Below are 57,671 nucleotides of genomic sequence, written 5' to 3'. Positions count from 1 at the left end.
TGGTGGCAAAGGCGGTTCGAATTTCGATCCTAAAGGTAAATCTGACGGTGAAATTATGCGTTTCTGCCAATCTTTTATGAACGAGATGTATCGTCATATTGGCCCGGTAACCGATGTCCCAGCGGGAGATATCGGGGTCGGAGCTCGTGAAATTGGCTACATGTTTGGTCAATATAAGCGTTTAACCGGTCGCTATGAAGGGGTGCTCACCGGTAAAAGCCTACTTTGGGGGGGCTCATTAGGACGCAAAGAAGCCACGGGGTATGGGGCTGTTTACTTTGCTGAGTGCATTCTTAATGATCGTCAAGATACGCTGAAAGGCAAAAAATGTTTGGTATCAGGGGCCGGTAACGTGGCGATTTACGCCATCGAAAAGCTTTATCATATCGGCGCACTTCCCGTCACGTGCAGTGACTCACGTGGAGCGATTTATCATGAGAAAGGGGTCGATCTTGAGTTACTCAAACAGCTCAAAGAGGTGCAGCGCGGTTCGCTCGAAGAATACCTAATCACTTACCCGGAAGCGGTCTACATCCCAGTAGGCGATTACCCAAAGGATGGACATGCTGTGTGGCGCAATCAAGCGGATGCCGCCTTTCCATGTGCAACCCAAAATGAGTTGACCTTAGCCGATGCACAAGCGTTGATCAGCAACGGTTGTCAATTGATTTGTGAAGGCGCTAACATGCCGACCACTCAAGAGGCCGCGAATGCGATTGTGGACGCTAAAATCGCTTACGGCCCAGCGAAAGCGGCTAATGCAGGCGGCGTTGCCACAAGCCAACTTGAAATGGCACAAAACGCCAGCATGCAAAACTGGACATTTGAAAAAGTGGATGCGCATTTAAAAACCATCATGGAGACTATTTTCACCAGTGCAAATGAGGCCAGTAAAGAGTTTGGTCAACCTGGTAATTTGGTACTCGGTGCAAATATTGCGGGATTTAGAAAAGTCGCGGATGCAATGATTGAGCAGGGCGTGGTTTAATTCTCGACTCGTCTTAATAAGTCAGCGTTCAGACGCTGGCTTATTTTGGATCCACGTGACTGTCTGTTGCGTCAAGTCCAGCGTTGCGGCGTTAAGTGAAAGGAGAGCTAGTACGGTTTTCTTTTTATTACGATTCCTCTCAGGGAAAGTTCATTCACAGATAATACATGTCTGAAATACGAACCACTATCACGGGTGTTGAGTTTGAACGTTTCCATTGATTCATTACTCTGGGCACGTTGAGCCCATATTAGCTTACATAGAAAAGGATAAAGGATGTTTGAACCAGCACAAACCGATGTAGATGTGTTAAAGATAGCCGTCTCACTTCCTGATCGAGAGACCGTCTCGAATGGCGAGTTCATACCGTTAGAGAGCTTGGCAACCTCATTATTCGAAGACGCACGTTTCGACGCTGTGTTTGTGTCTGGTCTTTCGCCTGAGCAAAGTCAACTGCTCTCTCAAACATGTGCGGACCTTGGAGTGGAACTTATTGTCTTTGACAATCCTTCAAACCGTGTCACAGTGATCGAGGATGTTGTCATCAACATTACCGATAAGTTGTTTTCAGATGAGATGCCGAACAATATCGATCTTATCGATATTCGGTACATCAACCAGTGTTCAGATCACCTATTTTCTTTTAATAACAAGGCCTCGGCTTTACATTTTCTGGAAGAGCAAGATTTAGGCTCTGTCATTGGTGGCGTGTATTTGGCGCATGGTGATACTGAATTAACAGAGTTCGAAGTCACGAATAATGAATTACTGAATTACTTTTCAGACAGTGGTTTTCTATGCTCTAGTTTCCATTATTTGGGTCGCTCTGAGTGTACAATTTTGTTGGGTATCAAAAGAGCTGGATAAGTGAAAGTCGTGATTTAAGCCGTCAAATTATTATGAAGCCGGGTAGAGGGCCTAACCATCGGGTGTCATGGCAGAGAGGCGAACTTCATCCATGCTCTTGGGTTAAGCGGTACAATAAACGACATGGACCCGTGCAGAGTAGACATGGAGCACGGGGTCTGAGGTCGTGAATATTTCTATTGTTAACTTTTAGCAATATTATTGGCTATTAGAAAGGTTCATCACCGTGCTTGAAACATTCTCTGCACCTTTATGGATCTCATCCATGACGGTTGAAACTTCGGTTATCTTGGCATTGCCTTCTTCTGTAATGGACGACATTTCTGCCATCATTGTGGTTACTTCGTTGATGAGTTTCTGGTTTTCTTCTACAACTTTGATTATCTCATTGGTCGAATCTGAAGTTCGGGACGCGAGTTGTCTGACTTCGTCAGCAACAACGGCAAAGCCTCTCCCATACTCACCAGCTCGTGCGGCTTCGATAGCGGCGTTGAGCGCTAATAAATTCGTTCTATCCGCGATCTCTTGAATCGTAGCGACAATGTTTTGAATGCTTTTCGAACTGTCATTGAGTGAATGCACCTTTTGATAGGTACTGGCCGCTTTTTGGGATACCGTCAAAGAGACCTCGACCGTGTCGGTAAGCAGCTTTGAGCCTTCAAGTGCTATTTGCGCGGTTTCTAGTGAGGTTGAGTAGGCCACCTCTGAAGCTTCAGCGATAGCATGGCTGCGTTCAATGCGTTCCGTTATGTTGCTGGCAAGCTTGACGATTTTCACGACCTTGCCTACTTCATTCATGATGGGGTTGTAGCTGGCCTCAATCCAAATGCTGGATCCATTAGAACTGCGACGCTGAAACAAGCCTGATTTTAATTGTCCCTTTTGTAATTCTTGCCAGAAGTGAGGATGATTACTATAGAACTCTTCAAAACAGAACATGCGATGATGTTTACCGACCACCTGGTTTTCTCTGTAACCCAACGTATTTAAAAAGTTTGAGTTGGCGGCCAGTATCGTTCCTTCAGGATCAAATTCAATAATCGCTTGTGACTTGTCTAAGGCAGAGAACAGCGCTTCATTTTTTTTGTTTTGGTCGTTGATCTCTGTGATATCAGAAGCCAGTTTGGCTACGCTAGTGACACGACCATCTGAATCTTTGATCGGTAAATAGGTCGCTTCTAGAACAACCGTGTCACCTTGCTTATTTACTCTCTCGAACGTGCCTTCTTTTGAGATGCCATTGGCAAGCTCTCGCCAAAAGCTTTGATAAGGCGAAGAGCGAATATAGCTATCAGTGCAGAATATTTTGTGGTGCTGTCCTTTGATCTCGTCTAGTGAGTACCCGACAAGTGTTAAAAAGGGCGCACTGGCATCTTGGATAACGCCTTCAGGGGTAAACTCGATCCATGCAACATGCTTTTTTAAGGACTGGTAGATATTGTCGGAATGGCTAGGTTTTATCTCTGGTTTTTGCTTCTTAGTAAAAAACACCGCGGACCTTATTTAAACAGAAAAATAGTTGATACATTAGTCAGTATAGCTTTGACACAATTATACACATTAGCAGCGATTTTTAATTGCGATAGTTTAAAATATATTCAGTATGGCGACGGGTAATATTTGATTTTCTACCGTTTTACTGTTGGCCTGCTGATGATCATCCTTCCAATCGTTCCAGCTTCCCTGCCAATTCACAAGTGTCGGAGTTTATGTCAGCGCTAAGTGAGGCGAATGCATTAAGATCAATCCTTCTTAACGACGAATTGGAGGATATAGGGTTGGCGCGCATATTATTCGGTTTTTTCTGTGTGTTGGTTTGAATTTGGAATCAAGTAACGTGCTTCGTGATGCTAAATCATGTCGAGTTTGATAGTATTGTGAGGTTTAATTTGTATTACAAATTTCAAAGTGATTGTTTAACAAGGTGTTATTCAGTTGTTTTAGCTGGGATGCTCACGATTTTTACGAGTTGCGGTTGCTTACTCGATTTTAGAGCGTAATGATGATCTCAGTTCGCCAAGGCTTAGTCGGGTATTAATGTTGAAAAATTATTTATTAAAGCAATGGTCTTCATTAGCGATTATCGTGATTGGATTTTGTTTGATAGGCTTATCAATAGCTGCTACATCGTTAATGCATACGTTAAATCAACAATCCACGATAATATCTGAGAACCGATTACCAGCAGTAAAAATACTGGAACAAATTGCCACTGAAGCAGCGAATTTAAGGGCGGCACAAGCTGGCGAAATAGCACAAGCATCTGAGATGAATAGGCTTCTTATTGAACGATTAATAAATAACATTGATCAAAAAATATTGTCATATGTGCCCTTCATATCAAGCAAAGAAGAGCAATTGTTCTACACTCAGTTTCACGACCAATACCGCGATTACCTGTCTCTTCAGAAAAAACGTTTACACCTTTCTGCTTTGAATCAAACCGAAAAAGCAAATGAATTGTTTTTGACGGAATCATTGTTAACTTTTCAGCGTATGTCTGACGAACTCAAAACCCTGTCTAATTACAATGAAATACAAGCCTTAAAAATCAGTGAGAACGGCAATGAGATTTATAAAACGGCTAACAACGTTGTGTTATCAATTTCATTGTTGTTAGCAGCTTTAATGCTGGCTTGGGTGTTTTCGCTTTGCAATAAATACATGATTTATCGTAACTCGTTAGAAAGCCGAGTCAACCGTGCTCTCAACAACCGTACTTTTCATTGTGTGTACCAGCCTATCGTTGATATGAATGAAAATAAGATTATTGGTGTTGAAGTCTTGGCGAGACTCAAAGATCGATATGGCGATGTTGATCCCGACCAGTTTATTCCTCTCATCGCTTTAGAACACCGTTCTTGGGAATTCACTGAGCATATTATCGAAACAGCATTAAGCGAACTCATTCAACTAGGTGTTTCATTAGTCGACTTTAAAGTGAGTTTGAATATTTTCCCCTGTGACATCAATGATAACCAAATTTCTAAAATTACCGAGCTGAAAGAGGTTAAGGCCTTTAAGGGAAAGCTCATGTTAGAGGTTACCGAGAGTGAAATCCTTGAGCACGAGTCAGCAAAATTAAATATGGAAAAAATGGTGACGCAAGGATTTGAATTGGCTATTGATGACTTTGGAACGGGTTATTCCAATTTTCATCAGTTAAAAGCGATGTCAGCTCAATACCTAAAAATAGACCGTAGCTTTGTGATGGATATGGAAGACGATTCCATCAAATCAACGCTTATTCGTCATATCTTGCCTATCGCCATGGATTTGAACATGCAAGTAGTGGTGGAAGGTGTTGAGAACGAGAGACAGCACCGTATATTAAGAGATATAGGAGTAGACTATGGGCAGGGGTGGTACTACGGTAAACCGAAAACTATCGAGCATTTATGGCTGCATTTTTTAAACCAAACCGATACAAGTGTGGTGAAAAAATCGTGCGGACAAAGTATCGAAGGAACCGGTTTAATCTCTCAAGTCCGTGTCTGACGTTGTTTACGCTGTATGTAATTTCTTCCCAAATACTTAATCATAAAAAATGCATAACAAAGTCGCATCAAAGGTTAAGCTGTAACTTGTTTGTGGTGTGAATGTATTGATCGATATCAATAACCTGCACATTGTCACTGTCTTGAAAATGATCGAAGTCAAAAAAACGGCGTAACAAATATTTGACGAATATAAGATAATAAACCTTTTATAAAATAAATATTATTATCATAAATACAAGGCAGTGCGAGTGAAAGAACAGGATGAAAGAGTTTGCTTCTCTGAGACGAACAGTCTTATTTCGACCACAACACCAGAAAGCCATATCACTTATTGTAATGAAGATTTTTATCAAGTTTCTGGTTATAACCAAGAAGAGCTTCTTGGACAACCTCATAATATAATTCGACATCAAGATATGCCCAAGCCCGCCTTTGCTCAACTTTGGGATTATGTTCAGTCAGGTAATAATTGGATGGGGTTGGTGAAAAATAAGTGTAAAGGGCAAGGGTACTATTGGGTGTCGGCTTTTGTGACGCCGATACATAACCCTGACGGAAGTGTCCACGAATACCAATCGGTTAGAACTCAACCCAGTGAGGAGCAAATTGAGCGAGGGAAGCTACTGTACCAATCGATGCGAGAAGGTAAAGCCAAAGTACAGCGATTTAGTTGGTTAAAAGTGTCCTATGCGCTACTCGGCTTGCAAGCATTGTTTGTGGTGATGTTAGCTTTTGGTCTTGTCGCTTTGCCTACATTGAGTGTTTTGCTCGGACTTACGCTTATCGGTCAGATTGTTTGCGCTCTGGCGTTTCGCCTGCGCCTATCTCATCTACACACCGTCGTTAAAGCGGATTATCACAATCCAATTATGGAAAAACCGTATACCGGATATTGTGATGATTTATCGCCTATTGAAATTGCTATGCAGATGAAACGCGCAGAACTGCGAGCGGTAACTGCTCGTGCCAGTGAAACCGCTTCTGATATGTTGAACTCTGCCAAGCAAGAATGGAGTAACCGACAAAGCATCGATCAGGAATTGGGCGAACAAGAGAAAGCAACGGATGCGATGGCGGTATCTGCAGAAGAAATGTTGGAATCCATTGATGAGGTCGCCAATCAAGCAAAGCAAAGCGCCGAATTTGCCTTAAGCGCACAAAATCAAGCGCAACGTGGGGCGATACAGGTCGAAGCCGCAGCACAAACCGTACACCAACTCAGCCAACACCTGAATGGATCTAAAGTTGCGTTGACGCAACTGTATAATGACGTAGATGGTATTGAAGCTATTCTTTTAATGATCCAAGGGATCGCTGAGCAGACCAATCTATTGGCCTTGAACGCGGCGATTGAGGCGGCTAGAGCGGGTCAGCAAGGGAGAGGGTTTGCGGTCGTCGCTGATGAAGTACGGGCGCTCTCTGGGAAAACGAGTGCATCGGTGGAAGAGATACGAGCTCGGATTGACACGTTACAAAAAACGGTGAATCAAACGGGCCAGTTGATGGAAGAGGGACTCCATGCGTCGAAAGCCTGTGTCGACCAGTCCCAGCAAAGTAAAGCATCCTTTGAAGCTATTGTGAACGATTTGGTCTCAATTAATGCTCAAAGCACTCGTACCTCTCAAGTCATCGAAGAGCAGGTTGCGGTTACTCAAAGGATCAATCGCCACGTAGTGTGCGTAAAACAAGGTATCAATGAAACTCGCGAACTCTCTTCCAAGTCCGTTGAGCGTTCTGAGTCGTTAGCCTTAAACCTGACTAGTTTAAAACGGCTCGTCGATCAATTTATCCACTAGAAACGTGTTATTGCCGTCATACCTTCCTAGGGGGAGGTATGTGACATCAACGAGATTTATCGACATTTAACTATGAATCAAGGTGCGCATTTTATTTGATTGTTGAATCTCATCGCCAACTCACGTATATATTCTAATAGACCCTATGGAATGGTATTAAAGTTCATGAGGTTAGACTTATGAGGTATGGATAAATGTCAAGGCTCAAGGACGATTTATGGCTAAGAACATAGAAATGACGCCACCTCCGGATTTGCGCGGGACATTGACTCTTTCATTGTTGGGGGAGGTTATCAAAGAGAAGCGAACGCAAAATCGTCTCACGCAGTCTGAAGCTGCTTTTCTCGCAGGCCTCTCAAAGCAGACATATAGAAAAATAGAGCAAGGTCGATCAGATATGCAAATGAAATCACTGATGAAGGTGATTTCGGTATTGGGGATCAATATATCGATACGCCCTTAGCCATTTCGCCGTAAACCCTAGCCCGATTAGGGCAGTGAGAAGTCACTAAAAGATAGGTATCATGTCGGAGGCTGAAAATAACAGTTATGATAAGAAATCTGAGTATCAATAATGGTCTGAAGTTCGCTTGATCTTTGAAGGGACTACTTAAGGCTAACGTGTGTATTTTTAGGTATTCACAACTTCTTGCCATAAATAAGCTGGCTTTATATTTGTGAATGTTCTCTCGTTGAGAAAAGCTCTTTCCCTTTGAAATCGAATGCCTTGAGATGTAAGCCTAAACAAGAAGCGAAGATGCGGTACGTTGGAATGCGTTACAACAAACATGGAAAATACCGTTCCTTTTCTCTATATTATAAAGTTAGTCTCATAATAAGTATCAAGATAATGCCAGCCGATTTGAACGTTATTGCCGAATTCGAAAAAAAGATTGCAGAACTCGAGAAAGAGAATACTGAGCTCAAACGCAGCAATGCCCGCCAGCAAGAAAAGTTGAATGCCGCACTCGACAGTAATGGATTGTGTCTATGGGAGCATCATATTCCATCAGGAAAGCTCACTATCTTTAATACGGGTTGGGGGAAAATGCTCGGCTACCAACCGAACGAGCTGGCTGCGACGTTTGAAACTTGGAAAAATAACTTACACCCTGATGATTATCAGCAGGCCATGAAAGCTTTTGAAGATCACCTGTCAGGGAAGAATGATTTATATGAAGTTGTTTACCGCATGACTCATAAAGATGGTAGTGATAACTATGTGTATGACAGAGGTCGCGTTGTTGAGTTTGATACCCATGGAGCACCGCTTAGAATGATGGGTACGCACATCGATATCACGCAAGAAAAACGCTTTGAACAGCAACTGGCTGCCTTGGCCTCTACCGATAGGTTGACAGGGCTACTTAATAGGCAAGCTATCGAACAACGTTTTTGTGAAATGAAAGGCGCAGATAAGTTAGCCCGAGCGGCGATGCTCTTTATTGATATCGATAACTTTAAAGCGGTCAATGATACTTTAGGCCATCAGAAGGGCGATCAGTTGCTGAGTTTTATTGCTCAGCGTTTGGTCACGCTAGCCTCAGATGCAGCTTCGCAAGCTTCTGATTTAGCTAAACCATCCTCTGAACCGGCGCAAATCGGGCGGATTGGTGGAGATGAGTTTGTCATTTTGTTTCCCGATGTGGAACCAGATCAAGTCACGCATTTTTGTGAAGAGTTGTTGCGAAAGGGTGTACCAGAAAGCAATCGAATGCTGACGAACGTCGCCATAGGAATGAGTATTGGTGTGTGCTTCTTTAACCAAGGGGAGCATCACTTTGACGACGTGTACCAGCAATCTGATTTGGCCATGTATCACATTAAGAAAAACGGCAAAAATGGGGTGAAGACTCTGCATATTTGACTAGAAGGGCACTGCATTCTGAATACTGCTTTGGAAGCCTTGTTGGACACAACTCTATGAATCTTTAACAATACGCGACTTGTGCGTTAGCTTGATAGAGGCAATGTATCAATATTACTAGTGGCTATGTGTCAAGGTTGCTAGCAGTGACCACTTTGTTCTTCCCTTGCGACTTTGCTTGGTACAAGAATTTATCGGCGAGAGAAACAAGATGCTTAATCAGCTGATTTGCTTTCAGAACCTGATCTTCGTTTTGGGACTTATCTGCGTGTAAGATATCCTCTTGGCAAACACTGACCCCGATACTGACGGTACGTTGAACGTTCTCTTCTGCGGTTGAGTAGACAAAAGATTCACAGCGTTGGCGAAGCTCTTCAGCAAGTTCAATGGCTTGAGAAAGGTGCAAATTGGACAAGAAAATAACAAATTCCTCACCGCCCCAGCGCCCCGTCACACCCTGGTTTAATACAACTTGTTTACATAAGTTGGCGATGTTGCGGAGCATGGCATCACCCGTTAAGTGGCCATGTTGATCATTGACGGATTTAAAGTCATCGACATCAAGCAGCATACAAACCAGTGTATTTTGTTGGTGAGCTTGTGCTTCTACCCAGTGATAGATGGCATCTCGGTTGAGAAGGCCTGTCAGTGAATCGTGTGACGCTTTATAAGCCAGTTCTTTTTCGAGTTCAACTCGGTCTGTAATGTCTTCAATCACGGCTTGGACAGCCATCTCACCATCCCACTCAATGGCATTATCATAGACGCTAAAGTAACGTTCTTTACCATCAAAGCAGGTATTTTTAATTACACTATGTGCTCCGGGGATACTGCTAGAAATCAAGTCTTGATAGCGAGCTCTGGCCTCTTCTTTTTGATCATCGGATATCAAGTCCAATAAATCGACGTTCTCTAAGGCGAAATCAATAGAAGGGGCTTTCATCAAGTCCACCCATGCCTGGTTGACCATAATGGGCTTGAAATTGCGATGCACACTGATGCCCTGAAATGACGACAGGACTAAGCGTTGATATTGACGTTTATTATGCTCTAACTGCTTCAGTGCTTGTTCTTGGACAGACAAATCTATCAAGGTGACTTGAAGTGCGGCTTCGCCTTTCCATTCTATGACATGGTCGATAGTGAAGGCTGTAAACTCACGCCCAAAACGGTCGCGATTAGTAAAGGTGCGTCCACGAGGGGGAGTACGTCTATCGACCTGTTGATAATAGTTGTCCTTTGCACTTTGATGGTGGTCTGGGGCAAGAAGATCAAGGATAGAATCAATGCTCGACATTAATTCTTGCGCAGATTCGTAACCAAAAATATGCGCATAATTGTCATCTGCATGTACCAGATGAAAGTCTTTTAATATTACGATCCCATAAGTTGAATCGATGGTTAGCGTTGTCATGATACCCCTAATAATTAAACGGTAAGGGTCGAGATAGCGCCATAATCATAGTCGTTGGGCCTTTATGCTTTGTGGCTTCAAGGGTTGGATATGGCTGTCGGCTTTTATCACGTACAGCAAGAAAGCTTTTGTTTGAGGTTTTTCTCATCATAAAGCGCACTGGATGATTCCCCCTTGACGAACCGGATCTCTTTTAACTGTACTACCGTGAGAGGAGGGCTCAAGTGATACCCTTGAACTTGCCCACAGTTCAACGTTTGCAGAATCGCTAACTGTTGAGCTGAATTAACCCCTTCCGCGACTACATGAATACCCAAACCGTTAGCGATATCAATAATACCAGACGCGATCACTTTTACACGATGGTCTGTTTCTATTGTTTCAATGTAACTGCGATCGAGTTTGATTTCATCTACATTTAATTGGTTTAAAACGCCAAATGAGGTGTAGCCCACACCAAAGTCATCAATAGAGAAAGAGACACCATATTGTTTCAAAGCTTGAATGATAACCGTGCATTGTCCTATGTCTTTTAAAATTGCCGTTTCGGTAATTTCGAGACAGAGTACGTTGGCAAATTCTGGGTCGCTTTTTAGAAACTCTATGATGTAGTTCATATCGTCAATACTCGTAAGCTCAACTGCAGATATGTTAACCGAGACGCTGGCAAGCCCTTTATTTAATAAATCATGCACTCTGAGTTGATGTGCGGCTTTCTCAAGTATCAAGGCGGTCAAATTACGGCATAAGAGGTGTTTCTCTGCGAGTGTAATAAAAGTCTCGGGAGAAACGATACCATATCGGTCATGTGTCCAGCGGGAAAGTACTTCTACACCAACGGCGTACTGTTGATTAATGTGATATTTGGGTTGAAATACGATCTCTATTTTTTTCTCATTAATCGCTTTGCTCAGTTCTCGAGCCATCTCTTGGTATTGTTCTGCGATTTTAATACGCTTTGGATCATAGTATTCCGTATGTTTACTTTTTTTCTTTGCTTCACTCAGCGCATCGATTGCTGATGTCATGAGCGTTTCGGCATTGATGCCATCAAAACGGTGTTGGGCAACCCCAATGCAGCAGGTCGTATTGATATTATGGCGTAGTGCACAATGACGGAAATGACGGTGTATTTGAGCGATGTAATTTGGAGTTTGGTTCGTATGGGACAATTTACTTAAGCAAGCGATACTATCGGAATGCCAATGATAACAAAGTGGCCGTTCATCTAGATGTGTGGTCGGTAATCTTGAAATGTCGTTTAAAAAAAACTGCGTTTTCTTTGAGCCGATACGGTTAGCGATCGTGTGAAAATTATCAATATCAATCAAAAATAGAACATAGTGATCGTTGGGTTGAGATTTGTGTAGCCGTTTATTTGCGCGTTTAAAAAAGGAAGGTGATTTACCGAATTTTATGAGGTGATCCAAATGACTCATTATTCTCAACATGGAAGAGCTCGATTTGACTAATCTCCACACTAGAATGAGTGCAATCATGATAGAAAGGGAACTCATGATTGATTGAAAAGATATATGATTTTCTAGAAATTCTAACATTTGTCGGGAGCGCTCTAAACTTTAGCAATGCTGGGAAGCTGCTGAGTAAAAAAATAGATTGGATTGTCTTTTGGTTCATCGCCCACGATGAAATATCAGTAACAGTAAAAAACATAAGTGACATGTGGCATAATGTATCACTGTGTTGAATGATAATCTAGTTTTGTTTGTTTTTTTTTGTATGTATTGAGGTGGAGGATCAATGTGCTCCTAGTTACTAATCATATGAATATATTGAAAAATATACTTTTTATTAGACTTTTAAAAATTGCATTCTTTGCTCAGCAACGATTAATATTTAGGGTATGTTTTGAGTTGAGGCTTGGTGTATTAACCTTTTTTAAAAAGGGAAAAGCGAACAGGGAAAATGTTTAAAATTGGATAAGGGGGGGCTGGTTCTGTATATTGGTTTCTTTTTCAGGTGGTATCTATTGAGTTGGTTATACCAAGCATAATGAATGGTCATTTCATATATTATGTGCTTAATGATGATGACAATAGCACCTGCTATTGGGTCTCTTCCTTATTGAGGGAATTCCAAATTCTTTGAGGAATAGGCTGAAAACCATAGACTTTAATGTTAATGTTGCGCAAAATATAGCGGTAAGAAATGGATAAAAACAATGTTAGAAAAGGTTAATTTGAGAAAGTTAATTCTAGTCTTGTGTGTATTTTCTGCAATGGTTACTTTATTAAACGCTTTCTATTCACTCTATCAAGTGCAACGAGATATTATCATCAATACGACACTGGAGTCGAACCGAGTGTATGCGAAAAAGATGGCGGAAATGACGGATGTTTTTCTTGATTCTGCGATGACACAACTCCAATACAGTGCAAAAGCTCTATCCGATGTTACGAATGATAAGCGTGCGTTGACAGAAGAAACGAAACGACTCAAAAACCAAACTAAGTTGTTTAATTCCGTTGTCGTTGTCAATTCTGATGGCGTGATTACGGCGGTCTCTCCTGAGACAGTGAAGGTGAAAGGAATTAAATTGACGAGTGAAAACTCACTTCAATCTTTAAAGGCCCAAGCTCCTTTGGTGACCGACCCTTTCGTATCCCCCGCCGGCAATTATCTTATTAGTCTGTCGTACCCTATTTTTTCGAATCAGGGAAAGTATCTCGGCTACATCAGTGGCACTATTTATCTAGAAGCAGCGAATATATTAGCGAAGTTGTTGAATGAACATAGCTACGTGGATGGTTCTTACCTTTATGTTGTCGATCGTCATGGAACGTTGATTTATCATCCCAATGAGTCAAGGATCGGTCAAATAATCACAAACAACCGCGCAATTAATACCGTGTCAAAAGGCGAAAGTGGCAGTCTAGATATTGTGAACTCTTTGGGTATTCAAATGTTGGCAGGGTTCGCCCCGGTCTCGCAGGCTGGTTGGGGAGTGGTTGCGCAGAAATCGAAGCAAAGCACCCTACTTATGGTTAATCAACAGATGAGAGAAGTGTTTATCACCACGATTCCTGTTGGGGTGCTGACGTTAATGTTTATTTGGGTCTTTTCTAGCTTTATCTCTAAACCGTTAAAACAATTAGCGATGGCAGCGAAAGGTACCGATAATAATTTAAGTACGGTCAATAATGTTAAGCAAGTTAATTCTTGGTATTTTGAAGCATCACAACTGAAACACAGTTTTCTAAAAGCCTTTGGGATAGCGTCTGAAACGATTGATATACTTCATACGGCAAGCTTAACGGATTCGATGACGGGGTTGTTCAATCGGAGAGGATTAGATAAAGCTGTTGAGCAATTACAGCATCAAGCGACTCCGTTTTCTATTCTTGCATTGGATATTGACTTCTTTAAATCAGTTAATGATAACTTTGGTCATGATATCGGTGATGATTTATTAAGAAGTTTTTCTCAATTGATGAAAGAGCACTCTAGAGAGGCTGATTTACTGTTCCGTTCTGGTGGGGAAGAATTTATTATTTTTTTAATCAATACAGATGTGCAGACTGCTTTTAGGTTGGCAGAACGGTTACGTGAGAGGGTCGAGTTATATGACTTTGCTAATGTAGGAGGAGTGACGGTTTCTGTTGGTGTTGCTTTCTGGGACGGCGGGGATCAACCAATTCACTCGATTTTAAAAGAAGCCGATAAAGCCTTATATCGCGCAAAAAATAACGGCAGAAACCGCTCTGAGCTTTTTATTGCTGATGAATAAACTTCAGAACATGGTTCTATAAATAAGAAGAAGAATTGCTTGAAAGGCTTGATGCATTGGAAAATTATACCTAGAGTAACTTAAAGGTATATTGAGTTTTGTGAAAAGTGCAACGGGAAAAGTAGCCACAGTAAGGTCAATGCTGGCGGTGATATTCACTTCATAAATGGACCCTATGTCGTACACAAAGATATGTAAGGAAGCATATGACTTTCATTGATTTAGACATAAAAACGTTAAGTGTTGTCTTTGTAATTTACGCATTTATTTTCAGTTTAGGCTTGTTCTTACTTCAATCTGTTCAAAAAAAAGTATCGGGGCTTTCGTGGTTCTCATTGTCGATACTTGTCATCGGACTTGGTTCAGTAATGTTGAGTGTCAAAGGGGAGGTCCCTGACTTTATCGGCATTATCATGTCTAATTTAACCATTGCGTATGGCTTCCACTTGATACTGTATAGTTTGGTCACTTTTCGTGGTTATACGTACCGAGTACTCCATTATAACCGGATGATACTGCTCGCGGTGTTCATCGGTTTTCTCTACTTTACTTATTATGAACCCTCACTTAAAAATCGTGTCATTGTCATTAGTCTTTATTTAGCTGTAGTTACAGCGTTCTCTGTCTTGGTCATCGTCAAGGGTAAATTAGATGATCTCTCTTTAGCTTTAAATATGCTGGCATTATCCTTTGCTGGTTATAGCCTGTTTATGTTTTATAGGGCTGCATACGTTTATACAGCACCTAATGCTTTAAATGGCTTTAACCAGAATCATTATATAAACGATTATGCTTATGTTTTTAGTATTACCCTTATTGTTTCTGTTTCCTTTTCAATGTTGTGGCTAATTAATGCAAGGCTCGTAAACAGTCTTAGAAGCCTTTCTCAACAAGACCCGCTCACGAGATTACAAAACCGCCGAGCGTTAGACAAAGCTGTAAAATACTTTCAAGAGCGCAAAGAGTACAGATTTGTAGGTTTAGTGTTATTGGATATTGATAACTTTAAACAAGTAAACGATCAGTTTGGACACTTAACCGGTGATAAAGTGATTAAGCAACTAGCGATAACTATCAAGAGCGTGATTAGTGCCCCCACTTGTGCTTACCGGTTAGGGGGGGATGAAATCCTTATTTTGCTACCTAATTCAACTCTTAATCAAGCGGTTTTAATTTCAGAAAAAATACGTCTAGCTATCACTCAGATCAGAATTGAACGAGAACCTTCATTACGAATAACGTCGAGTTTCGGGGTCAGTTTACTAACCGAGCATGAAAAGTGGGAAGATTGTATAAATAGAGCGGATAAGGCTCTATATCAAGCAAAACTACAAGGGCGTAATAGCATCGTAGTTAAGGATGGCAAGAAATACGGACAGGATAAAGAAGAGGCGTCCAGTCACTTTAAGTACGACACTATCGAGTGATAACTCGAAGTATTAAGATAAGAAATCGTATAATTGAATTTATAAGGGAAGTTGTTCGGAATACTGCCATTTCTATTCCTCTATTAGAGTATGCAGTAATGATTATTTTTAGTTCGACATTCGGTATAATAAGTAATTAACAAAGACTAAGCGAAGAGTGTAAATAGAGTATTTACATTTAGCTAGATACAAGTTAGCGTCAGGGGTATTCGATATCATTATGCACTCTGTGCAATAGGTTAAGGATGCTTACTTACATAAAGAAGTCATCAACCGCTTTATCTTGGCTTCATTGGCTCGTTCTCGCCTGCTCTCTAATCTTAACTATTGCTGCATGGCAAATTACTCGGTACCAAACCCATCAAAAATCTCTAGTCCAATTTGATTTTCAAGTGAGTCAATTACTTGAGCTTGTTCAAGATAGGATGAGCAAATATGAAGAAGCATTGACCGCGGGTGTAGCAGCAATCCATATGTTTTCGGCCCCGGTTAATCGAGAGAGCTGGAAAACGTTTGCTAGTCAGTTTGATATATCATCCCACTTTCCAGGAGTGAGCGGGATAGGTGTGATTCATTACGTCCCTCAGAAAAAAGTGGCGAGTTATCTTACTTGGCAACAACAAAGCTTTCCTTCGTATGACATGCACCCAATTCGTATCGCCAAAGATTATTGGCCTATTACGTACATTGAACCAGAAGAAGAGAACCGAGCGGCGGTTGGTCTGGATATGGCCCATGAAAATAATCGATATGCGGCCGCAAGGTTAGCTAGAACAAAGGGGACCTCTCAAATTACAGGCCCAATCATCTTGGTTCAAGACTTTAAGCAAACACCTGGTTTCCTTTTTTATGTTCCATGGTTCGATAAGAGAACAGTCCCACAATATTATGGTGATGAAAGCGATGGTTTTTTGGGGTTAGTTTATGCCCCTTTTATTGTTCAAAATTTAATGAACGGTACGCTTGAGGATGTTAATCGTCTTATCAATTTCAGTATCCATGATGACAATATTCCACTCTATGATGAGCTTACACATTCTCGTGAAGCCCTGAACCATCAACCGATGTTTGATGAACAGTTGGAAGTCAATATGTATGGGAGAAGGTGGCTCTTTGATTTTCAATCTTCGCCTTTATTTGAAGCTCAGCAGCATAGTAATCAACCAACATTGATTCTGATGTTCGGCCTACTCGTTAATGTCATGCTATTTGCTATTCTTATGATACTGCGTAATGGGGAAGAGAAAGCACAAGGCTATGCGAGAAAGTTAAGTCGAGATTTGCAAGAGCGAACAGATAGCCTAGAAAAAGCCTCAGAAAACTTAGCAATAAGAAATCTTGCTTTAGAAAGAGCGAATAGAGACCTCGATCAGTTTGCTTACGTCGCATCGCACGATCTGAAGGCGCCTCTGAGAGGGATCTCGCAATTGGTATCATGGATCAATGAAGACATTGAAGAGCATCTGACCCCTGAAACAAAGGATTATAGTCGCCTTTTGCAGGGTCGAGTTGTTAGGTTGGAGCGATTGCTCGATGACTTATTGTCGTATTTTAGAGTTGGTAGAAAAAAGAATGAGATTCAAGAGTTTTCTTTAGCGAGCAATGTCCAAGAGACATTCGAGTTATTGAATACGAATAATAAAGCGACGCTTATCTGTGACGATAGCATTGGTCCATTTCGTACGTTGGTCGTCCCGCTAGATTTGATATTGCGAAATTTGATTTCCAACGCGATTAAACACCACGATAAAGAACACGCCAATATTAAGGTTTCTGGTGTTTATCAAGGAGATCATTACAAGTTCTGTGTCGAAGATGATGGGCCTGGAATTCCCACTGAACTCTATGACAAGGTGTTTGAGTTATTCCACACACTACAACCTCGCGATAGCGTCGAAGGAAGTGGTATGGGCTTGTCTATCATCAAAAAAACCTTGGAGCTTTACGGCTGCCATTTCGAATTACACTCTAATTCACAAGGTGGGTGCTCTTTTTGTTTTACCTGGCCCACAGAAGAGCTGTTAGGAAAAAAGGAGATCATATGAATCATAATTATATGAAAACTGTCAGTATTCTTTTAGTTGAGGATGATGATATTGATGCCATTGGAATTCAACGCTCATTGAAATCATTCAACTTGCTTAATCCAATACATCGAACTCGTGATGGATTAGAAGCATTAGAAGCGCTCAAAAACGGTGCCGTAACTCGGCCTTTTATTGTTCTTTTGGATTTAAACATGCCGCGAATGAATGGTATGGAGTTTTTGTCTGCCATTCGGTCAGACGCGAATTTGAGTGACATCGTGGTTTTTGTACTCACGACTTCTCAACTTGATGAAGAGATCTCTGCAGCCTATAAGAAAAATATTGCAGGTTACATTGTAAAATCTTCATCCAACCAAGATTACAAACAACTTATTCGTTTTCTCGAAAATTACTGGAACATTGTTGAGTTACCAAAATGTTAAAGCCAAGGGGGCTCAAATGAAGGTATTGATCATTGATGATGATCAAATAGACACCCTGTCTATTGTCAGAACATTAAAAAATACAGATCTGCCTCTAGCGGCTATTGAGACAGCCGATACCGGTGTTAAAGGTCTGGAGTTGGCTTTGCAGCAGCAATTTGATGTTATTTTACTGGATTACCAACTTCCACCAACTGACGGATTTGAACTGTTAATCGAGCTACGCGCAAAAAATGATTTTTCTACATCGATTGTTATGTTGAGCCACAATGACGATGAAGAGATCGCTCTAAAGTGCATTGAGTCAGGCGCTCAAGATTTCATTATGAAAAGTGAGGTCACGGCGGTACGATTGAGACGAGCGATTGTTATTGCGTCTGAACGCCATCAGCTTGAGCAGCAAGTGCTGGAAACACATACTGAGCTAAAGCGATTAGCAGAGTGTGATAGCTTAACGGGTCTGAATAATCGCCACTTCTTTGAAGAGCGTTTAACCAAAAAACTGCTTTCTTCAGCAAAAGAGAATTCTTCGTTTGTCTTAATGTTGATCGATGTTGATAAATTTAAAGATGTCAATGATCGCCACGGACATGTCTTAGGAGATGGCGCACTCAAAGAGGTGGCCAGCAAGCTTAAGCGCTGCGTAGGATACAATGATATTTTATGTCGATTGGGGGGGGACGAGTTTGCGCTTTTATTCCCTCTCGGAAACAATAAACAATACGTCCAAAAAATGGTCAACCGATTACTGTCTGAATTTAGCTCGCCGATGTGTGTGGACGGGGAGTTATTAGATTTAACGGTTAGTGTGGGTATTGCAAGTTTTCCAGAATGTGCATCGAACTCTATTGAGTTACGAAAGTGCGCTGATATTGCGTTGTATCGTGCTAAGGATAAGGGAAGAAATCAGGCACAGTTTTATTCAAAAGCATTCCATGATCAGATGAATCGCCGCGCCGAACTTGAAAGGCACTTGAAGCGAGCCCTTGTAAAAAATGAGATGGAACTTTATTACCAACCTCAATTTAATACGGATATGAAGCTAATAGGGGCTGAGGCTTTGCTGCGATGGAAGCATCCGAAGTTAGGAATGGTTCCGCCAGACATCTTCATTCCTGTTGCAGAAGAAACTGGGATGATTGTCGATATCGGTTTTTGGGTCATTGAAACGGCTCTGAAACAGTTACAATCTTGGTTGAGTGACAAAATGTTGAGAGAGGATTTTACATTAGCGATTAACTTATCCCCAAGTCAGTTAACCGACCGCTTCTTAGCAAAAAAAGTTAAAAACCTTCTTAATCTTTATGAAATTCCAGCTTCAAATGTGGAGTTTGAAATTACCGAAAGTAATCTTATTTCTGGCGAGTGGGCATCTGAAGCTTTGCAAAAAATCAGTGATTTAGGCGTAAAAGTCGCGGTGGATGATTTTGGAACCGGTTACTCCTCACTGTCTCATTTGAAGGATTACACGATTGATGTGATCAAAATTGACCGTTCTTTTGTTGAGCGCATTGAACTGACTAAACCAAGGCAACTTTTTACGGCGATTTGTGCTTTCTCACACAGTTTAGAGTACGAAACGGTAGCCGAAGGGATAGAAACCGGTACTCACGATGCGATATGTAAAGAGGTAGGAGTGACACGTTTACAGGGTTATTATTACTCTAAACCGTTACCTGTAACAACGTTTGAGAGTCAATACTTTTACGCTTCGTGAGCGAAGGAATAGGTTAAAGTTGTTGAGTCACCTCCAAAGGGTTGATTAAAAGCATATTGTGCTGAGAGCGTATTTTCGTTTCTTGTTTGTGAGTGGCTGACTCAATATTGAGGAGAAAGAAAAGAAACTCATCAAATGATGCTTTTTTTCATCTCAGTTCGGGTTGCTAGAAACGTTTCTTGATCTTCCACTACAGTTTTGACTGTAAACTGTAGTAAAATTACGCTAATTTGTTTTTATACCGATTTATTTTGAATTGAACGAGGTCAGTCCTATGTCAGCTAAGAAGCCAATGGCTCTAGTGATCCTTGACGGTTACGGTTACCGTGAAGACAACCAAGACAACGCTATCGCAAACGCTAATACGCCAGTATTAGACGGTCTTATTGCTAACCAACCTAACACGCTAATCTCGGCTTCTGGCTTAGATGTAGGCCTACCAGATGGTCAAATGGGTAACTCTGAAGTGGGTCACACCAACATCGGTGCGGGTCGCGTGGTATACCAAGATTTAACGCGTATTACTAAATCAATCGCAGACGGTGAATTCGGTCAAACTGAAACACTCGTGAATGCTATCGATAAAGCAGTAAAAGCGGAGAAAGCAGTTCACATCATGGGCCTTATGTCTCCAGGTGGCGTTCACTCTCACGAAGATCACATCTACGCAGCCGTTGAAATGGCAGCAGAACGTGGCGCAGAGAAAATCTACCTACACGCATTCCTAGACGGCCGTGATACGCCGCCACGTAGCGCAGAAAACACATTGGCTCGCTTCCAAGAGTTGTTCGCTAAGCTAGGTAAAGGCCGTGTGGCTTCGCTTATTGGTCGTTACTACGCAATGGACCGTGATAACAACTGGGATCGCGTTCAAGAATCTTACGACCTACTGACTCAAGCAAAAGCGGAGTTCACATTCGACACGGCGGTTGCTGGCCTAGAAGCGGCTTACGCTCGTGACGAAAACGATGAGTTCGTGAAAGCGACGGAAATCAAAGCGGAAGGCGAAGAGTCTGCAGCTATTGTTGATGGCGATGCGGTTATCTTCATGAACTACCGTGCCGACCGTGCGCGTGAAATCACACGTGCATTCGTACCTAACTTCGACGGTTTTGAGCGTAGCGTATTCCCAACAATCGACTTTGTGATGCTGACTCAATACGCAGCAGACATCCCACTGCTTTGTGCATTCCCACCGGCTTCTCTAGAGAACACTTACGGTGAATGGCTATCGAAAGAAGGCAAAACGCAGCTACGTATCTCTGAAACAGAGAAATACGCGCACGTGACGTTCTTCTTCAACGGCGGTAAAGAAGACGAGTTTGAAGGCGAAGAGCGTCAGCTTGTTGCTTCTCCAAAAGTAGCGACTTACGACCTACAGCCAGAAATGAGCGCACCAGAGCTAACTGAAAAGCTTGTTGCAGCAATCAAAGGCGGCAAATACGACGCTATCGTTTGTAACTTCCCTAACTGTGACATGGTTGGCCACACTGGCGTTTACGATGCAGCGGTTAAAGCGGTAGAGTCGCTAGACGAATGTCTGGGTAAAGTAGTTGAAGCAATCAAAGAAGCCGATGGCCAACTGCTTATCACTGCTGACCACGGTAACGCGGAAATGATGGTAAACCCAGAAACGGGCGGCATCCACACGGCGCACACTAACCTACCTGTTCCACTTATCTATGTGGGTAGCAAAGACGTTGAGTTCAAAGAAGGCGGTAAGCTGTCTGATCTTGCACCAACGATGCTTTCTCTGTCTGGTATTGATATCCCAGCAGAAATGTCTGGTGACGTGATCGTTAAATAGTCAGTAGTTAAATAGGTGTTTGTCTCAGCGGCTCACGTTGAGCTTTAACGATTTTGAAAGCCCGCACTTCAAAAGTGCGGGCTTTTCTATAGATGCGAGTAAACGGGATTCGAAGAGCTTGAAGGGCCAGTATTGGGTTAGAAAAACATGCAGGATATACAAGTAGGGGATAACAGAAGGGCACGACCTTAAAAAAGACGAAAAGAACAGCCTTGATAAATATCGAAAGGGTGACATTGCTTGAATGATTAGGTAGCTTAAGACTCATACTATACTTATCTTTTACCTTATCTCTAGGCTGTTTATATGAACTCAAACCCAGACCGCTGGAAGCAACGACTGCAAAACTTAATGAAAGCGCAGCAAAGGCTTGAGAGAGCATGCTCACAAGATAGCTACAATGAGTTAGAGCTCGCTGGGTTAGTACAAACTTTTGAATTTTCTTTTGAGCTGACATGGAAGACCCTTAAAGACTTACTTGAGTTTGAAGGGTTTGATGTGGCTTCGCCGAGGAGCGTTTTTCGTACCGCCTTAGAAGCTAAGCACCTATCTTCGGAGCAGTGTGAGATCATGCTTGAAGCACTCATAAAACGAAATTTATTGTCTCACACCTATGATGAGAAAAATGTCCTTGAAGCTCAATCACTGATCTTAGAGTCATTTTCACCAGTGATAGGACAAGTCACACTCTATTTAACATTGAAATGTGACCAAGAGGCTAAATGTGCTCAAGAGGGGCAATGCGAACAAGAGGTTAAATGTGATCGATAGTTATTTGGTTAAACCAGACTCTGTAGGCCTTAAGCCTCATCAGTATCAGCTGATTGAGGATATTGTTTTGAATCATGCCTTAGTCATTCATGCCTGGGTATTCGGTTCTAGAGCCCTTGGAACTTATAAAGATAACTCCGACATCGATATTGTTATCGAGGGGGATGGGATTTCGTTAAGTGTCGTCGCAGGCTTGCAAGATCGTTTAGAACAATCGTCACTTCCCTTCAAGGTTGACTTGCTCGTTAAACATAGAATTACATCGAATGAGCTACTTGCCCATATTGATACTTATGGAATTAAACTCAAATAATCGAGCGTATTTTTGTTAGCGTACCGATGATGTTGATTATTCAACCGATCGTTTACGCTTTGCCAGTTTATCTCGAATCTGAGAGTTGGAATTTACTCGGCCATGTTTTTCATCATCAATAGAAAACGACAATAGTTTCATTAGCGCTATCGCTTCATCTCTACGCTTTCGATCTACAACCGAACGCTCAAAGTCCAACAACCATTCTTTGCGGCTCATGCCGCCGGTGTAGCCCGTTAATGTACCGTTCGCTCCAATCACCCGATGGCAGGGGACAACAATGCTAAACGGGTTTTTACCGTTCGCACCACCGACCGCTCTTACGGCTTTCGGGTTATCCATTCTTTTTGCTTGTTCACCGTAGCTGATGGTTTCGCCATAAGGGATACTGGTCAAGGCGTCCCAGGCTTTGCGTTGGAAATCGGTACCTTTGGGTTCTAAAGGTAAGTCAAAGCTGGTGCGTTGGCCTGCAAAGTATTCGTCCAGTTGGCGAGCGGTTTCAAGGCATAACGAGTCGGGGTTTTCAGTCAGCTCTAGTTCGGTATTGAGATGGTCAATTTCAATGATTGCATCGCCATTGCTTATGATGACCATTTTGCCCATTGGCGCGTTGTAGAGTATTTTGTAAGTGGTGTCTTCCATGTCATATTCCTTCTTCTAGTCTTCTAGTCTTCTAGTCTTCTAGTCTTCTAGTCTTCTAGTCTTCTAGTCTTCTAGTCTTCTAGTCTTCTAGTCTTCTAGTCTTTTATCTGCTGTTACTTTAAAGCCTTTCGTATTTCGGTTACTCGCATTCCGCATTGGCTTGAGCTCTAACACGAAGCGCAAAGCAATACCCGGATATACCACCCAGAACATTGCCGAGTGCTAAACCAATAAACAGCCCCTCTACGCCGTCGATTTGGCTGCCTATCCACGCAAAGGGTAAGGTAAACACAAACAGACGCATGAAGCTCCATTGGAAGGCTTTAAGTGGTTGATGCATGGCGTTCATGCCGCTGATCAACATCATCACAATGCCTTGGAACCCATAGCTAAAGGGCACGACTAGCAGGTAATGCCACAATATGCCTCGCACCGACTCTTCTTGAGAGAACAGGGCGGCCAAAGGAATGCTCAGTGGCACCATCATTAAGAAGACCAACCCTTGGAATAATAGGGCAAAGCGCATGCTTAGAAACAGAGCCTTAAAACTGCGCTGAGGGTTGTTTGCACCAAAGTTCTGCGCCATGAAAGGCGTAAGAGCCGAAGTAAGAGACATCAACACAATGATAAGAATGGACTCAATACGCTGCGCTGCGCCATACGCCGCCACGGCTTCAGTCCCTTGCTTGGCCAACATCATCATGATGATAGCGCCAGCAAGTGGGTTCAGAGCGTTAGACAAAGCCGCTGGTGTGCCTATTTTTAGGATTTTTCGCCAGTCACTGACGATGTTTGTCAGCTTAGGAGGCGCAAGCAGTTTTTCTCGCACCATCAATACGTAGAGTGAGCCACACAAAGCACCAAACCAACTGAAACCACTGGCAATCGCAGCGCCTTGAATCCCCAGTTCAGGAAAAGGCCCATACCCGAAGATGAGTAGCGGATCTAAAACGCCATTGATAAGGCCAGCCAGTAGCATGATCTTGGCGGGCGTTTTTGTATCACCGGTCGCTCGAATCGCGCTGTTGCCTGCCATGGGAATGACCAACAATGGGATCGCGAGATACCACACCGACATGTATTCCGATATCAGCGGCAGCAACTCTTGCTTTGCCCCTAACAGGGTAAACATAGGCTCTAAGGCGATAATGCCTAGCGTAGACGCGCAGCCGACCAGAAGCAGAGCCAGCAATAAGCCATGACAGGTAAAGCGTGCTGCATTTTGTGCGCTGCCTTGGCCAAGCAATCGACCGATACATGTCGATAAGCCAATACCAATCCCCATGGTGATGCAGTTGATGGCAAAGGTGACTGGAAAGGTAAAACTCACCGCTGCTAAGGCTTGAGTTCCCAGCAATGAGATAAAGAAAGTGTCGACGAGGTTAAACATCAAGATCGCCACCATACCGAATATGGTCGGTATGGTCATGGTACGCAATGTACTCTCAATAGGGGCGGTTAATAGCCCGTGTTTATCTTGCATGTAAAACGCCGATTGAAACTAAAACCGTAGGATAAACAGATGCGGGATACGAGTAAACGAAAAGCAGGGAAAGATGAGGGGTGAGAATCTGCACTTTAGCTCACAATTTTTTCGTTCCCCCCTTGGGATTCATCACATTGTCCCCAACATATTGTTTGACCCACGCTAATCGTGGCAACTATCAAAATTTAAATGGAAATTATCAGGAGATAAGACCGATGAATATCCGTCCTCTACATGACCGAGTTATCGTTGAGCGCCAAGAAGTTGAATCTAAATCTGCTGGTGGCATCGTTCTAACTGGTTCTGCCGCAGAAAAATCGACTCGCGGTATCATTCTAGCTGTTGGCAAAGGCCGCATTCTAGAAAACGGTTCAGTGCAACCGTTGGACGTAAAAGTTGGCGATACCGTTATCTTTGCTGAAGGTTACGGCACGAAAACTGAAAAAATTGACGGCAAAGAAGTTCTGATCATGTCTGAAAACGACATCATGGCGATCGTCGAGTAACTCGTACTCCGACCTAATCAGACGGCTTCGTTTTAAAATCATGGTGCTTGGCTATATATCGTGATTCTGTCATTCCTGGAAGGGAATATAGATCAAGCCGATTGGTGACCGGAGAGCTTCACTGAAGGCTGATTCGGTATGACAAAAATGAAGCGCTAACCATAACAAAGAATTTGAAAGGAAATTAAGATGGCTGCTAAAGACGTTAAATTTGGTAATGACGCACGTATTAAAATGCTAGAAGGTGTAAACGTTCTGGCTGACGCAGTAAAAGTAACACTAGGTCCTAAAGGCCGTAACGTTGTTCTAGACAAATCATTTGGCGCACCGACTATCACTAAAGATGGTGTTTCAGTTGCACGTGAAATCGAACTTGAAGACAAGTTCCAAAACATGGGCGCACAAATGGTTAAAGAAGTGGCTTCGCAAGCGAATGACGCGGCGGGCGACGGAACAACAACAGCAACAGTATTGGCTCAGTCGATTATCGCTGAAGGCCTAAAAGCGGTTGCTGCGGGTATGAACCCAATGGATCTTAAACGCGGTATCGACAAAGCAGTTATCGCGGCTGTTGAAGAGCTGAAGAACCTTTCTGTTCCATGTGCAGATACGAAAGCTATCGCGCAAGTAGGTACTATCTCTGCAAACTCTGACGCTACAGTGGGTAACATCATTGCTGAAGCGATGGAAAAAGTAGGCCGTGATGGCGTTATCACTGTTGAAGAAGGTCAGGCTCTACAAGACGAGCTAGACGTAGTTGAAGGTATGCAGTTCGACCGCGGTTACCTATCTCCTTACTTCATCAACAACCAAGAAGCGGGTTCTGTTGATCTAGAAAGCCCATTCATTCTTCTTATCGACAAGAAAATTTCGAACATTCGTGAGCTTCTTCCGACTCTAGAAGCAGTAGCAAAAGCATCTCGTCCACTTCTTATCATCGCTGAAGATGTAGAAGGCGAAGCGCTAGCAACTCTTGTTGTGAACAACATGCGTGGCATCGTGAAAGTAGCGGCTGTTAAAGCGCCTGGTTTCGGTGACCGTCGTAAGTCTATGCTACAAGATATCGCTATCCTAACGGGCGGTACGGTTATCTCTGAAGAGATTGGCCTAGACCTAGAGAAAGTAACGCTAGAAGACCTAGGTCAAGCTAAGCGTGTAACTATCACTAAAGAAAACTCAACCATCATCGATGGCGCGGGCGAAGAAACAATGATCCAAGGTCGTGTTTCTCAAATCCGTCAACAAATCGAAGATGCAACGTCTGACTATGACAAAGAGAAACTTCAAGAGCGCGTAGCTAAGCTAGCTGGCGGTGTTGCAGTAATCAAAGTGGGCGCTGCAACTGAAGTTGAGATGAAAGAGAAGAAAGACCGCGTTGAAGATGCACTTCACGCAACTCGCGCTGCCGTTGAAGAAGGTGTGGTTGCTGGTGGTGGTGTTGCACTTATCCGCGCTGCATCTAAAGTTGCTGGCCTTGAAGGCGACAACGAAGAGCAAAACGTCGGTATCCGTGTTGCACTACGTGCAATGGAATCGCCTATCCGTCAAATCACGAAGAACGCAGGTGATGAAGAATCTGTTGTTGCTAACAACGTTCGTGCTGGCGAAGGTAACTACGGTTACAACGCGGCGACTGGCGAATACGGCGACATGATTGCAATGGGTATCCTAGATCCAACTAAGGTAACTCGCTCTGCACTTCAGTTCGCAGCATCAGTTGCTGGTCTTATGATCACAACAGAAGCGATGATCACTGACAAACCTCAAGATTCAGCTCCTGCAATGCCTGATATGGGTGGCATGGGCGGTATGGGTGGTATGGGCGGCATGATGTAACCGCTTTCCATTAAATAAAACTCATATAAGAAAATGAGAGAAGGCTACCGTGTTGACACTAATGTTGACCCCTACGGTAGCCTTTTTGTTTGTGCTAGGTATGTATCTTTATTCATTCAACTTAAGAGCTATTGCTCTTGTAACTCTATACGTGGATTATTTTTTAGGGGTAATGCTGTGCGGTCGGTATTAATAGGTAAGGCTCAGCCCCATGATACAGCTTCAGTATGTACATGGTTAAACGTTTCTCCTTGGTGTTCTCGTAGACTTTGGCGTCCGCACGATGTCTTTTATGTGGGGTCAATGACGGTTGCGGATTTTGAGGTGGAGCCACGGCCAGATACTGACAAGTAAAACACCCGCTAGGATCAGAAGCGCCCCCCAAATAAAGCCGTTGTGCGCTTGTTCATCCAGAAGAAAAATACTCGCTATTACACCAATCACTGGTGTCATGAATGATAAAACCCCTAGTTGTGAGGCTTTGTATTTTCGGATAAGGCTAAACCATGCCATGTAACTGGCAAAGCTAACAAATAAAACCTGGAACAACATGTTGATTGATGCGTTGAAATTGAGTGAAAAGTGCAGCTGACCGGTAATGGCTGCATAACTGAGCAATAGCACACCTGCCCCACCAAGCTGAAAGAATAGTGTATGTTCTGTTGAAGCCAGCCCTAATCGAGTACAACGAACCACTACGGTTGTCGCCCCCCAGAGCAAGCCAGCGAACAGCGCCATAATGTCGCCAATTAACATATCTCTTAGATTGCTGTTGGCTTCATCTCGCGAGAAAAATGCGACGGCAATACCACAGAAAGCGATACCGATACCGAACCACTGCATTTTGGCTAGGGTTTCGTGTTTGTTGAATAATTGCAGGCCAATAGCAGCAAAAATAGGTGCGGTATATAGGAATACGGTCATATGAGAGGCGCTAGTATACCTCAAGCCTTCTGCTACAAATAAAAACTCTAACGCAAAAAGTGCGCCCACAACGACACCCGACAAGAGGTAGTCCTTAGATTGTTTCAGCGAATTCTTTTTTAAGGTCATCATTAACCACACCATTAGTGCGGCGAGGAAAGAGCGTCCCCCAATTTGTAATACAGGTGCGATTTGGTCGGCAATTGACTTAATGGCTGCTTGCTGTACTCCCCAAATAAAACAAATCATAAACATGGATAAACTAGCAGTAACATCGACATTAAGTCTTGAGTCGTTCATTAATACCTTCCTTGATAATTACAGTACTATTGTGGTCGCCGCCCAAAGGTAGGCTGAGTTGTTGAGGTGCCTAAATATGTTGCTCAATAGGAGGCAATTATCAGGCATATTGATGTCGCGTAACTTAAACTGCCCAAAAGAATGGTTTTAGGGGAGCGATTTAAGAGAAAGAGGGCTGTAGTCGAAGTCCAATAACCAACATAAAGGTCTGCTCTCTTAGGCTATTTTTTCAGATTAGGCAGTAAGGAGCAAGCAAGCTTTAAGTGAGTGATTGGTAAGTATGTATTGGTTCTCATGATCTGTTTGTATTATAGTTTGAATCTAGATACTCACTACTATATAGATGTGAGTGATGCAAAGCGCAGTCTCGCACTCGACGTTAATCAGTATAAAAAGAGATCATATGTTGGATAATTTATCAAAACTCACTATTAAAGCGAGGCTGGCTATTGGGTTTGGCACGACGCTTTTTCTTATGATGCTTTTAACAGTATTAGGTATTCAAAAAGTTAACTTCATCGATGAGACTTTGACGGAAATTACCGATGTAAACTCACTTAAGCAGCGTTATGCTATTAACTACCGTGGCAGTGTTCATGATCGCGCGATTACTATTCGTGATATTGCGGTAGCTAGGACCTCTCAAGAGATTTCTCTTCTAGAGCAAGAAGTTAAGCAGCTCGAAGCTTTTTATCGTGAATCTGAAGCTCAAATGAACCAAATGCGTTCGCAAGGTGAGGTGTTTACGGCCGATGAACAGCGTATTCTTGCGAAAATCGATAAGGTACAACAATACACCTTACCCTTGGTTGATGAGATTATTAGGGATAAGAAGTCCGGTACTGTAATGACCGATTCTATCCTTGATTCAGCCCGACCTGCTTTTATTCAATGGCTTGCTGCCATCAATGAATTTATTGATTATCAAGAAGAACAAAGCCAAAAGTTAACCTCTGAGGCTAGAATTGTTGCGGGTGACTTTCAACAGTTGATGCTATTGCTGACTGCGATTGCATTGACGATGTCGTTATTCGTCGGCTTTATTATTGAACGCAGTTTCAGAGCTTCTTTGGGTGGTGAACCATGGGAGATTTCTGAAATGATCAAGAAAATCTCTGAAGGTAATTTATCCCAACGCTTTATCAAACCAGAAGAGGCCGTTGGCATCTATCACTCGTTAATTATCCTTAATGATAAGGTGAGTACTGTCATTAAAAGCAGCCGAGGGATTTCAACACAAGTTGCCACGTCAGCTGAGCAGTTGACTGGGGTGATGGTTGATACCGCGAACAATGCTCAACATGAATTGACGCAAGTTGAGGAAATCTCTAATGCGATTAGCGAGTTATCAAGCACATCAAAAGAAGTAACATCAAACGCTGTTCATGCCGAGCAAGAGGCTAAAAAAGCGATTGATAATGTCTTTAAAGGTAACCAAACCTTAGAGGAGTCTATTGAGCTTACCCATAAGATTAATGACTCTGTAAAACAAACCGCCAGTATGATTGTCGATCTTAAAACAAATGCGATGGATATTGGTGAAGTGACGGCCGTGATCAGTACCATTTCTGATCAAACGAATTTGCTGGCCTTGAATGCAGCCATTGAAGCAGCACGAGCGGGTGAATACGGACGTGGTTTTGCCGTTGTTGCTGACGAAGTTCGTAACCTTGCATCTAAGACGCAAGATTCAACGAAGAGTATTCAAGATATTATTACCAAGCTTCAAGCTCAATCAGAAAAAGCCAATGACAACATGATCAGCAATGTTGAGCAGATCCAAGAGTCGGTGACATTGTCAGAAAATGTCCAACAATCATTCAGTCATATTGAACAGTCTGTGCAATCTATTTCTGAAATTAATACGCTAGTGACAAGCACTTCTCAAGAGCAGTTTAGTTTAACTGAGCGTATAGCATTGAATACAAACAATGCCTTTGACCTAGTGAACCAAAATGTATCGGGTATTCATCAAACTCAACAAGCGGCCAAAGAGTTATCTCAACTGGCGGTAGAGCAGAAAAAAGAGCTGGAGTTTTTTAAGGTCTAGAGAAGTTAACTGAAGATCTAAAGAAGGTAACTTAGGATCTAGAAAGCGTAACTGAGAAGATTGCTGTATGCGATACTTAAGTAGACTGCGTGAACTTTCATTGCCCTTTGTTGTTTTTTAGGCCTATATTCAATAGTACAGTTATGACATTGATTTAACATGGATAGCTGTTGAGCAAAGGATAATAAATGCTTGATTGAAAATGGATTAATCAAGTTAACAATAAGTCAGTGGAGACTTCCCAATGAAAAAACTACTTTCGGTACTTGCTGTTTCTGCAGCGGTCATGGCGCCAGCAGCATTTGCTTCTTCGCCTGTTATGTTTTCAACGATCAACGGCTTTAACGCACCAGATTCTGATGCGGTTGGTGGTGTGCGCTTGGCTTTACTTCACGGACAAGTAAACGACCTTAAAGGTGTCGATCTTGCTATTGTTGGTATGTCTGAGACGCAAACGACGACAGGTGTAAACTTGGGTATTTTTGGTGCGCATAAAGTAAACCAAGAAATGACCGGTGCTTCACTGGGTATATTCAACTGGAACCCAGGAAAAACCACAGGTTTGAACTTGGGTGCCGTTAACATCACTAACGATGTGAAAGGCGCGAACGTGAGTTTTGTAAACTACTCGGAAGGTGACACTCTGGTTGATGTTGGTGCCGCAAACCTTTCTGAAGTGTCTACGGTTCAGGTTGGTATCTTCAACAAAACTAAAAAAATCGAGGGCGTACAAGTTGGTCTGATCAACTGTGCTGACAACGGTTTCTTCCCGTGCTTCCCGATTGTGAACTTTGCTAAGTAAACTTGAGAGCTGTCGCTTTATAAATCGGTAAATTCGTAAACCGGCAGCTAAAGGGTTTGCTCCTTGTCTCGGTAAGTGAAGTTTTATTCAACGCCTAAACCTATGTTTGGGCGTTGTTGTATTTACGACTTCATACGACCTTTTCTCTTCCATTTTTGATGCACACCACGACGCAGGCTCTGGAAGCTGTTTTCTACCTTATCGACACCAAGCAAGATAACCAGCGCCATTAGAGTGATGATAACAGACTGAGATAGGTGCCCTAAGGCTATCATCATCCCCAAAGCCGCCAGCACCCAGATGATCGCGGCAGACGTGACGCCATGAATCTTACCATCCAATGTCATCATTACTCCTGCACCAAGAAACCCGACCCCCGTTATTATCTGACCAAGCACACGGGCTTGATCGAGCGTGTTAGGAGATAAGCTAATCGCCATGGTGAGAAAGAAATAAGTACCGCTGATAATCAAAATTGAGGTTCGTATTCCAACGGGTTTACCGCGGGTTTGTCTTTCGATTCCGATTAACGATCCACATATCATACATGCAGTTAAACCAGCCCAGCTAAAGGGGGCAAGGTTGAGAGTTTGTTCTATAAATTGTGGCATATCACCCCTCCTAAAAATTTAGAATAGAGCCGAGTATGCTAATAATAGACCGGACGATCGAACAAAACCTTTTTGTCTTAACGATTGATAAAGGTGACTTAAAGTCTAGCAGCCGTCTGTTGTTAAGGTGAAGCTAGGGGCATTTTTCTTTTGTCGCTTCTTGATATTTAAGACGATAAGAAGCGACCATTGCTCGAGATAGAGTTATTCAATGTGCAGATCGAGTGGTGTCTTACTGCTGCGGCCGCCGATCTCGCGAGTTAACTTAGGCACTAGGTAACCAGAAACTTCAGAGATTAACCCCCTAAAATGGGCCTTTGCTTCTTCATCGGAGATATAGAAGTGAGCGGCGCCCTGAACCTTATCAAGAACATGCATATAGTACGGCAAAACACCGGCATCGAATAGCTTTTCGCTCAACTCTTTCAGTGAGTTAGCGTTGTCGTTGACGCCTTTTAGCATCACGCCCTGATTAAGCAGAGTCGCACCACTGAGTTTCAACTTATGGAAAGCTTGTTTGAGCTCCACGTTGATTTCATTGGCGTGATTGATATGGCTGACCATGACTACATTGAGGTGAGTTTGAGCTAACAATTGGCATAGTTCATCAGTCACTCGAGCAGGGATCACAACCGGTAATCGGCTATGAATTCGAACCGTTTTCACATGCGGGATCTGTTCGATAGCATGGATAAGCCATTCGAGTTCGCTGTCCTTGGCCATCAAAGGGTCGCCACCCGATAAGATAACTTCGTTGATCTCGGGATGTTGAGCCACATAACCGAGGCTGGTTTGCCACACAGACTTAGAACCCTTGTTGTCTTGATAAGGGAAATGGCGACGGAAGCAGTAGCGGCAGTTTACAGCGCACCCCCCTTTTACAATCATCAGTGCGCGGTTTTTGTATTTATGCAGCAGTCCAGGTATTGCGTTTTCTTGCTCTTCTAGCGGATCGGCTGAATAGCCTTGATGAACCTCGAACTCTTCGTTGAGTGGTAACACCTGACGCAATAAAGGGTCGTGTGGGTTGCCTTTTTCCATTCGCTCTACAAAGCTTAGGGGTACTCGAAGTGAAAACAGCTCTCGTGCCGCGAATCCTTTTTGCCAAGGTGTTGGGTCTATTTCTAATGCTTCAAGCAGTTTTGTCGGGTCAGAGATCGCATTCGATAGTTGTTTGAGCCAGTTTTGCTCAACAGATTCGACTTTTCGGGTTATGATATGCGGCATTGAAATTAACTCAAAGATGTGGAAGAGAAAATCATGGCGTCAGTAAGCACCAATGAATTCAAAGGCGGTTTAAAATTCATGTTAGATAATGAGCCTTGCGCAATTATCGACAATGAATACGTTAAGCCAGGTAAAGGCCAAGCGTTTAACCGTGTAAAACTTCGTAAACTGCTGTCAGGCAAAGTGTTAGAGAAAACATTCAAATCAGGCGAAAGCTTTGAGCTTGCAGATGTTGTTGACGTTGAACTAGGTTACCTATACAACGATGGCGAATTCTACCACTTCATGAACAACGAAACATTTGAGCAAATCGCAGCAGACGTAAAAGCAGTCGCTGACTCAGCAAAATGGTTAGTTGAAAATGACGTTTGTACTCTAACGTTGTGGAATGATAACCCTATCACTGTTACTCCGCCAAACTTTGTTGAGATCGAAGTAACTGAAACCGATCCTGGCCTTAAAGGCGATACACAGGGTACGGGTGGTAAACCTGCAACTCTAGCAACAGGCGCGGTTGTTCGTGTACCTCTATTCATCGCTATCGGTGAAGTTGTTAAAGTGGATACTCGTACTGGCGAATACGTTGGTCGTGTGAAGTAATTTGATTGTGTCCATCTTGTTTAAGGTGACTCAGTGAAATAGAAAAGGTCGCTTATCGCGGCCTTTTTTGTGTTCGTTGATAGGGTAGCATAAGTGCCAGTTGAGTTGTTGCTGCAATGAACAAACCAATTCTGTGTCTTTATCGTGATAAGTACTTCAATTATAACCGCCGATTTAGGCAGTTAAAGCCAGCGTATTAAACTGCTGGCTTATTACTTATAGAGACTATCCAATGACGTTCAGTTGCTTCCTTAATGGTTGTAAGGATTCTTTGAATGCGGACACTTTTTCTTGCAAGGGCTTAAGTAGTGCCTTGCGCTGACGTTTATTCTTAGCCGAAGAACTTAATGATTTACAAAGTGCATAGAAGTTAAACAGTACAATACCGGTGAAACATAATGGAACTAAGGCTTCATTATTGGTGAACGCAGCAGTTATCCCGCCTACAACAAACAGTATGTTCCACCCCCACCAGATGTTTCCACCACGAATATCCGAATAGTTGGTAAATGATGTATCAAAATATTCTTTATCTTTGGTGATGTTGTAAGCGTATTCGAAGTAATACTTACTTTGGTCTTCAAACTCGACATAGCTATCAGCGATGGCGATCCAGTCATCGACATCGATATCACCTAAAATGTCTTCAGACAGTGTAAAGGTAACGGTCTTACCTGAAACATACTCTAGTAACACCTTACCTTTAAGAGTTGATGAACGATTTCGGTGACTTGAACTTTGAGTATCATACGTTGAATACTGATAGTTGTTTCCGCGATAATGCTTGGTTTCTGTTGTGGTAGTCGTTTGATGCGTAACGTCTGATACATTTGCCTTGAGAGAAAGAGAGCTAACGCGAGCTAGGATAAATTCGTTGGACAATTTACCTTGTCGTGCGTCCTTCAGCGCATAGTGGTGAGTATAGTTATCAAGCGAGTGATATGAATAAACCTCGTGGAGGCGCTGCTGGATGTCACTAACAGATACGGGTGATGGTGATGAGTGCACTTTTGAGAGTTCTTGTGCTTCGTTCTCTTGGTAAGAACCGTTTGCTTCCAACGTCGGAGGGGCAGGGTTCATTTGGTTAAATTTGGAGTTAGCATTCTGCAGGGAAGTGTCTGGTGGGTATTTTGCAGTATTTGCGTTACCACAACAGGTACAGTATCTAATGTCTTCGGGTAAACGAGCGTTGCACTGAATACAAATAATATCCGATGATTTTTTATTGCGTTCCATGTTGCTGTAACCTAATTGCTCTTTGGTTACTTCGATTAGTTTTTTAAATGAAGCGTTTAGAGCTTCATCTTTGGCTACCTCAAATGCAAATTTCTTTTTGTTGCGATTATTTTCCAGTAATAGAACGACTATCGCGACGACTAAGCTCGTAAACCATGCAGAGCCTGTGGTGGTATGAGATGCATTAAACATTAGGATAGCAGTTAATACGCCAGCGACAATCCAGAGCCACGAGGACTTTTTTTCGGGTTCTGGGTAAAGGTTTTCTACCGTATAACATTGTCCATTGTCACCGTGAACAACGACACATGGTACGGATTGATTGTCTTTGACAAACTTTTTTGCATCGCGACTTTTTTTGTACAATAGATTCATTGTTGTAGGGTAATAGAGAGTAAGAATGTCGCCACGACCAATGGAAGATGTATATTTGTGCTCCGCAGAAATCGAGGTCTCGATAATTGCTCCATCATTGGTTTCTAGTCTGAGCCACCAGTATGAGTACTCTAGATTTTGTGAAGACGTTTTAGAGAAACGTTTGTAGAGCCTGGATTCAAGTACTCGACCTGTCTTAGCTTCTGCCTCTTTATAATACTTTTTTACGTCATCTAAAATTTCTGGGAAGACTTCTTCAACGCTATACGCTTGTGGTGTTGTGTCTAGGATTTCTCCACAATCCGGACAGAAATTATCGCCATGAAATATTGTGCTGTGACAATGACTCATGTTACATCCTTGTTTTAATTGAAAATGGGCAACTAAAGTTGCCCTGATATAGGTAAATTAGCGAATATCTCCAAGTAGCATCGGCTTGCCAAAGCCGAGCAATGTTGCATTACTTTGCTTGAAGTAGTCTTTCCAAAAAGATTCTAATTTACTCATTTTTTGTGCCGATATGTACTGTTGATTACCTGGTATAACACCAGTACCAATTACATAGACATCAGCTTGGTTAAAATGGGCAAACATTTGCGAAGTCGATACAAGTTCCAATTCTTGTTGTGGATTGATCACTCGAGTTTGGTTGTTCTTATAGAACGAAGTGATGTCAGAATTCTCGAGCATGTCACTAATAAGTAAAACGACTTTACGTTTAGCGGTTGATTGAGTCAGCACTTGATTACTGATATCGCTCAAAGTACCAATCAACTCAGTGTTTGTGGGCTTCTCTTGTGGTTGAAATGCTGTTTTTAATGAGATACCAATTTTGTTTAACATGAAGCTATGCTGTTTATCGAGGCATTTATCTAACGACTTAAGAACGGATTTTTTTATATAGCTACGATGCTCATCACTGAGTTGAGTATCCAGTTGACCGTTAAATGTCACTTTCGTGTAGCTGTCTTGAGCAAACGATGAAAACTCGACTAGCTGTACCTTGTCACCTGGTTGAATAAATCGTTTTACACTTTGGTAAAGCTCTGACTTTATATCTTGGTCAAGCGAGTGAGCCATCGTCTTGTCCAACAAGATAACTAATTCACGCTCACTCGGTAGTTGGTAATATTCTGCGGGTACTTCATTTGTGCAGCTTGGGACGTCATTGCGCAGAGTGGTGGCGTCGACGGTTTGAGTAACAAGAGTAAGTGCAGCTAGTATTGATAAGGTTATTTTTTTCATGTTAATCAATCTCTTTAAGAATTCATCGCTTGTTTTTGTAGTCGAATGAAACGCTCTTCTGGCGTTTCAGGTTTAGGCTCGTTGTTTATGGCCTTAAGTGCTGCAACGATTTGTTCATCCGTCAAACCATCAAAGTTGTTACTCTTCACTTTGTTGATAATATCCAGGTCGGTGAGGAAGGATTCTGCAGTTGGTGTTACGTGTGATTGTGGGGCTGGTGTCGTTTGGTGGATTGACTCTTCAACTGGTTGAGTTGTTGGTTGGACTACTGGTTGTGGTTCAATTGTTTGGGCTGGCTGATAGTCAGGTTGTTTTGATTTGATAAGCTCAGGTGTTTCTGCGCTCTTCAACGCTCGTAGCTTGTAATAATTTAAGAAGTTACGACTAGAAGGGTTGTTTGCTGCATAAATAATATGTTGTTCGCCCGCGCTTCTTTGGGCGTTAATCGCAATTTTGCTTTGTAAGTGCGAAAGTACGCTTTGCGCTACACGTTCAACATTTGCTTGCAGCGCTGCATAGTGTTCAATGTATGCATTGACGTTAGAGAACTTATAAGTTGCATTATAAGCGACAGGAGATTCTTTTCCTGAGAATGTGCTTTTGAAGCCAAGGTAGATACTGTATGCCTGCATTGCAGCAAAGATAGCGGCTAGCATTATAAAGGTCATCCACCCACCGCGTTTGTGGGCATCAATAGCATCGATAAATGCTTTATTTTCTGCTTCATTATTGTATGCACTTAACTCTGCAGGTGCACTCTCAGCGAATGGGTCCTGAATATCAAAGGCGCTACCCATTCCTTCTTGTTCGTGACCACTAATTTCTTCTATTGCAAGCTTTTCAAGCACTTGTCCACGGACATAGGTTGCACCGACGGCAACAATGGAAATGAAGGCAATAGTAACAATGCTCATCATCCAAGACTTAGTGAAACCGGCATTCGCTTTGGCTAAACGGTTCGCCATTTGACGCCAACTTGGTTGGTTGTCATCGAGAGCATTCGTTTTAGATTTTAAGCCAATGTTCAGATCAGGTGCAATGACTCCTGGCTTTTGTGGATCATGGTTCCAGTGCAGACGAATTTTACCTATCTGCTGGTTTCGGTATAGCTCACCACCCATCGCATGAGTAAATCCGACCAAAAGTACACTGATCAATAATGCAATACCGACAGCGGCTTGGATTTGAATTGATTCACTACCATCTTGAATGGTGAAACCGGCAAGGACATAAGCAAAGCCAGCTGCTTCAATTAGCACCATGATAGACAAGCCAAGCCAAGTGTACCATTTCATCGGGGAGATACCGGTGTCTCCAACTTTGTTTAGGTAACGACTTGATTGGTCGTAATGGTATTCATCAGCATTATACTGGTCGTAAAAAGGTAAAAAACTATTACATACCTCACGCTCTGAGTTAAACCAGCGTTGGTCATCTAATCCCAGCCTTTTTGCCAGACGAGCGTTTTTACCTATGACTGGTAGACGATAGTACATTGCTTTTAAATATAGGTTGATAGTATCGCGATTACTAAGGTAAACGATTATAGCTATAATAATTGAGCTGATACCTGCCACAAGCATGCGGTTGAGTAATAGCCAAGTTGTTAAGTCACTCATGATTAAATTTTCCCTGGTTTGTATTCTGCAATCATCAGGCCTTTAGGGCCTTGGTAGTAGATACTGCCAGCAAACGCACTAAACACGCCTTTATCGTGTTTTTTGTTCACAGCAATATCTACACACTTAATTGGGTAGTTTTTGTCTTGTACGAAGGCGCGATAAATAACCCCTTCGGATCCATTGTAGATATTGACATCAACGACTTTATGCGTCTTTTGAGGTTTCACTTTCTTGTTTAAAGCGTAACCCTCGTAAACATAAATAGAAGGGCTTTCGGTTGGCTCTAACGAGCTTCGATCTACCGCTAGTGGTGCTAGAGCGACAAGGTGCTCATTTACTTCGGCCCCCCATGCTGTGCGATTCATCCCTGGTAGGTAATCTGTTGTTCGACGGGGGTCATCACTTATCTTAAATAATGGGGTCGTTACACTCGGTTCGTCGTAGACACATGATGATTCTTCAAGTGTATTTGCTACAGCCTGTCCGATAATTGAGAAGTTATTGCTTTCACGCGCACCAATATAGGCGAAAAGGTTATTTCCAGTCCCTTGATAGCTTTCACCTCCGAAGTCGACATAAGAGCTATTACTGATACTACGACGGTTGTTTTTATCGATTAGATCTTTTACAGCTGTCGTGCTTTGTACAGAAGTGGCTTGTCCTTTCGTGACTTGCTGGCTAACAGTTTTACTGCGTTTGGCAATGTTATCTGTGGTTCTTAGTTTCGCGTAGCTAGGTTCTGTCGCTTTGTATCGCACGTAGTTGGTAATGTATTCAGGTTTGTTGTCCAGAGTTACGACTTCAATACGTCGGTTTTCAGCACGGCCTCGAGTCGAGTTATTGGAGGTAATAGGTTGAGATTCTCCAGCCCCGTAAATATAGATATTTTCTTTTGGGATGCCGTTGAGGATTAATTCACGAGCAACACTACGAGCTCGTTTAAGTGAAACCTCGGCATTAATTTTTGCCGATCCGGTGTTATCTGTGTGCCCTACGATCAGTACTGCGCTGCCACTTGGCTTGACGGTGTCCGCATAAGTTTTAAAGAAACGTTTATGTTTCGCACTTGAGATATCAGTTTGCCCTGTTCGGAATATATCGCCTTTCACTGTTGCAGAAAGGCCAACCACTTCGGAATCGCCCACCACACTTTCAATTTGCTCTGTATTACCTGCTTTTTCAGCCTCAATAATTGCCTTTGATTGGACTACAACCATGCCGTCAACTTCGCTGTCATCCTGAGAGCCGATACGTTCAAATTCTACGTCTACATTCTGTTTTTCTGCGGCTTCTGCTAGTTTTGCTTCACGCTGCGCCCAATAATAGCCAACGGAGCAACCGACCAGTGCGCCAACACCTGCACCAATCCATGCTCCTTTTTTTCCTCCAATAGCTTTACCAGCAAGACCACCGACGATCATTCCTCCAGCACAACCAATTAGAGTCGTGGTATTAATGCCACCATAATTACCTGTACTCGAACAACTAGAAACCGCTAAGGATAGGCTTACCGCGATTGCTGCTTTCTTAAAGTTTTGCATTATCTACTTCCGTGCATTTATAGACTATTTTGTTTGCGCGGTCGTTGACCCAACGAATTGAATAACGAGCACCATCTGACTGAATTTCTAACTCTTGCAGAAAGCCACTGCTGACCTCTTTTAACCGGTAGCGCCAACTATTAGTTTTTTGTGTAACTGCAAGGATTTGAAATTGATAATTTATCTCACTTGGCATACCGAGTTTTTGTAGAGGCTGATTAAATGTTGTCTCTAGTTCGACGGTTTTAGCTTGAAGCGAAAAAGTGAAGGTTGTAACTTCTTCTCCCATACGTAGTTCTCCTGAATATTGAAGACATTCTGGCGAAGGGAGTGGTGAAAAAAAGGCATACCCAAGAAAAACAGAAGGTAAAATAGCTATTGGAAGCCAAACCTTTTTGATATTCATTTTTTAATGACTAGATAGAGTTCATATCGATTAGTCATTAGGGTAAATAGGTAGCGGAAAGTAGATTAATTTTAAGCCATTCATAGATAAACCTGCATACTGATAATGTTGTTATTAATATTTGTTTTTGTAAGGAATTATTACCAGTATGCACATCGTGAATCAAGAATGCTCAAACATAAAGTGCAGTTATTTATTATGGACTGTGATTTGTATCAACTAAAAGCACTGTGCAAAGTTGAGTATTGAAGCGTTAGGTGGCAAGTGAGTGGTTCAACCATTGCGAGAGCTCATTATTTTGAAGGGGAGTCACAAAATAATCGGTTGATTTGCTTGTGAGCGATTTTTCGGGGTGGCTCTTTAGAGAAAGTGAGAGGAAAAGAGATGCGAGATGTAATAATAAGCAACAAAAAAGCAGAACAAGGAATTCCTGTTCTGCTTTTAGTTTTACTCCTGTCGCTTTTCAGCTCTTCGAATCCCGAATCTGCTCTTAACTGTTAAATCATAAAAATGAAGATAACAGACAGTGCGCTGATTAGGCCTGCGAAGAAGTAGCAACCCACTTTCCCAGCAACGCCGACGTGGAACTTAAGGTCGTGCATGCCGTGGTGAAGACGGTGCATTGCATGCCACATTGGCAGTGCCAGCGTACCGATGATGAATAGCGCACCGATAATACTGGTGGCGAATTCAGACACACGCTCGTAGCTCATTGCGTCAGCATCGATAATGCCCATTGGCACTAAGATACCTAACACTAGAATCGTGATAGGTGTGATCATCGCGAACCAAGTACCGCCAGCGCCAAATAGGCCCCACCAGATTGGCTCATCAGAGCGTTTAGGATCGTGGTTAACAGGTTTCACTTTGTAATTTGTGTTCATAACGAAAGCTCCTTACACCACAACAAGAACGATTAAAGAAATGAAAGCGACCGCTGCCCGCTGAGTCAATACGATGATTCTTTTATCAACCAATTTACCTTTAAGGCGGATTGGCATTACTTGAGGCATCATGCTGAAGAAGGTTTGAGCGTGCATTAAGCTGCCCAGTAGCGCCACGATATTAATACCGATAACTACAGGGTTAGCCATAAAGCTTAACCAACCTGCCCATGCTTCAGGGCCTTTCACCAATGAACCCAAACCGAAGGTTAGGAATACAGTGAACAGAATCAAAGGCAGTACAGTTGCTTCACGTAACATGTAGAAGCGGTAGAACGGATGGTTGCTCCACCACGTTCTGTTCATCTCACGAACATAAGGTTTACGTTTGCTCATCTTATGCCTCCTCTGCTGATTTTACTTGCGATCCATCTGGCTTGAACATCGAGATAACGAAGTCCATTGAAGACTCAACTTTGCCTTGGTTAACGGCCGCTGCTGGGTCTACTTTCTTCGGACAAACTTCAGAACAGTAACCAACGAACGTACAACCCCAAGCGCCGTTTTCACCATTGATCAGCTTCATGCGTTCAGCTTTACCGTTGTCACGGCTATCTAGGTTGTAACGGTGAGCCAGAGTAAGAGCTGCAGGGCCGATGAACTCAGGGTTTAGACCAAACTGAGGACACGCCGCGTAACACAAACCACAGTTGATGCAGCCAGCGAACTGTTTGTACTTCGCCATTTGCTCTGGAGTTTGGATGTTTGTGCCGTCTTCTGGTTTGCGGTCGTTACCGATGATGTAAGGCTTGATCGCTTCAAGGCGCTCGATGAACGGTGTCATGTCGACAATCAAATCTTTCTCGATTGGGAAGTTAGCCAATGGCTCAATTTTGAAGCCGTTTGGATAATCACGTAAGAAGCTCTTACACGCCAGTTTTGGCACGCCATCAACCATGATGCCGCAAGAACCACAAATCGCCATACGACAAGACCAACGGTAAGACAGGTCTTTATCTAGGTTATCTTTGATGTAACCAATCGCATCAAGTACTGACATGGTTTCATCAAACGGAACTTCAAAGGTTTGAAAGTGAGGTTCTGCATCTTGCTCAGGGTCATAACGCAGGATTTCAATTTTTTGGATTCGATTCGCTGACATTATGCTTGCTCCTCTTCGCTCTTCTTCGCATTCTCTTCTGCTGCTTTTTCAGCGGCAGCGGCTTTCTCAGCAGCTTCACCGTACAGACGAGCTTTAGGTTGAGATTTAGTAATCTTAACGCCGCTGTAGTCTATGGTTGGTGCTGCATCTTCGTTGTAGAACGATAGAGAGTGTTTCAGGAAGTTCACGTCGTCACGTTCTGTGCAGTTGTCGTCTAGACGTTGGTGCGCACCGCGAGACTCTTTACGAAGAATAGCTGAGTGAACCATCGCTTCAGCAACTTCAAGACCGTAGCCGACTTCGATAGCGTAAAGTAGGTCCGTGTTGAACACTTGGCCTTTGTCTTTAATGCTGATTTTTTTGTAACGTGCTTTTAGCTCAGTGATTTTGTCGATGGTTTCTTGCATCAAGTCTTCTTGACGGTAGATACCACAACCCGCTTCCATGGTGTGACCCATTTCAGTACGGATATCAGCCCAGTTCTCATCGCCTTCTTGGTTTAGTAGACCTGCGATGCGATCTTCAACCGCTTTCACTTGCTTCGCGATAGACTCTTCATTCCAGCCTTTGAATTCTGCTGCACGTTTCACGGCTTGTTCACCCGCTACGCGACCAAATACAACGAACTCAGCCAGAGAGTTAGAACCTAGACGGTTTGCACCGTGCAGACCAACTGAAGCACATTCACCAACAGCGAATAGACCTTTAATGCGAGTTTCACAGGTACCGTTAGTTTCAATACCACCCATGGTGTAGTGAACGGTCGGGCGAATTGGGATTGGCTCTTTTGCTGGGTCGACGTTTACGTACGCTTTTGCTAGCTCACAGATAAACGGTAGGCGTTCCTGCAGGTACTCTTCACCAAGGTGGCGAAGGTCAAGGTGTACGACATCACCAAGCGGGTGCTTGATGGTGTTGCCTTTCTGCTGCTCGTGCCAGAATGCTTGAGAAACTTTGTCACGAGGACCCAGTTCCATGTATTTGTTTTTCGGCTCGCCCACTGGAGTTTCAGGGCCCATGCCATAATCTTGGAGGTAACGGTAGCCGTTCTTGTTGACGATGATACCGCCTTCACCACGACAACCTTCGGTCATCAAGATGCCAGTGCCTGGTAGGCCTGTTGGGTGGTATTGAACGAACTCCATATCACGCAGTGGTACACCGTGGCGATAAGCCATTGCCATACCGTCGCCAGTTACGATGCCGCCGTTGGTATTACAGTGGTAAACACGACCTGCGCCACCCGTTGCTAGAACAACAGATTTTGCTTTGATGGTAACAAGCTCACCTTCAGACATGTGAATCGCGATTAGGCCTTGTACTTCGCCATCTTCAACGATCAAATCCACCACAAAGTACTCATCAAATCGTTTGATTGTGTCGTACTTCATCGAAGTCTGGAACAGAGTATGAAGCATGTGGAAGCCAGTTTTATCCGCTGCGAACCACGTTCTCTCTACCTTCATACCGCCGAATCGGCGTACGTTTACTTCACCGTTTTCTTTACGACTCCATGGGCAGCCCCATTGTTCCATTTGGATCATTTCGCGAGTCGAGTTTTCAACAAAGTATTCAACAACATCCTGTTCACATAGCCAGTCGCCACCGCCAACAGTATCGTTGAAGTGGTTATCTAGGCTATCTTCGTCTTTAATTACTGCTGCTGAACCGCCTTCTGCTGCTACCGTGTGCGAACGCATTGGGTAAACTTTAGAAATCAGTGCTACTTCCAATTCAGGATTAGCTTCAGCCGCAGCGATAGCTGTACGAAGACCAGCGCCGCCTGCGCCGATGACTGCGATATCTGTGGTAATTGTCTTCACAGTTATTCTCCAGTGTGATGCGGAGTATTCCGCTTGTAATTATAAAAAGCTTATTGGTAGCACTTACTAATTGGCAGTACTTACTTATTGAGAGCACTTACTAATCGATAGCACTTACTAACTAATAGTACGTAAACGGTATCAACCGCTTATCACCCCTAAGCCTTAAGTGGTAGGTTCAGTGTACGAGAGGAAGGTATTCTAAAAGTTGATGTATTTGGGTTTTTAGGTCGGTAATGCATATGGGGGCATAGAAATTATAGGTTATGTGACTGCAATCACGGCAATGAATTGTTGATAACGATTCCCCCACAAGAGTCGTGTTAACGGCTTGTTGAGTATGATTTTTGTTATCAATGTGGCTAGCGGCTAAATATTAGTAAATGTATTGTAGTACGTAATTTTCTGGCTTCATCAAAAAAACATGCTGGTTTGATAAGGCAAAGATAGAAGCTTACAAAAGAGACGAAAAGTGGTAATTTTCGTCGCCTAGAATTCAGTGATATGGAACTTAATAATGCACTCCACATGGCAACCTGCCGCAACCATTAAGCAGTTAAAGCAACGTGCTGATATCCTTACTCAAATCCGTCATTTTTTTGCAAAGCGAGACGTGATGGAAGTGGATACGCCAGCCATGAGTCACGCCACGGTGACGGACGTGCATTTACATACCTTCAAAACTGAATTCGTAGGGCCGGGTTATGCGCACGGTCAGCCTCTGTTCTTTATGACGAGCCCAGAGTTTCATATGAAACGACTGTTAGCGGCGGGCAGTGGTTGTATCTACCAAATTTGTAAGTCTTTCCGTAACGAAGAAAATGGTCGTTATCATAACCCTGAGTTCACCATGTTGGAGTGGTATCGCGTGGGGTTTGATCACCACGATTTGATGGACGAAATGGACCTCCTATTGCAGCAAATTCTCAAGTCTGACAAAGCGGAGCGAATGACTTACCAGCAAGCCTTTATTGATGTGTTGGGTGTTTGTCCGTTGGAAGACTCGATGGATACGCTGAAGCAAGCGGCTGCAGCACTTGGGTTAAGTGATATTGCGGATCCTGAAGAAGATCGCGATACGCTATTACAGCTTCTTTTCAGTATTGGGGTAGAGGCGAAAATAGGCCAAGATGTTCCGGCCTTTGTTTATGATTTCCCGGCATCGCAAGCAGCGTTAGCCAAGATCAATTCTGATGACTCAAGAGTCGCGGATCGCTTTGAGGTGTATTTCAAAGGCATCGAGTTAGCTAACGGCTTCCACGAGTTAGATAAACCGCAAGAGCAACTTAAGCGCTTTGAAGATGACAATGCAAAACGTATCGAGATGGGATTATCGCCTCAACCGATTGATCATCATTTGATTGAGGCATTAAAAGCGGGCTTGCCAGACTGTGCAGGTGTTGCTTTAGGTATTGATCGTCTGATCATGTTGGCTTTGGGCTACGACCATATCGATGACGTGACGGCTTTTCCGTTCCCGCGTTCTTAGCTTTTTGCTTTTGTTGTTATTGAGAGTTAATGGTCATTAGCTATTAACCATTAACCATTAACCATTAACCATTAACTCTCAGCTTCCAACTCGCTTCACTAGCTGACCAGAATCCCGGTGCTCTATCTGACCAAAATACCTGTACCCACTAGCTGACCAGAACCCCAGTGCCCACCACGGCAACAATGGCACCTATCCAAGCGTAGGCATTTGGCCTCTGTTTGGTGTACAACCAGAGTATTGGTAACAACATGATGGGTGTGGTCGAAGATAACAGTGCGACCATACCGACATTGCCTTCCTGCAACGCATACAAAATCAGTGTCATTCCCACGGCCATCGCTAAAAAGCCATTAACCGCAGTAATTGCGAATATCTGTTTATTCATTGGGTTGATTGCGCGTGAAAGTTTAGCGCCCGTTAAACGAAACAGAGAGTGAGCAACAAAGGCGGTGATCATTCGAATGGCTGAAGCGGCGACAGGGTCGATGTTGGTTTGCATTATCGGCTTTGCAATGATGCCACCCAGTGCCTGGCAGATGGCGGCTGTAATTCCTAAAGCAACGCCAATCCACACTGTGCCTTTGATGGTTTCGAGCTGGTTTTTCGCTTGTCCACGACGACCAAAGAAGATGGCGGTTAATACCCCACTAAACACCAACGCTGAGCCAATAAGCTCAACCGAAGTCATGCTTTCGCTAAACAGGAAGTAGCCGAGAATCGCGGAAAATACCGCGTGACAAGAGAACAGCAAACCGGCTTGGCGTGGCCCCATGCGATTCAAGCACGCGAATAGGGCGGTATCACCAATGAAGATACCAATCAGGCCAGACAGCATCATGGGTGTGACGAGGTCGGCTTCGACACTTGACCACCCACCGGTGAACCAAGCCATGCTCGATAAGATGATTGCGGTGCAACCCATACGCCATCGGCTATAGGCAAAAGAACCTAAGTGTTGAGCGGGTTTTACTGACATCAGGCTCGCTATCGCCCATAGAAAAGCGGCGGCTAGAGCTAACCATTCAAATCCCATTTAAGTGTACATCCATGTCAAAATTTAGAAGTTGGGGGATTCAATATGCACTAAAGTCTCCAGATCGCAAAGGTGTGATTGCTATCTGGAGGGCTGTAGTGAAAAGTTAACGTGCTAGGTGATAATAAACAGCGCGAGGTAGACCATTAATAAGCCTACGATACCTAAGATGATACCCATCTTCGCCATGTCTTTGCTTTCGATAAGCCCGGTTGAGTAAGCCAACGAGTTGGGCGGTGTCGATACCGGAAGAATCATACCCAGTGAGGCGGAGAAGGCGACCACAACCAGCAAGCCTTGTAGGCCACCAATTGCGACTAAGCTTTCCATCGATGCGCCGATCGCAGCGGCAATAGGCATCAGTAAGTTGGCCGTCGCGGTGTTCGACATGAAGTTCGCCATTAACCAACACACGATAGATAATGTCAGTACCACAGCTGCAGGTGAGAGAGATTCATAGTCAATCGCGTGTGCCAATGCCGCCGCTAAGCCTGTTTTATCCAAGCCGATACCAATCGCGATACCACCGGCGACTAACCACAACACGTCCCAGTTAATTAGCTTAAGTTCTTCTTTGCCCATGATGCCGGTCAGTGTAAAGACGGCCAATGGAATAATAGAGACTACGTAGGTGTTCATGCCATGCAGTTTTGTCGTCATCCACAACAGAATCGTTGCGGCGAAGGTGATGTAAACGACAATCGCTCGCCAACTTTTTCTAAACTGTCCATTGAGCTTGAGTACCATGTTCTTCTGCTTGGAAGGAAAGAGTTTCTGAAGAAGGAACCAAGCGATAGTGAGTTGAATGATTACGAAGGGCAAGCCCATCATCATCCAACTTAAGAAGTCGATACTGTTTTCGCCAGTTAAATACTGCAATGCTATTGCGTTGGGCGGTGTACCGATTGGAGTGGCGATACCACCGGTGTTGGCCGCAATTGGAATACACAACACGAGTGCTTTAATCCCCATGTCGCCTTTAGGCGCAGAAGCCACGATTGGGCCTAGTAGAGCAAGCATCATGACTGTGGTCGCGGTGTTCGACATAAACATCGAGAACACGGCAGTAATCAGCATTAAGCCAAGCATAATGAAGCGCGGCTCTGTACCAAATGGCTTGAGCAGTACTCGGGCTAAGTTGTTGTCGAGTTCGTACTTGGATGCCGAGATAGCGAGTGCAAAACCACCCATGAAGAGGATGATGATTGGTGACGAAAACGCACCGAATATGTCGGTATATTTGATTAACTCACCGAGATCGTGTCCTGCTGGCGGGCTTCTGAATAAATGTAAGCCTTTGTCGGAAATCATCACCAATTCAAGTGCAATGATCAGGATTGACGTCGCGAATACCGGAACCGGTTCCAGAACCCAAAGTAGCGCAGCTAATAGAAATATCGCCAGTAAGCGGTGCTGAATCAAGGTGAGGTTATCTATGGGGATCGAGTCGATAGGCATGAATAGCACGCCCAAGGGAATCGCAAAACAAATCAATAGCTTGACCAATACGCCAACATTGAGTTTAGGCATGATACAAAGACCCTATGAATAAAATATCTTCAAATAGAGTAAGTTATCTGGATTTTTGGTACTTGGAGACGGGTTGTAAAATCGAAAAGTTGTTGAAGGTTTCGACAATTGTTTTGTTTTTGGTCAATTTTTTAATGAAGAGGTCTGAATTTGTTACGAAGGGCTATGAGCTTGTTATTTATGGGTATTAACTTGTTACGAAGCGCTACGAACAGTATGGTCGGTGACGAAAAAGGCGCGTTATTTACTAGAAATAACGCGCCTTTAGAATGTCTATGAACGAACTCAAGAAGCTATGCTTGGTCTGTGTTCTCAACCGTTTCAGCCGCGTCTTCACTTACTTCAGCGTTTTTGCCTGCAATATGCGCGAAAGGGGTGCCTAGAACGGTTTTCTCACCATTCTGCATCGTTTCGTCAAACTTGATGGCATCTTTAGCAAATAGATTGATAACCGTTGAACCAAGTTTAAAGCGACCCATCTCTTCACCTTTTTTCAAGACGATTGCTTTATCACCTTGTGCAGGGTAGTCCCATTTGTAAACAGAGTTACCGCGAGGTGGTGTGATAGTGCCAGCCCATACTTGTTCTATACTGCCGACGATAGTTGCGCCAACCAGCACCTGTGCCATTGGGCCAAACTCTGTATCGAAGATACAAACTACACGCTCATTACGTGCGAATAGGTTTGGAACATTCTCTGCCGTTAGCGGGTTTACAGAGAAAAGGTCACCAGGAACGTAGATCATCTGGCGCAGTGTGCCATCGCATGGCATGTGAACACGGTGGTAATCACTTGGCGATAAGTAAAGTGTCGCGAATTCGCCGTCTTTGAACTCATCCGCTAGGCTTGAATCACCGCCCAACAGTTCGCGAGCTGAGTAGTTGTGGCCTTTAGCTTGAATAAGTTGGCCGTCAGTAATTGGGCCAAATTGGCTTACGCGTGCATCAGCAGGGTGAACAATAACAGATTCACCTTCAGCAATAGGACGCATGCCTTCTTTCAATTCACGTACGAAGAATTCATTGAATGTTTTAAAGTGTTTTGGATCGCTATGCAGAGCTTCATCCATGTTTACTTTGTATTGCTTGATGAACCAGTTGATGATCGCTGTCGTTAAGCCACCCGCTTTAGCAGACGCCAGTTTACCGACTAGGCGAGTTAGCCCATGCTGTGGGATCCAGTACTGCAATCCAACTTTAATCTTATCCATTGTATTAATTTTCCAATGCTAATTGTTTTTCAATTAAATCTGTCGATGACGGTTTAGGGCGCGAGATGTTACTTAAATTCACGCCAATTGTCAGTAAATGCACACATTTGTTCACAAAAACGCGATTAGAGATCGGCTTTCTTGCTTCGTGAGTACTGACGGTTATCTTTGTTGTCAGCCATGGTTTCAATAATGCGATGGTAGCTAGCAAAACGTAAACGGCTGATTCTACCGTCTTCTACGGCTTCACGTAGAAGGCATCCTGGGTCGTCATTGTGTTTACAATCACGGAACTTACAACCACCTAGAAATGGCTTGAATTCAATGAAAGCGTCAGTGATTTCGTCTGGTTCTAAATGCCATAAGCCGAATTCACGTACCCCTGGGGAATCGATAAGATCGCCACCAGAAGGGAAGTGATACAAACGTGCTGCCGTTGTCGTGTGTTGACCCAGTCCTGAGTTTTCAGAAACGGCGCCTTCCTCGATATCTAGTGTTGGCATGAGTGCATTCACTAAGCTTGATTTACCCACGCCAGATTGACCAACAAAAATGTTGATGCGATCTTTGAGTTCAGCTTCCAGCTCTTTGATGCCGTAACCCGACTCTTTACTCACAAACATCACCTTGTAGCCGATTTTTTCGTACACTTTCAGTGTTTCGCGGTATTCAGCAATCTGTTTTTCAGTCAGTAGGTCGACTTTATTGAGAACCACAAGTGGGGCAATGTTGACGGTTTCTGAGGCAATTAAGTAACGGTCGATAATATTAAGTGATAGCTCGGGTAACACTGCCGATACGATAACCATTTGGTCAACGTTTGCAGCAACTGGTTTTAGGCCATCGTAGTAATCAGGGCGAGTCAGCATTGAAGTTCTTGGCTCAACCGCTTCTACTACACCTGAAATACCAGCCATCGACTCTAAGCCTGCGCGCCAAGTTACTCGGTCACCAGAAACTAAGGTTTCGATACTACGGCGTAAGTTACAACGATGAACTTCGTTAGTTTCAAGATCTTCGATATCAGCATGTTGCCCAAAGCGCGTAATGACCAATCCGCTTTTTGTGCCACCAAGCATGTTCTCATCCCATTGGATAGAATCTTCTTTCTTGAGTCGCTTGTTCTGGTTGCTACGTACACGACGTACCTGACCTTTAGTTAACTTCTTTTTTTTAGCCACAATTTTTCACTTAACACATCTAACTTGATGATTGGGGACTCAAACAAGGTGTTGCTGGTGCCATATGATTTCGATGGCCCTAGAGCTAGTTTGAGTATAGTTATTTGGGTATAGTACCTCTTTTACACATAAACAAATAGGCGACGCCTTATGTCCTTTAGCGATCAGAACCTGATTTGGGTTGATCTAGAGATGACTGGACTTGATCCTGAAACTCACAAAATCATTGAAATTGCGACTATCGTTACCGATAGTGAGCTTAACATCCTGGCTGAAGGACCTGTTTTGGCTATTCACCAACCTCAGAGTGAATTGGACAAGATGGATGAGTGGTGCACAACGACTCATACCGGCAGTGGTCTAGTTAAGCGAATTCAAGAAAGCACGGTTTCAGAGCAAGATGCGATTCAACAAACCATTGAGTTTCTTGAGAAATGGGTACCAAAAGGTAAGTCACCGATTTGTGGTAACAGCATTGGTCAAGACCGCCGTTTCCTATACAAACACATGCCTGAGTTGGAAGAGTACTTCCACTACCGCTATGTTGACGTAAGCACTTTGAAAGAGCTGACTCGCCGTTGGAAACCTGAAGTGTTAGATGGGTTTTCTAAGTCGGGAAGCCACCTTGCATTAGACGATATTCGTGAGTCGATTGCTGAGCTGCAGTACTACCGAAAAACGATTATTAACATCTAATCAGATCAAACGATCACGGTTATCTAACTTTTCAGGGACATAAGAGCCAATTTTTTTGCAAATCTGTGTGCTTTTACAGCAGTTGAGTAAAAACTTTCGTAATTTTGCATTAAGGACTTGCATCACAAAAAAATGCTCTTATAATTCGCAGCCCTGAACGGCGAAAGACGTTTCAGATTGCGATACTAGCTCAGTTGGTAGAGCGCAACCTTGCCAAGGTTGAGGTCATCGGTTCGAACCCGATGTATCGCTCCAATTTCTTTCTTAGGATTGATGTTGGAAATATAGAGTCATTAACTTAAACAATGCATCCGGACGCGGGATGGAGCAGTTTGGTAGCTCGTCGGGCTCATAACCCGAAGGTCGTCGGTTCAAATCCGGCTCCCGCAACCATATTACAGCTACACGTTGATAGCTTCTTTGCAGTAAGAACTTAGTTTCTAGCAGACAAGATGAACGGTTAGCTTATGCGATACTAGCTCAGTTGGTAGAGCGCAACCTTGCCAAGGTTGAGGTCATCGGTTCGAACCCGATGTATCGCTCCAATTTCTTTCTTAGGATTGATGTTGGAAATATAGAGTCATTAACTTAAATAATGCATCCGGACGCGGGATGGAGCAGTTTGGTAGCTCGTCGGGCTCATAACCCGAAGGTCGTCGGTTCAAATCCGGCTCCCGCAACCACATTACAGCTACACGTTGATAGCTTCTTTGCAGTAAGAACTTAGTTTCTAGCAGAGAAGATGAACGGTTAGCTTATGCGATACTAGCTCAGTTGGTAGAGCGCAACCTTGCCAAGGTTGAGGTCATCGGTTCGAACCCGATGTATCGCTCCAATTTCTTTCTTAGGAATGATGTTGGGAATATAGAGTCATTAACTTAAATAATGCATCCGGACGCGGGATGGAGCAGTTTGGTAGCTCGTCGGGCTCATAACCCGAAGGTCGTCGGTTCAAATCCGGCTCCCGCAACCACATTACAGTTAGGCGCCATTTATTGCCCAAGGCAGTAAAAGCAGCGATTAACTAATGCGATACTAGCTCAGTTGGTAGAGCGCAACCTTGCCAAGGTTGAGGTCATCGGTTCGAACCCGATGTATCGCTCCAATTTCTTTCTTAGGATTGATGTTGGAAATATAGAGTCATTAACTTAAATAATGCATCCGGACGCGGGATGGAGCAGTTTGGTAGCTCGTCGGGCTCATAACCCGAAGGTCGTCGGTTCAAATCCGGCTCCCGCAACCACATTACAGCTACACGTTGATAGCTTCTTTGCAGTAAGAACTTAGTTTCTAGCAGAGAAGATGAACGGTTAGCTTATGCGATACTAGCTCAGTTGGTAGAGCGCAACCTTGCCAAGGTTGAGGTCATCGGTTCGAACCCGATGTATCGCTCCAATTTCTTTCTTAGGATTGATGTTGGAAATATAGAGTCATTAACTTAAATAATGCATCCGGACGCGGGATGGAGCAGTTTGGTAGCTCGTCGGGCTCATAACCCGAAGGTCGTCGGTTCAAATCCGGCTCCCGCAACCACATTACAGCTACACGTTGATAGCTTCTTTGCAGTAAGAACTTAGTTTCTAGCAGACAAGATGAACGGTTAGCTTATGCGATACTAGCTCAGTTGGTAGAGCGCAACCTTGCCAAGGTTGAGGTCATCGGTTCGAACCCGATGTATCGCTCCAATTTCTTTCTTAGGATTGATGTTGGGAATATAGAGTCATTAACTTAAACAATGCATCCGGACGCGGGATGGAGCAGTTTGGTAGCTCGTCGGGCTCATAACCCGAAGGTCGTTGGTTCAAATCCGGCTCCCGCAACCACATTACAGTTGAACGTTGATTTGATGCTTCTTAGCAGAAAAGGTTAACGGTTAGCTTATGCGATACTAGCTCAGTTGGTAGAGCGCAACCTTGCCAAGGTTGAGGTCATCGGTTCGAACCCGATGTATCGCTCCACATTCAGTTCTTAGAAGTCATCTCCTAGAGAAAGTACTCAGAATGAAATGGTCTCGTCTCATTGTCTTAAACGATCATGATGCGAAAAGAGAAACATCCGGACGCGGGATGGAGCAGTTTGGTAGCTCGTCGGGCTCATAACCCGAAGGTCGTCGGTTCAAATCCGGCTCCCGCAACCACATTACAGTTGAACGTTGATTTGATGCTTTGTAGCAGAAAAGATGAACGGTTAGCTTATGCGATACTAGCTCAGTTGGTAGAGCGCAACCTTGCCAAGGTTGAGGTCATCGGTTCGAACCCGATGTATCGCTCCAAATTCTCTCTTTTTAGAGAACAGAGTCATTGTCTTAAACAATGCATCCGGACGCGGGATGGAGCAGTTTGGTAGCTCGTCGGGCTCATAACCCGAAGGTCGTCGGTTCAAATCCGGCTCCCGCAACCACATTACAGTTAAGCGCTATCTGTTGCTCAAGGCGGTAAGAGTTGCCCAAGGTAGTAAAAGCAGCGATTAACGAATGCGATACTAGCTCAGTTGGTAGAGCGCAACCTTGCCAAGGTTGAGGTCATCGGTTCGAACCCGATGTATCGCTCCAGCTTTCTTCTAAAAGCTATTAAGACCCTTTAAGCCACCGTGTTTTTCTTTAGATCACAGAGTTTAAAGATGACCTAAGGGTCACGCTCTTTCTTTAATGCTGCGAAGCATAATCCCCCCAAAAAGCAAATAATCCTCCATCATGGTGGATATTTTTTTGTCTTAAATATTTCTTAGCAACTGGAATGCTAGTAAACATCAGGTCTCTGAAGCAGATGCTTGAGGTTTTTCATATCTATAAACAGACTTATCCACAAAATGTTAGGTGTGGATAACTTGGTTGATAAAGTTGTTTCAGGCTTAATTCTCCACATACCTCTAAAAGATCTTTCTTGTTTTCAATATATTAGCGGAATCGTAGCGATCGTAACTTGTTGTTTTTTATCAAGTTGAGTGCTTGTGTTGAATTTGGTAAAAGATCGTTAACTTGTTGTTTTTTGATCTTAATCATTTATCGGTACTGTGTTTAACTTTGTGAGGGTGTCGGAAGTTTACGAGAAATCTGAATTTTTTCCACATTGTTAAAATTGAGAACAAGGTCAAACATTGTTCTAAAATTATGTGCAACGAGTTGTCTTAAATATTGGATGGTTGGTATGAACTAGCCAGTTAAACATTGGTATATAAAGAACTGGGTAGGTATATAAAGAACTAGGTAGGTACGTAAAGAGCTAGGCGTCTCTTGGTAGTCCTTTTTCAACAATGCGTATCAGCCTGTGCTTTTTGGTGAGTATTTTGCTGCTATTTTTTTGCATACAGTTATTTTTCTGCGTAGAGCTATCTTCTTGCACACTGCTAACGTTAGGCAACTGCTGTAGTTGTTTATTCAAAGCCCACTCAATATGCACATCCAACATATCGTTTTTCCCTTGATGAGATTCCAGTGTTTCAACAATGCGTTGCTGGAATGGTGCATTGCCCATAGCAACAAAGATATTGCGTAACCACTGGGTGTGGCCGATGCGTCTTATTGCAGAGCCTTCCATTTTCTTCAAGAAGGTTGCTTCGTCCCAACTTGAAAGCAAAACCAGATCGGCTTCTTGGAAATCTTCTCGGCGGTGAAAGTCTGTTTGCTCTGTGAGTTCAGCATGACGGTTCCATGGGCAAACTAACTGGCAGTCGTCGCAACCGTAAATACGATTACCAATTGCGTCTCTAAATTCTTCCGGGATCACACCATCGTATTCAATGGTTAAGTACGAAATACATTTTCGGGCATCCACGACACCATCAGCAATAATGGCACCCGTTGGACAAGAGGTGATACATGCGGTGCATTTGCCGCACTCATCGACACTAGGTTCATCAACAGGAAGCGGGATGTTAACTAATAACTCCCCTAGAAAAAACCAAGAGCCCGCGTCTTTATCGAGAATTAACGAGTGTTTACCTGTCCAACCCAACCCCGCTTTTTGAGCGAGCGGTCTTTCCAAAATAGGCGCTGAATCGACGAAAGGACGTGAGTCTAAACCTTCGGCTTCCTTCTCGATTCTTTGTCCTAGCTTTTTCAATTGGTTACGGAACAATTTATGATAATCGCGGCCTAAAGAATAACGGCTGATATAACCTTGAGTGGTGTCGCTTAGGTTAGAGGCAAACTGCGCTTCCGGTGGTAGGTAGTTCATTCGGGCGCTGATCACTCGAATGGTGCCAGGATGAAGCTCATTAGGGCGAGCTCGCATCATTCCATGTCGAGCCATCCAATCCATTTCGCCGTGATTACCAGCATCTAGCCATGCTTGAAGAGGGGCTTCGTGTTCACTTAAATCAACATCGCAGATGCCAACTTTTTGAAAGCCTAACTCTTTTCCCCAGATTTTAATTTTTTCAGCAAGATGGTCTAGATTCATGGCTTAATTCTTATTTTCTTTGTTTTACAATTAGAGATAAGGGTGACTACTCACCGCCCGTTGGGCTATGCTTCTTATTTCGTTAGCCAATGCTCGATAGTATCGAGTCTTACGTAGCTTCCATAAGCAAAAACGACTGTCCAGCCGCTTTTAATTCTAGAATACCTTTATCACGGATATTAAGAGCGGCATTTAGATCCCGATCTATATCTGTAGTGCCACAAGAGGGACAATCCCACTTGCGAACTGATAAGGACATTTCTTCCATTTTATGACCGCAACAGTGACATGTTTTAGAGCTGGCGTACCACTGGTCGAGTTTAACAAGATGTTTACCTTGCTCTTTCAACTTGTACTCCAACTTAACAACGAAGCTATGCCATGAGGCATCTGCTATGTGTTTAGCTAGTTTGCGGTTTTTCATCATATTGGCTGATTTCAATGTCTCTACAATCACAGCGTGGCTTTTGTCTACGAGTGTTCGAGATAGTTTGTGTTGAAAATCAGCGCGAGCGTTCGCTGTCTTTTCATGGCACTTTGCAACAAGCAAACGAGCTTTAGCTCTGTTTGCGCTACCTTTAGCCTTGCGCGAAAGCTGCTTCTGTTTACGTCTGAGATTCTTCTCTGCACGCCTTACGAATCGCGGGTTAGCTTCTCTCTTGCCGTTCGATTGAATAGCAAAGTGTGATAACCCCAAATCAATACCTGTGACTTTATCGATTGGGTTAATCAAGCTAGGCGTTTCAACGCCGTCATCCACAAGGGTGGACGCATAAAACTTACCTGTTTTACTCAAACTGAGAGTAATGCTTTTAACCTTACCAATGAGCTCACGATGGATGTTAGCTCTAACTGGCTTCATCTTGGGTAGTTTGATAGCACCATCAAGAACCTTAACACCAACACAGTGATAGCTAGATTGCTTGCCGTGTCTACGTTTGAATTGTGGGTACTTGGCTTTCAGCTTTAGGTTAAAAAAATTATCAAAAGCTTGGTGAAGGTTGATCACTGATTGTTGCAAAGCAATTGAGTCATATTGCTTCAACCAGTGGTACTTTCGTGATTTCTTGGCAACTGCAAGTAATGGCTTGATATCCTTTTTAGGATTCAGTGTCACACCATGCTTGCGGTACATATGAGACTTTAAATGCAGAGCTTTATTATACGCAAAACACACAGCGCCAAACTGAGCGATTAAAAACTCAGCTTGTTCTAGTGTTGGGTAAATACGTACTTTGGTTGCTCTTAATATCATAATCCGCACTGTATATATGTACAGAATTATGGCATATCAAATGCGGGTGTCTACTTTTAAAGTGCTTGACGCACTTTCGATCTTATACCGCCGCCCTCATCTGGCGATGGTTTACGGTCGGATTGCTAATTAAAATTAGGTTCGGCAAAAATGGGGGCGGATCTTAACGGATCTGAGTAGTGTTGACCAGAGCAGACGCGTTTTGATCAGTATTTTTCATAGAACTTACACTTGAGTGCTTGTCTCCCAAAAGCATCACGGTTTACTATTCTTGTTCTTTTGATTTTTATATAGTCAACGATCGATTTTTAGAGAACGTATTCATGAGCACGAAACAATTTACTTTGAAAGATGAACAAGCAACGATTCAACTAGGAACGGAGCTTTCTAATCTTTGCTCACAGCAGACGACGATTTATCTGCATGGTGATCTTGGCGCAGGCAAAACGACCTTTAGTCGTGGCTTTGTAAAAGCGCTTGGCCATCAAGGAAATGTAAAGAGCCCAACGTATACTCTAGTTGAACCTTATCAACTTGCCGACTGGCAGGTATATCACTTCGATCTTTATCGCTTAGCCGATCCTGAAGAATTAGAGTTCATGGGGATTCGTGATTACTTCACGCCAGATGCTATCTGTTTGGTTGAATGGCCTGAGAAAGGCTATGGGATGCTACCAGAAGCGGATTTGGATATTGATATTCGTTACCAAGACGATCACCGTATTGTTTCTTTAACCGCTAATAGTGAATACGGACAGCGCTTACTTAGTCAGTTGGAGTTATGTTGATTTCTAAACGCCTTTTTTCAACAGCGGCCATGATGGCTGCTGTTTTCTCTTTACTGTTTTCTTCGCTTGTTTCAGCAAACTCATTGAAAAGTTTGAGGGTTTGGCCTTCTCCAGAAGAAACT

At 43.3% G+C, this 57,671-nt stretch carries 45 protein-coding genes, 17 tRNA genes and 1 pseudogene (2 of these 63 cut by a window edge); 40 read left to right on the top strand and 23 right to left on the bottom strand.

Annotated elements, in window-relative coordinates; translation table 11 throughout:
- Both gdhA and OCW38_RS13650 read left to right on the top strand, forming a co-directional pair.
- A protein-coding gene (gene gdhA, locus OCW38_RS13655; RefSeq protein ID WP_261894474.1) for an NADP-specific glutamate dehydrogenase crosses the window boundary here: on the top strand, positions 1-988 show its 3' portion. Its footprint begins 365 nt before the window's first position; the window shows 988 of its 1,353 coding nt (coding positions 366-1,353); the start codon falls outside the window, past its left edge; the stop codon is at positions 986-988.
- Positions 989-1,264: 276 nt separating this feature from the next.
- Positions 1,265-1,855 (top strand): hypothetical protein, encoded by a 591-nt coding sequence (locus tag OCW38_RS13650; protein WP_261894471.1) that lies wholly within the window; start codon positions 1,265-1,267, stop codon positions 1,853-1,855.
- A 198-nt stretch (positions 1,856-2,053) separates the two neighbouring features.
- Here OCW38_RS13650 and OCW38_RS13645 read toward each other — a convergent pair whose 3' ends face one another.
- Entirely contained in the window at positions 2,054-3,346 is a 1,293-nt protein-coding gene (locus OCW38_RS13645; protein WP_261894469.1) for a methyl-accepting chemotaxis protein, read from the bottom strand.
- Positions 3,347-3,892: 546 nt separating this feature from the next.
- Between OCW38_RS13645 and OCW38_RS13640 the strand changes: the two genes are divergently transcribed.
- From OCW38_RS13640 to OCW38_RS13625, 4 genes are all read left to right on the top strand, one after another.
- Positions 3,893-5,353, top strand: coding sequence for an EAL domain-containing protein (locus OCW38_RS13640; RefSeq protein WP_261894467.1), 1,461 nt, complete (start codon positions 3,893-3,895; stop codon positions 5,351-5,353).
- A 250-nt stretch (positions 5,354-5,603) separates the two neighbouring features.
- Entirely contained in the window at positions 5,604-7,151 is a 1,548-nt protein-coding gene (locus tag OCW38_RS13635; protein WP_261894465.1) for a methyl-accepting chemotaxis protein, read from the top strand.
- A gap of 217 nt (positions 7,152-7,368) precedes the next feature.
- Positions 7,369-7,614, top strand: a complete 246-nt coding sequence (locus OCW38_RS13630) for a helix-turn-helix domain-containing protein (protein ID WP_261894464.1) — start codon at positions 7,369-7,371, stop codon at positions 7,612-7,614.
- A 387-nt stretch (positions 7,615-8,001) separates the two neighbouring features.
- Positions 8,002-9,018: a sensor domain-containing diguanylate cyclase gene (locus tag OCW38_RS13625; protein WP_261895678.1), complete on the top strand. Its 1,017-nt coding sequence runs from the start codon at positions 8,002-8,004 to the stop codon at positions 9,016-9,018.
- Between the two features lie 124 nt (positions 9,019-9,142).
- Here the strand turns inward: OCW38_RS13625 and OCW38_RS13620 are convergent, their stop codons facing one another.
- Together OCW38_RS13620 and OCW38_RS13615 are read right to left on the bottom strand one after the other, a co-directional pair.
- Positions 9,143-10,432 (bottom strand): sensor domain-containing diguanylate cyclase, encoded by a 1,290-nt coding sequence (locus tag OCW38_RS13620; protein WP_261894462.1) that lies wholly within the window; start codon positions 10,430-10,432, stop codon positions 9,143-9,145.
- Between the two features lie 107 nt (positions 10,433-10,539).
- Positions 10,540-11,883, bottom strand: a complete 1,344-nt coding sequence (locus tag OCW38_RS13615; RefSeq protein WP_261894460.1) for a GGDEF domain-containing phosphodiesterase — start codon at positions 11,881-11,883, stop codon at positions 10,540-10,542.
- A 731-nt stretch (positions 11,884-12,614) separates the two neighbouring features.
- On the opposite strand from OCW38_RS13615, the gene OCW38_RS13610 reads away from it, so the two are divergent.
- From OCW38_RS13610 to OCW38_RS13575, 8 genes are all read left to right on the top strand, one after another.
- Positions 12,615-14,180, top strand: a complete 1,566-nt coding sequence (locus tag OCW38_RS13610) for a sensor domain-containing diguanylate cyclase (protein WP_261894458.1) — start codon at positions 12,615-12,617, stop codon at positions 14,178-14,180.
- A gap of 206 nt (positions 14,181-14,386) precedes the next feature.
- Entirely contained in the window at positions 14,387-15,607 is a 1,221-nt protein-coding gene (locus OCW38_RS13605) for a GGDEF domain-containing protein (protein ID WP_261894456.1), read from the top strand.
- A gap of 245 nt (positions 15,608-15,852) precedes the next feature.
- The gene (locus OCW38_RS13600) at positions 15,853-17,652 is read left to right on the top strand and encodes a sensor histidine kinase (protein ID WP_315974533.1); all 1,800 of its coding nucleotides are present in this window, start codon (positions 15,853-15,855) and stop codon (positions 17,650-17,652) included.
- Positions 17,649-18,077, top strand: coding sequence for a response regulator (locus tag OCW38_RS13595; RefSeq protein WP_065100547.1), 429 nt, complete (start codon positions 17,649-17,651; stop codon positions 18,075-18,077). Before OCW38_RS13600 ends, OCW38_RS13595 begins: the two co-directional genes overlap by 4 nt.
- Before the next feature lie 16 nt (positions 18,078-18,093).
- Complete coding sequence (locus tag OCW38_RS13590; protein WP_065100569.1) at positions 18,094-19,794, top strand: putative bifunctional diguanylate cyclase/phosphodiesterase; 1,701 nt, start codon at positions 18,094-18,096, stop codon at positions 19,792-19,794.
- Between the two features lie 274 nt (positions 19,795-20,068).
- Positions 20,069-21,601, top strand: coding sequence for a 2,3-bisphosphoglycerate-independent phosphoglycerate mutase (gene gpmM, locus OCW38_RS13585; protein WP_261894451.1), 1,533 nt, complete (start codon positions 20,069-20,071; stop codon positions 21,599-21,601).
- Positions 21,602-21,907: 306 nt separating this feature from the next.
- The gene (locus OCW38_RS13580) at positions 21,908-22,372 is read left to right on the top strand and encodes a nucleotidyltransferase substrate binding protein (protein WP_261894449.1); all 465 of its coding nucleotides are present in this window, start codon (positions 21,908-21,910) and stop codon (positions 22,370-22,372) included.
- Positions 22,362-22,685 (top strand): nucleotidyltransferase family protein, encoded by a 324-nt coding sequence (locus OCW38_RS13575; RefSeq protein ID WP_171387455.1) that lies wholly within the window; start codon positions 22,362-22,364, stop codon positions 22,683-22,685. The genes OCW38_RS13580 and OCW38_RS13575 overlap by 11 nt, the downstream gene beginning before the upstream one ends.
- A gap of 171 nt (positions 22,686-22,856) precedes the next feature.
- Here OCW38_RS13575 and OCW38_RS13570 read toward each other — a convergent pair.
- Both OCW38_RS13570 and OCW38_RS13565 read right to left on the bottom strand, forming a co-directional pair.
- Positions 22,857-23,327 (bottom strand): annotated as a pseudogene (locus OCW38_RS13570) (methylated-DNA--[protein]-cysteine S-methyltransferase); the annotation flags it as partial.
- 139 nt (positions 23,328-23,466) lie between these two features.
- Positions 23,467-24,810, bottom strand: coding sequence for an MATE family efflux transporter (locus OCW38_RS13565; protein ID WP_171387454.1), 1,344 nt, complete (start codon positions 24,808-24,810; stop codon positions 23,467-23,469).
- Between the two features lie 218 nt (positions 24,811-25,028).
- On the opposite strand from OCW38_RS13565, the gene OCW38_RS13560 reads away from it, so the two are divergent.
- Together OCW38_RS13560 and groL are read left to right on the top strand one after the other, a co-directional pair.
- Entirely contained in the window at positions 25,029-25,319 is a 291-nt protein-coding gene (locus tag OCW38_RS13560) for a co-chaperone GroES (RefSeq protein ID WP_010433998.1), read from the top strand.
- Positions 25,320-25,508: 189 nt separating this feature from the next.
- Entirely contained in the window at positions 25,509-27,155 is a 1,647-nt protein-coding gene (gene groL / locus OCW38_RS13555) for a chaperonin GroEL (protein ID WP_010433999.1), read from the top strand.
- A gap of 300 nt (positions 27,156-27,455) precedes the next feature.
- On the opposite strand, the gene OCW38_RS13550 is transcribed toward groL, so the two are convergent.
- Positions 27,456-28,379, bottom strand: coding sequence for a DMT family transporter (locus OCW38_RS13550; protein ID WP_065100552.1), 924 nt, complete (start codon positions 28,377-28,379; stop codon positions 27,456-27,458).
- Between the two features lie 403 nt (positions 28,380-28,782).
- On the opposite strand from OCW38_RS13550, the gene OCW38_RS13545 reads away from it, so the two are divergent.
- Both OCW38_RS13545 and OCW38_RS13540 read left to right on the top strand, forming a co-directional pair.
- On the top strand, positions 28,783-30,429 hold the full coding sequence (locus tag OCW38_RS13545; protein ID WP_065100553.1) for a methyl-accepting chemotaxis protein: 1,647 nt from the start codon (positions 28,783-28,785) through the stop codon (positions 30,427-30,429).
- A 244-nt stretch (positions 30,430-30,673) separates the two neighbouring features.
- Positions 30,674-31,231 (top strand): VC2662 family protein, encoded by a 558-nt coding sequence (locus OCW38_RS13540; protein WP_016787278.1) that lies wholly within the window; start codon positions 30,674-30,676, stop codon positions 31,229-31,231.
- Positions 31,232-31,353: 122 nt separating this feature from the next.
- On the opposite strand, the gene OCW38_RS13535 is transcribed toward OCW38_RS13540, so the two are convergent.
- Positions 31,354-31,842 carry an MgtC/SapB family protein gene (locus OCW38_RS13535; RefSeq protein ID WP_261894439.1) on the bottom strand — a complete coding sequence of 163 codons (489 nt, stop codon included), beginning with the start codon at positions 31,840-31,842 and terminating at the stop codon, positions 31,354-31,356.
- 204 nt (positions 31,843-32,046) lie between these two features.
- Positions 32,047-33,069 carry an EF-P beta-lysylation protein EpmB gene (epmB, locus tag OCW38_RS13530; protein ID WP_065100555.1) on the bottom strand — a complete coding sequence of 341 codons (1,023 nt, stop codon included), beginning with the start codon at positions 33,067-33,069 and terminating at the stop codon, positions 32,047-32,049.
- 33 nt (positions 33,070-33,102) lie between these two features.
- Between epmB and efp the strand changes: the two genes are divergently transcribed.
- Complete coding sequence (gene efp, locus OCW38_RS13525) at positions 33,103-33,669, top strand: elongation factor P (RefSeq protein WP_009847919.1); 567 nt, start codon at positions 33,103-33,105, stop codon at positions 33,667-33,669.
- A 225-nt stretch (positions 33,670-33,894) separates the two neighbouring features.
- Here efp and OCW38_RS13520 read toward each other — a convergent pair whose 3' ends face one another.
- The 9 genes from OCW38_RS13520 to frdA all read right to left on the bottom strand — a co-directional run bounded on the left by OCW38_RS13520 (position 33,895) and on the right by frdA (position 43,963).
- On the bottom strand, positions 33,895-35,631 hold the full coding sequence (locus OCW38_RS13520) for a hypothetical protein (protein ID WP_261894437.1): 1,737 nt from the start codon (positions 35,629-35,631) through the stop codon (positions 33,895-33,897).
- A gap of 57 nt (positions 35,632-35,688) precedes the next feature.
- Complete coding sequence (locus OCW38_RS13515; RefSeq protein ID WP_261894435.1) at positions 35,689-36,525, bottom strand: hypothetical protein; 837 nt, start codon at positions 36,523-36,525, stop codon at positions 35,689-35,691.
- Positions 36,526-36,539: 14 nt separating this feature from the next.
- Positions 36,540-38,144 carry a hypothetical protein gene (locus OCW38_RS13510; protein ID WP_261894432.1) on the bottom strand — a complete coding sequence of 535 codons (1,605 nt, stop codon included), beginning with the start codon at positions 38,142-38,144 and terminating at the stop codon, positions 36,540-36,542.
- A 2-nt stretch (positions 38,145-38,146) separates the two neighbouring features.
- Positions 38,147-39,688, bottom strand: coding sequence for an OmpA family protein (locus tag OCW38_RS13505; RefSeq protein WP_261894430.1), 1,542 nt, complete (start codon positions 39,686-39,688; stop codon positions 38,147-38,149).
- A complete protein-coding gene (locus tag OCW38_RS13500; RefSeq protein ID WP_261894428.1) occupies positions 39,675-39,977 on the bottom strand; it encodes a hypothetical protein in 303 nt (100 codons plus the stop codon). The genes OCW38_RS13505 and OCW38_RS13500 overlap by 14 nt, the downstream gene beginning before the upstream one ends.
- 614 nt (positions 39,978-40,591) lie before the next feature.
- Positions 40,592-40,978, bottom strand: a complete 387-nt coding sequence (frdD, locus tag OCW38_RS13495) for a fumarate reductase subunit FrdD (protein WP_010434036.1) — start codon at positions 40,976-40,978, stop codon at positions 40,592-40,594.
- A 12-nt stretch (positions 40,979-40,990) separates the two neighbouring features.
- A complete protein-coding gene (frdC, locus tag OCW38_RS13490; RefSeq protein ID WP_261894426.1) occupies positions 40,991-41,374 on the bottom strand; it encodes a fumarate reductase subunit FrdC in 384 nt (127 codons plus the stop codon).
- A 1-nt stretch (position 41,375) separates the two neighbouring features.
- Positions 41,376-42,140 (bottom strand): succinate dehydrogenase/fumarate reductase iron-sulfur subunit, encoded by a 765-nt coding sequence (locus OCW38_RS13485; protein WP_016787274.1) that lies wholly within the window; start codon positions 42,138-42,140, stop codon positions 41,376-41,378.
- Positions 42,140-43,963, bottom strand: coding sequence for a fumarate reductase (quinol) flavoprotein subunit (gene frdA, locus OCW38_RS13480; protein WP_016792650.1), 1,824 nt, complete (start codon positions 43,961-43,963; stop codon positions 42,140-42,142). The genes OCW38_RS13485 and frdA overlap by 1 nt, the downstream gene beginning before the upstream one ends.
- A gap of 517 nt (positions 43,964-44,480) precedes the next feature.
- On the opposite strand from frdA, the gene epmA reads away from it, so the two are divergent.
- Entirely contained in the window at positions 44,481-45,452 is a 972-nt protein-coding gene (epmA, locus tag OCW38_RS13475; RefSeq protein ID WP_261894423.1) for an elongation factor P--(R)-beta-lysine ligase, read from the top strand.
- Between the two features lie 148 nt (positions 45,453-45,600).
- On the opposite strand, the gene OCW38_RS13470 is transcribed toward epmA, so the two are convergent.
- From OCW38_RS13470 to rsgA, 4 genes are all read right to left on the bottom strand, one after another.
- Positions 45,601-46,488: a DMT family transporter gene (locus tag OCW38_RS13470; RefSeq protein ID WP_261894421.1), complete on the bottom strand. Its 888-nt coding sequence runs from the start codon at positions 46,486-46,488 to the stop codon at positions 45,601-45,603.
- A gap of 114 nt (positions 46,489-46,602) precedes the next feature.
- Complete coding sequence (locus OCW38_RS13465) at positions 46,603-48,018, bottom strand: SLC13 family permease (protein ID WP_010434057.1); 1,416 nt, start codon at positions 48,016-48,018, stop codon at positions 46,603-46,605.
- 293 nt (positions 48,019-48,311) lie between these two features.
- Positions 48,312-49,229 carry an archaetidylserine decarboxylase gene (asd, locus tag OCW38_RS13460; RefSeq protein WP_010434059.1) on the bottom strand — a complete coding sequence of 306 codons (918 nt, stop codon included), beginning with the start codon at positions 49,227-49,229 and terminating at the stop codon, positions 48,312-48,314.
- A 125-nt stretch (positions 49,230-49,354) separates the two neighbouring features.
- Positions 49,355-50,410 carry a small ribosomal subunit biogenesis GTPase RsgA gene (gene rsgA, locus OCW38_RS13455; RefSeq protein ID WP_010434062.1) on the bottom strand — a complete coding sequence of 352 codons (1,056 nt, stop codon included), beginning with the start codon at positions 50,408-50,410 and terminating at the stop codon, positions 49,355-49,357.
- A 150-nt stretch (positions 50,411-50,560) separates the two neighbouring features.
- On the opposite strand from rsgA, the gene orn reads away from it, so the two are divergent.
- From orn to OCW38_RS13365, 18 genes are all read left to right on the top strand, one after another.
- Positions 50,561-51,106 (top strand): oligoribonuclease, encoded by a 546-nt coding sequence (gene orn / locus OCW38_RS13450; RefSeq protein ID WP_010434065.1) that lies wholly within the window; start codon positions 50,561-50,563, stop codon positions 51,104-51,106.
- A 179-nt stretch (positions 51,107-51,285) separates the two neighbouring features.
- A tRNA-Gly gene (locus tag OCW38_RS13445) sits at positions 51,286-51,361 on the top strand.
- Between the two features lie 61 nt (positions 51,362-51,422).
- Positions 51,423-51,499, top strand: a tRNA-Met gene (locus OCW38_RS13440).
- Between the two features lie 76 nt (positions 51,500-51,575).
- A tRNA-Gly gene (locus tag OCW38_RS13435) sits at positions 51,576-51,651 on the top strand.
- 61 nt (positions 51,652-51,712) lie between these two features.
- Positions 51,713-51,789: transfer RNA gene (locus OCW38_RS13430), tRNA-Met, on the top strand.
- A gap of 76 nt (positions 51,790-51,865) precedes the next feature.
- Positions 51,866-51,941 (top strand) — tRNA-Gly (locus OCW38_RS13425).
- 61 nt (positions 51,942-52,002) lie between these two features.
- A tRNA-Met gene (locus OCW38_RS13420) sits at positions 52,003-52,079 on the top strand.
- 56 nt (positions 52,080-52,135) lie between these two features.
- Positions 52,136-52,211 (top strand) — tRNA-Gly (locus tag OCW38_RS13415).
- 61 nt (positions 52,212-52,272) lie between these two features.
- Positions 52,273-52,349 (top strand) — tRNA-Met (locus tag OCW38_RS13410).
- 76 nt (positions 52,350-52,425) lie between these two features.
- Positions 52,426-52,501, top strand: a tRNA-Gly gene (locus OCW38_RS13405).
- 61 nt (positions 52,502-52,562) lie between these two features.
- Positions 52,563-52,639, top strand: a tRNA-Met gene (locus OCW38_RS13400).
- A gap of 76 nt (positions 52,640-52,715) precedes the next feature.
- Positions 52,716-52,791: transfer RNA gene (locus tag OCW38_RS13395), tRNA-Gly, on the top strand.
- A 61-nt stretch (positions 52,792-52,852) separates the two neighbouring features.
- Positions 52,853-52,929: transfer RNA gene (locus OCW38_RS13390), tRNA-Met, on the top strand.
- 59 nt (positions 52,930-52,988) lie between these two features.
- Positions 52,989-53,064, top strand: a tRNA-Gly gene (locus tag OCW38_RS13385).
- A 102-nt stretch (positions 53,065-53,166) separates the two neighbouring features.
- Positions 53,167-53,243 (top strand) — tRNA-Met (locus OCW38_RS13380).
- Between the two features lie 59 nt (positions 53,244-53,302).
- Positions 53,303-53,378: transfer RNA gene (locus tag OCW38_RS13375), tRNA-Gly, on the top strand.
- Between the two features lie 51 nt (positions 53,379-53,429).
- Positions 53,430-53,506 (top strand) — tRNA-Met (locus OCW38_RS13370).
- A gap of 75 nt (positions 53,507-53,581) precedes the next feature.
- Positions 53,582-53,657, top strand: a tRNA-Gly gene (locus tag OCW38_RS13365).
- A 670-nt stretch (positions 53,658-54,327) separates the two neighbouring features.
- On the opposite strand, the gene queG is transcribed toward OCW38_RS13365, so the two are convergent.
- Entirely contained in the window at positions 54,328-55,506 is a 1,179-nt protein-coding gene (gene queG / locus OCW38_RS13360) for a tRNA epoxyqueuosine(34) reductase QueG (protein WP_261894418.1), read from the bottom strand.
- A gap of 109 nt (positions 55,507-55,615) precedes the next feature.
- Positions 55,616-56,761, bottom strand: a complete 1,146-nt coding sequence (locus OCW38_RS13355) for a transposase (protein ID WP_261894416.1) — start codon at positions 56,759-56,761, stop codon at positions 55,616-55,618.
- Positions 56,762-57,084: 323 nt separating this feature from the next.
- Between OCW38_RS13355 and tsaE the strand changes: the two genes are divergently transcribed.
- Both tsaE and OCW38_RS13345 read left to right on the top strand, forming a co-directional pair.
- The gene (gene tsaE / locus OCW38_RS13350; protein ID WP_004735870.1) at positions 57,085-57,549 is read left to right on the top strand and encodes a tRNA (adenosine(37)-N6)-threonylcarbamoyltransferase complex ATPase subunit type 1 TsaE; all 465 of its coding nucleotides are present in this window, start codon (positions 57,085-57,087) and stop codon (positions 57,547-57,549) included.
- On the top strand, positions 57,543-57,671 hold the 5' portion of the coding sequence (locus OCW38_RS13345) for a LysM peptidoglycan-binding domain-containing protein (RefSeq protein ID WP_010434091.1). Its footprint extends 1,593 nt past the window's final position; the window shows 129 of its 1,722 coding nt (coding positions 1-129); the start codon lies at positions 57,543-57,545; the stop codon falls past the right edge of the window. The genes tsaE and OCW38_RS13345 overlap by 7 nt, the downstream gene beginning before the upstream one ends.

The organism is Vibrio cyclitrophicus (assembly GCF_024347435.1).
GTDB classification, from domain to species: Bacteria; Pseudomonadota; Gammaproteobacteria; order Enterobacterales; family Vibrionaceae; genus Vibrio; species Vibrio cyclitrophicus.
Note: the sequence above shows the minus strand (reverse complement) of the source record. Positions and strands in the feature narration are given on the sequence as shown.

What these genes read in the sequence shown, in the direction of transcription:
- OCW38_RS13650 (WP_261894471.1), top strand. Translation starts at nt 1,265, where the DNA reads ATGTTTGAACCAGCACAAACCGATGTAGATGTGTTAAAGATAGCCGTC.
- OCW38_RS13640 (WP_261894467.1), top strand. Translation starts at nt 3,893, where the DNA reads ATGTTGAAAAATTATTTATTAAAGCAATGGTCTTCATTAGCGATTATC.
- OCW38_RS13630 (WP_261894464.1), top strand. Translation starts at nt 7,369, where the DNA reads ATGGCTAAGAACATAGAAATGACGCCACCTCCGGATTTGCGCGGGACA.
- OCW38_RS13625 (WP_261895678.1), top strand. Translation starts at nt 8,002, where the DNA reads ATGCCAGCCGATTTGAACGTTATTGCCGAATTCGAAAAAAAGATTGCA.
- OCW38_RS13620 (WP_261894462.1), bottom strand. Translation starts at nt 10,432, where the DNA reads ATGACAACGCTAACCATCGATTCAACTTATGGGATCGTAATATTAAAA.
- OCW38_RS13615 (WP_261894460.1), bottom strand. Translation starts at nt 11,883, where the DNA reads ATGTTGAGAATAATGAGTCATTTGGATCACCTCATAAAATTCGGTAAA.
- OCW38_RS13610 (WP_261894458.1), top strand. Translation starts at nt 12,615, where the DNA reads ATGTTAGAAAAGGTTAATTTGAGAAAGTTAATTCTAGTCTTGTGTGTA.
- OCW38_RS13605 (WP_261894456.1), top strand. Translation starts at nt 14,387, where the DNA reads ATGACTTTCATTGATTTAGACATAAAAACGTTAAGTGTTGTCTTTGTA.
- OCW38_RS13600 (WP_315974533.1), top strand. Translation starts at nt 15,853, where the DNA reads ATGCTTACTTACATAAAGAAGTCATCAACCGCTTTATCTTGGCTTCAT.
- OCW38_RS13595 (WP_065100547.1), top strand. Translation starts at nt 17,649, where the DNA reads ATGAATCATAATTATATGAAAACTGTCAGTATTCTTTTAGTTGAGGAT.
- OCW38_RS13590 (WP_065100569.1), top strand. Translation starts at nt 18,094, where the DNA reads ATGAAGGTATTGATCATTGATGATGATCAAATAGACACCCTGTCTATT.
- gpmM (WP_261894451.1), top strand. Translation starts at nt 20,069, where the DNA reads ATGTCAGCTAAGAAGCCAATGGCTCTAGTGATCCTTGACGGTTACGGT.
- OCW38_RS13580 (WP_261894449.1), top strand. Translation starts at nt 21,908, where the DNA reads ATGAACTCAAACCCAGACCGCTGGAAGCAACGACTGCAAAACTTAATG.
- OCW38_RS13565 (WP_171387454.1), bottom strand. Translation starts at nt 24,810, where the DNA reads ATGCAAGATAAACACGGGCTATTAACCGCCCCTATTGAGAGTACATTG.
- OCW38_RS13560 (WP_010433998.1), top strand. Translation starts at nt 25,029, where the DNA reads ATGAATATCCGTCCTCTACATGACCGAGTTATCGTTGAGCGCCAAGAA.
- groL (WP_010433999.1), top strand. Translation starts at nt 25,509, where the DNA reads ATGGCTGCTAAAGACGTTAAATTTGGTAATGACGCACGTATTAAAATG.
- OCW38_RS13550 (WP_065100552.1), bottom strand. Translation starts at nt 28,379, where the DNA reads ATGAACGACTCAAGACTTAATGTCGATGTTACTGCTAGTTTATCCATG.
- OCW38_RS13545 (WP_065100553.1), top strand. Translation starts at nt 28,783, where the DNA reads ATGTTGGATAATTTATCAAAACTCACTATTAAAGCGAGGCTGGCTATT.
- OCW38_RS13540 (WP_016787278.1), top strand. Translation starts at nt 30,674, where the DNA reads ATGAAAAAACTACTTTCGGTACTTGCTGTTTCTGCAGCGGTCATGGCG.
- OCW38_RS13535 (WP_261894439.1), bottom strand. Translation starts at nt 31,842, where the DNA reads ATGCCACAATTTATAGAACAAACTCTCAACCTTGCCCCCTTTAGCTGG.
- epmB (WP_065100555.1), bottom strand. Translation starts at nt 33,069, where the DNA reads ATGCCGCATATCATAACCCGAAAAGTCGAATCTGTTGAGCAAAACTGG.
- efp (WP_009847919.1), top strand. Translation starts at nt 33,103, where the DNA reads ATGGCGTCAGTAAGCACCAATGAATTCAAAGGCGGTTTAAAATTCATG.
- OCW38_RS13520 (WP_261894437.1), bottom strand. Translation starts at nt 35,631, where the DNA reads ATGAGTCATTGTCACAGCACAATATTTCATGGCGATAATTTCTGTCCG.
- OCW38_RS13515 (WP_261894435.1), bottom strand. Translation starts at nt 36,525, where the DNA reads ATGAAAAAAATAACCTTATCAATACTAGCTGCACTTACTCTTGTTACT.
- OCW38_RS13510 (WP_261894432.1), bottom strand. Translation starts at nt 38,144, where the DNA reads ATGAGTGACTTAACAACTTGGCTATTACTCAACCGCATGCTTGTGGCA.
- OCW38_RS13505 (WP_261894430.1), bottom strand. Translation starts at nt 39,688, where the DNA reads ATGCAAAACTTTAAGAAAGCAGCAATCGCGGTAAGCCTATCCTTAGCG.
- OCW38_RS13500 (WP_261894428.1), bottom strand. Translation starts at nt 39,977, where the DNA reads ATGGGAGAAGAAGTTACAACCTTCACTTTTTCGCTTCAAGCTAAAACC.
- frdD (WP_010434036.1), bottom strand. Translation starts at nt 40,978, where the DNA reads ATGAACACAAATTACAAAGTGAAACCTGTTAACCACGATCCTAAACGC.
- frdC (WP_261894426.1), bottom strand. Translation starts at nt 41,374, where the DNA reads ATGAGCAAACGTAAACCTTATGTTCGTGAGATGAACAGAACGTGGTGG.
- OCW38_RS13485 (WP_016787274.1), bottom strand. Translation starts at nt 42,140, where the DNA reads ATGTCAGCGAATCGAATCCAAAAAATTGAAATCCTGCGTTATGACCCT.
- epmA (WP_261894423.1), top strand. Translation starts at nt 44,481, where the DNA reads ATGCACTCCACATGGCAACCTGCCGCAACCATTAAGCAGTTAAAGCAA.
- OCW38_RS13470 (WP_261894421.1), bottom strand. Translation starts at nt 46,488, where the DNA reads ATGGGATTTGAATGGTTAGCTCTAGCCGCCGCTTTTCTATGGGCGATA.
- OCW38_RS13465 (WP_010434057.1), bottom strand. Translation starts at nt 48,018, where the DNA reads ATGCCTAAACTCAATGTTGGCGTATTGGTCAAGCTATTGATTTGTTTT.
- asd (WP_010434059.1), bottom strand. Translation starts at nt 49,229, where the DNA reads ATGGATAAGATTAAAGTTGGATTGCAGTACTGGATCCCACAGCATGGG.
- orn (WP_010434065.1), top strand. Translation starts at nt 50,561, where the DNA reads ATGTCCTTTAGCGATCAGAACCTGATTTGGGTTGATCTAGAGATGACT.
- queG (WP_261894418.1), bottom strand. Translation starts at nt 55,506, where the DNA reads ATGAATCTAGACCATCTTGCTGAAAAAATTAAAATCTGGGGAAAAGAG.
- OCW38_RS13355 (WP_261894416.1), bottom strand. Translation starts at nt 56,761, where the DNA reads ATGATATTAAGAGCAACCAAAGTACGTATTTACCCAACACTAGAACAA.
- tsaE (WP_004735870.1), top strand. Translation starts at nt 57,085, where the DNA reads ATGAGCACGAAACAATTTACTTTGAAAGATGAACAAGCAACGATTCAA.